This window comes from Neptuniibacter sp. UBA6509, from assembly GCA_002435145.1.
Classification (GTDB): Bacteria; Pseudomonadota; Gammaproteobacteria; order Pseudomonadales; family Balneatricaceae; genus Neptuniibacter.
On the sequence record DJLT01000049.1, the window covers coordinates 1 to 57,671 of the forward strand.

Here is a 57,671-nt window from a genome sequence, read left to right on the forward strand (position 1 = left end):
GAGCCAGAGCCAGAGCCGGAACCAAAACCAGAACTTATGACTGCTGAGCCTATTAAGGTGGCGGAAAAAACTTCGTTACCAACGGGGCCGAAAGTGACCGATGGGGTTTTGAATAAATTAGTTAAACACCCAAGCTATCGTAATACACCGATCGCACCAAAATATCCTCGAAAGGCATTGCGTAAAAAACAAGAAGGTGAAGTTATTATCCGTGTTCTTGTGAGCGCGAGTGGCCGTAATCTTGAGCTAAAGATCCATAAAAGTAGTGGTATTAAAAGCTTGGATGATGCTGCATTAAAGGCGGTTAAAGGCTGGGAGATAGAGCCTGCTACGTTCGAGGGTAGAGGGGTATCGGCGTGGGTAGAAATTCCAGTTAACTTCAAGTTATCTAGGTAAATATTTATCAGCCGGAATATGTGGAGAGTCTATTCATAGAGCTTCCTTGTATCTTATTTTGAATGCTTTTTTTCTCATGAGAATAACTTCTGACGTTTAATTGATCTAATTTATTTAATAACACACTATAAAGCATTGCGGCGTCGTTGAAAGGCGCCTTAGAGGTTACCTATCTACTTACCTACGTCTACAGCTAGCTCTCTCGTTTCAATGCGTGCCTGTTTATTTTTCTTTTTAGTTTCAGCTACCTCAATAGCACAAAGTGTCGGGTTGCTATTAATGACGACACACTCAAGGCATTGAATGCACTCTTTCATATCAATGATTCCCTGTTTATTAATGGCATCAATCTCGCAGTTGTTCTTACAGTTCTGGCAAGGTGATCCGCACTCTGCACGACGAGTTAACCAATTAAAAATAGGAAACGCGCCTAATAACGCTAAACTGGCGCCAAGTGGGCAGAGGTAACGGCAGTAGAATTTGTGTATTTTTAAGGCGAGGATAAGGAGAACTGCAGCGTAAATTACATAGTGCCATTCTCGAATGAAATATAAGGTAATACTTGTTTTAAATGGCTCTAGTTCTGCCAAAGTTTCGCCCAATGTTAAAGAGAAAAAAGATCCACCCAGCAAGGCAAATAGTAATAGGTACTTTAATTTTTGTAATCGCTTATGCCATAAAGGCTGGACTTTCCATTTTTTTATTTTCAGCTTAGTGCTGACCATACCGATAAGTTCTTGAAGTGCTCCAAATGGGCATAGCCAGCCACAGAAAAGGCCACGGCCAAAGAAGATCAGGCTTATCAATACGAAACACCAGAGAATGCTGATAATCGGATCTAGCAGGAAAGGCTCTAATGAGGCGCGCTCCATTATGAGATGCTGAAGGGTGAGTATATTAACTATGCTAAGTTGGCCTTGGGCATAGTAGCCAATGAAAATTACTGTAAACAGTAGATAAACAACACGTATTTTATGGAAATTTTCAGGAATATTTATAGCATGTCGTTGGTTAAGAAATAGAATGGATAGCAACGCAAGGCCCATCAGCAGTAATGCAATTTCATTTTGCCTTTGCAGCCATAGCTGTTTCCAGAGCGCAATTTCTTTCTCTAGATGGCTGTTGTCCGCCGTAAAATATTCAGAAGGTAGCTGATGAATATCGATGAGCTTAGCGCTTCTTTCGGCAGTAAATGTGAGTTTCGTTCTGTCTAAGGGATTAAAGTTAGCCACTACAGGTATACGTAATAGTGTTGTTTCATCCCAGTTTGCATCATCGCGGGTGATGTTTATGCCATCGCTCAATGTGAATGCTTTACGGATGACTTCGGTGTTGCGTTGTTTAAGGCTTAGATAGGAGGAAAGGTCACTTTGTTTCAATTGGCCTTTACTCAGAATAAGGAGGTACTGGTCACTGTCGTTATTAAGGCGCGTCCACTCATTATAGGCTTCGAGCGATAAGATATTTTTAGCGACGAGAGGATGACTTAAATAGGCTATGTACAATTCTGCAAGTGGCGTATCGCTGTCCATAGAAACCGGTTGGCTGGGGTAGCCTAGTTTCTTATCCATTTTTGCAGTGTCTATCTGTTGCTGATAGATAGGCCAGTGCTTTACGAGGCGTTTTTCAACGAGTTCTGACAAGGTTAATCGTTCAAATTCTACAGCCTTAGGTATGTTTCGTTCTAAGGAGGCATACCCTGCGAGTTGCTTGGCCCGAGCAACGGCCCGCGCTGATTTTGTAATCGTTTTATTGATCGCATTGGTGGTGACTGTGGCACTTGTTATGCCATCTATATAAGTGCTTTTTCCACTACCCTGCAGCTCTTTTTGATTATCACCCCTAATATAAATATTGTTGGAAGCGTCAACATTCATAAGTTGCGCCATGTAACGTTCTAGCTTTTGAGGCCCGTCACCTTTTACGAAAATGGGTTCATAGTGATCAATAACAACGAAACCGGTATAACGTCCTTTTGGGCTAAGACCAATCATTATATTGATGGGTCTGCCGCCGTAACCTCTAACTGGAAAAATCTCACCTGTTTGAAAGGCATAACCCGCTAAATTACCCAGCTGATAAACGGGAATAATACTTAATCCTTTATCCTCTTGTTCCATATGACTGGCTTCTGGGAACAGAAGTTGTAGTTCTGGGCTCAGAGGCATCTCTACGGCAAAAGTTTTTTGATTAACCAAAAAGGTGAAACAGAAAAATATAACAAAGATAATTTGATATAAATTTGTTCGATTTAACTGCATCCCTTCACCTTTTTGTTTTTATTCTTCTACTTTAGAGAGTAAGCGAGGAGCTTACCTTTGAGCATGTGAGGAATCAGTAGCAAGTCTTTACTGCGGAAATAGATAATATCTGCGATACCCTGTTCTAGTTCTAGAAGGGTTACGACGTTACCATTTGATGATGCTTTTATGAGCTTACCTTGGTACCAATCAGTCAACAGAAATGTGTCCTTGTTGAACTTGGCAATACCATCGAGGTTACCTATAGGCTGGCCGGTGCCAAAATCGCTTATGGATTTGTCTTCAGGGGAGATCAACATAAGGCGGCCTGGAATGTCAGTTTTCCAGCCATCGGTTGGTTTACCCCAACTCCCCACAATAATATTGTTATTATCGATATAGAGACCATTAGGGTGATCGAGCTTGCTGTCCTTAAGCCAAACTTCCAGTTGCCCTTTGTATAATCTATAAATACTGTCAGTAGCAGTATCTGTAATGTAGACAACACCACTTTCACTGATTGCTATATCATTTAGAAAGTGATTACCTTCTAGCGGGAATCGTTTAATTATTTCTGCTGTTTCTATATCAATAACGACCAGTTCATTGATATCGGCTACAAATAGCTTCTTACCAAAAACAGCCATGCCTTTGGGTGCATTAAGCCCGTCAACCCATTTTAATTTTTCGATTTTTCCATCGTTGGCTATTAATGATATAAAGCCATTTCCATCTGCTGCGTCAGGTTCACCATTGATATTTGATACATAAATTGAACGCCGCATGATGTCGTATACAACAGATTCCGGTTCCTTTAATTCAGCTTTAGATTCCCACTGCTTTTTAATATTTAATGTTTCTGCGCTAGCAACTGAACTGATGGGTAAAACTGATGCTAATACTAGGCTCGCGATGATTCGTTTAAACATGACTTTAACTCCGAAATGAACAAATTAGTGCGAAATGGTTTGTGCCGCTTTAAGTGCTAGAGCCTCTGCTTCGATACAGAATGTATTCTTTTTCTTTTTGGTGGCTAAGCTGACTGAAAGCCCTTTAGATATACCGTCTTGGTATCTTTTAATATCACTCGTGAGGGCGTGGTTGTAAAGCTTCCATTGATCATCTGTCATTTGGCGAGCAATTTCTGTTGCTTGTACATTTTGGGTTCCTGCAACAATGAAGGAGTCATATAGGGCACGTTTAAGCTCGTTGGTCGAAAGCTTTATTTCATCAGCTAGACCATTGAGTGAGCACCAATTAAGAACGGTTTCGCTCTCTAACTGTGTTCCATGGCTTCTGATCATCTCTTCAAATATTGATTTTTGAAATGTGATAAGTAATGGGGCTTGTTCTTTTTTTAATTCGCCAGTGTCTACTGCAGCGGATACGGTAGGTATAGAAAGCGTAAGACTGCAGCAAAGGATAGAAAGTATTTTTTTCATGACGGAACCTATATATTGAAGGCGGCTCGTTAGAGCCGCTTATCACGATGGGTGTTATTTATAGCTCGCTGATAATAGCGTTCATCTTTTGCAGGTAGACGCTTTCAGGGATGATCCCATCTTCATAAAGAGCTTTAACTTTTCTCAGACGTGCTTCAACAGAATCGACCGACTCGGTAGGAGTCTTTGAAGCGGTGGCTGCTGTAGTAGCCGTAGCAGCTTCTAAACGCTTGAGACGTTCTTCAATGTCGGATGGTTGTTGAACTTGCTGCGCTTTTTGTGATTCCGAAAGGTATTTATTCTGTATGACCTCAGTTTGAGCTTGGGACTCTTGGTAGTCGTATTGTTGAGCCAAATTAATGCTTAACCAATCTGATCGGTTATTAACAGAGTTGGCTCCAGAGAATACTTTGAGCTGCCAATCATGATCTTGTTCTTTGGATGTATTGCCTGTTGAAAGTTTAAAGTTTGATAGTTCAACATTAGAAGCAAATCGGCTATTACTAACTCCCTGGCCAGAACGGACATATTTTTTGTGAAAATCAACGTGAATTTCACCAAAGAGCAAGTTTAAGTTTTCATTCTTAATGAACGCAGTGCCGCTGATGGATAAGCGCTTATCACCAAAATAAACGTTGCGGAAGTCAGAAACAGAAAAAGTAACAACCTCATTTTTTTTACTTTGTTCCAATGCTTTACTTATACCTTGAGCAAGTACATCTATCTCTTTGGCAGTAAAAACACGAATAACTTTCTTTTCTGAATCAAAAGATATTAGAGACGTTAAACTCTTCTTATCTTTTGATTCAATTTTGATATGGCTAAGAATTCTTGCCAATTTCTTACTTTCAATCTCATACGGATGGTTGTTTTGGTTATCCATAGCATCAGAGTTGATCGCTATATAATTGATACCATCTTTCCATACATTTTGAGACGAAGCTTCCACCATCGCCGTCGGTATAGATAGCGCGGGAATTAACAGAAGTCTTATTAATGTGGCACGATTCACGGCATTTTTCCTTTATTATCTTTTTTGTTTAATGGCATAACGCAAAAGATATGCCACCGTTTTGTTTTCATATCTTCCTTTAATAGAAGATAGGCTGTAGTGCCAGTAATTATCAGGGTTGCAGAGCATGCAGTTTGAGTTGAGTTTTAATAAGTTATGACGATTTATTTATAACTGTTGTGAAAAAGACACATCTGAAGCGCAGGCTGCAACACTTGTTGCTGCTTTGTCTCGTTGAGCTGTTTTAGTCGTGCCTGATGCGGCTTGGCTTCCTTAAGTATTGGCATCTCCCTCTATTTAGTTCTTGTTTTTTCTCGCATTAATCTAGGTGCTACTAAATTCGTTGCGCGATGTCGCTATTGTGTAGCATTGCTGCGACGCCTGTTGTAGACAGTTGTTCTTTTTTAACAAATTGTGAAAGTGAAATTCTACCCTTCTTGTATCTCTTGAGATTTATTTTCTGATTTTTAATTCTTTAAAATCAATAAGTTATTTTTTTATTTTTGTTTTCTGTATTTTTTGGCTCACCCTTTGCACTTTTAGATTTCAAGTAGTGTCGCACTCGTTTTTAAGTGTTGCGATTGAACAGTTAAAGAAATCTAAACGGTGGGATAAATCGTGGAACGTAGATCATTTTTAAAATCGTGTGCATGTGTAGGTGTAGCAGCAGTAGGTGCAACTGAAGGCCTATCGTCTAGAGCAGAAGCTGCAACAACTAAACCAGAAAGAATGCGTCCTGTGCCAGGTGATCAGCTTGTGGTCGAAGATGGGCATGGTAATGCACGTGCAATATCTGCATCTGAATTGAAACTTGAAGCTCAGCAAGTATTGGCATTTCCACAGGATCCAACATCCGGTGTGATCAGAAGTGGCTCTCGTTTTAATAAGGTGATGGTTATTCGCCTTGATCCAGCATTGATGGATGAAGAAACCAAAGCCAATTCAGCTGATGGTGTTGTTGCTTATTCAGCTATTTGTACGCACCAAGGCTGTGATGTGAACTCATTTATTGAAGATAAAAAAGAGTTTTTCTGCTTTTGCCATTATTCAAGATTTGACCCATACACTGCGGGCAAAGTTACTAACGGCCCCGCGACCAAAAAGCTCGGTATGTTGCCGATTGAAATCAAAGATGACCTGATTTTCGTGAAAGAGCCTTTCACGCGTAAGCCAGGTTACAAAAAATAAGTTTAAACAGAGTCTCTATTCCCCGGGGTGGGGTTTTCCTAAGAAGACAAATAAAATCAGGAGTGAGCTATATGTCATTAGCTAAACAGGTTGGGGCACTTGCCGTAGCTTTGGCTGTAACACCTGCTGCTTTCGCAGTAGGCGGTGCAACCGCTGCTAAGTCAAACCCATTGACAAACTACAGTCCAGTTACTGAGGCTAGACTGCAAAACCCAGAGCCAGAAAACTGGCTGCAATGGCGTGGTAACTATGAAGGTTGGACGTACAGTCCGCTGGAGCAGATCAATGCCGATAACGTTGATGATTTGGTACCAGTATGGTCCTACTCAACAGGTGAGCTTGAAGGTCATCAGGCGCCACCAATCGTAAATGACGGTGTGATGTTCATTTCTACGCCAAACAACCAGGTAATTGCATTGAATGCAGAGACTGGTGATGAACTATGGCGTTATAAGAAAGAGATTCCTGAAGAGCTATTCCAACTTCACCCGACTAACCGTGGTGTAGGTCTGTATGGTGATAAGGTTTACCTGGCTGCGACAGACGCTTGTCTGGTAGCACTGGATGCTAAAACGGGTGAAGAATCTTGGGTGACTTGTGTTGCTGATTGGCAAGACGGTTACTACATGACTCTGTCTCCACTGATCGCTAAAGGTCAGGTAATGGTAGGTGTTTCTGGTGGTGAGTACGGTATCCGTGGTCACGTTACAGCAGTAGACGCTGAAACAGGTAAGATCTCTTGGAAAACGCATACTATTCCAGCTCCAGGTGAGCCAGGTAGTGAAACCTGGAAAGGTGATGCTTGGAAAACCGGTGGTGCATCTGTATGGATCGCAGGTACCTATGATGCTGATATGGGTGTAGCTTTCTACGGTACGGGTAACGGTGGTCCATGGATGCCTGATACTCGTCCAGGTGACAACCTATATGCGAACTCTGTAATCGCACTTGATGTTGAGACTGGTAAGCTGAAAGGTTATCACCAGTATCACCATAATGATGCATGGGACTGGGATGAAGTTTCTCCGCCTGTAATCATCGATTACAAGCACAAAGGTAAAAACATCAAAGGTCTTGTTCACGCGGGTCGTAATGGTTACCTATGGACGCTTGAGCGTAACAAAGATGGTTCTATCGATTTCGTAGATGCAGAAAAATACGTGAAACAGAACGTATTTAAGAGCATTGATATGAAGACTGGTCGCCCAACTTACGATCCTGCACATACTCCAGGTACAGGCAAGAAAGTAACTTTCTGTCCTTCTCTTTGGGGTGGTAAAGATTGGCCGCCTGAAGCTTACAGCCCTAAAACGGGTCTGTTCTATATCCCTGCTCATGAGAACCTATGTTCTGAAATGGGTGGTGTGAAGATGGGACCACGTAAGTCTGGTGAGCTTTATATCGGTGTACCGATTGCAGATATCCTGACAAACATCCGTTTAGCTGATGGCGCTGAAGATCACATTGGTGAGATTCAGGCTTGGGACATCAAATCTGGTAAGAAAGTATGGCAGTTCAACATGAAAGAGATGAACTGGGGCCCACTTCTAGCTACAGGTGGTGACCTGTTGTTCTCTGGTGGTGGTAACGACCGTATCTTCCGTGCACTTGATGCTCGTACAGGTAAGAAGCTATGGCAGTTCCGTGCTAACTCAGGCATCACAGCTGTACCTTCTAGCTGGAGCGTAAATGGTACTCAGTTCATTGGTGTTCAGGCTGGTTGGGGTGTAGACGCTCAACGTATGCAGGGTGCTTTTGATGCTGTAATGGATCATACAACTACAGTTCCACAGGGCGGCATGCTTCATGTATTCGCTCTTAAGAAAAATGCACAGAAACTAATGGAAGCTGCGTCTAAGTAAGCAGTAATTTCATCCAGAGCCAGGTGAGCGGTTACACCCCCTTCATGCTTTCCTGGCTCTACTTTCTCCTATAAGAATAAAGAGAGCATGTCATGTTAGAAGCCCCTGTTTATAGTAATTTTATTAATGGCGAATTTATGGCGGAGCCTGCATCAACTATTGATGTATTTAACCCTGCCAATGGCAAGTTGCTATCACGTGTACCTGATGCAGATGCATCAGAGGTTAATAAAGCTGTAGCTGCAGCAAAAAATTCTCAGAAAGAGTGGGCTAAAAAGCCGGCTAATGAAAGAGCAGGATACCTCCGCGTAATTGCGAATAAAATTCGTGAAAATGCAGATCGTCTAGCGACAATTATTACCCAAGAGCAAGGTAAAGTGCTGAGCCTTGCCCGAGTAGAAGTTGACTTCACTGCTGACTATATGGACTACATGGCCGAGTGGGCACGCCGTATAGAAGGCGAAGTTATTACGAGTGATCGTCAAGATGAAAATATATTTCTTTTTCACAAGCCTGTAGGTGTTGTTGCAGGTATTTTACCGTGGAACTTTCCGTTTTTTCTTATCGCTCGAAAGATGGCGCCAGCTCTAGTAACGGGTAATACCATTGTAATTAAACCAAGTGAAGAAACGCCTAATAACTGTTTTGAATTTGCTAAATTAGTTGCTGAAACAGACCTGCCAGCGGGTGTCTTTAACGTTGTCTGTGGTTCGGGTGCAGGTGTAGGTAGTGCATTAACTAATCATACTGATGTTGATCTTATTAGCTTTACCGGTAGTGTTGAAACCGGTTCCCGTATTATGGCTGCTGCGGCACCCAATATCACAAAATTAAATCTAGAGTTAGGTGGTAAGGCTCCTGCTATTGTGATGGCTAGTGCAGATATTGATTTAGCTGTAAATGCGATTAAAGGATCTCGAGTAATTAACTCTGGGCAGGTTTGTAACTGTGCTGAGCGAGTTTATGTTCACGCTGATGTTGCTGATGAGTTTGTTAGCAAGATCACAGCAGCGATGGCTGAGACTACTTACGGTGATCCGATCGAAAATCCAGATGTTGATATGGGACCACTGGTCAACAAAATTGGATTAGATAAAGTTGCAGCGATGGTTGAAACTGCAAAAGAGCAGGGCGCTACTGTAACGACAGGGGGCGCTATTGCTGATCAGGATACCGGTTTCCATTACCAGCCAACAGTTTTATCTAACTGTACTGCTGATATGGAAATTATGAATAAAGAGATCTTTGGTGCTGTTCTGCCTATACAGGTCGTTAAAGACCTTGATGAAGCAATTGCGCATGCAAATGCATCGGAATACGGTTTGACGTCATCCATCTTTACGCGTGATCTTAATGAGACGATGAAGGCGATCCGTGAACTCGATTATGGTGAAACCTATGTCAACAGAGAACACTTTGAAGCAATGCAAGGCTTCCATGCGGGTGTTCGTAAGTCTGGTATAGGTGGTGCTGATGGTAAGCATGGCCTATATGAATATACGCATACACACGTTGCTTATATCCAAAGTTAAATAGAACGTAATGACTTTGAAATTATAGAGCTTTAAGAGTATACCAGAAGCTGATATTCAGTTGCTTACCAGATTTCTCGGTTTGCTCTTAAACTCTTTATGTATATTTGTTTTTAGTTAGATTGTTTCACACGTCACTAATGCCAAATTGATAGGCATCACAACTTGTATTTAGGAATATTCCCTTTTTAAGGTTTGAGGGCGAAAATGGAAAAACTAAAACGGAAATTGTCACTCCTAAATATACCTGTTTATGAAGTCAATGATGATAGAGAGTTAATCAATATAATTGATTGTCATCTTGATTCTACAGGTGATTTTTTATACGAAAGAAATATAAGAATTTATTATGATTGCGATGATATGTCTAATGTTAACCATGATGATAATTTGAATTTCATGGTTTTTAATGCATTAATAGGCGTTTCTGAAAGTTCAATACTTTTTTTCAATAATGAGTTGTTGGAAAATATATCGAAGTTAGATAATGCTTTTTTTCCAGTGTTAACGGTGAAAGAAAAGAATGTAGTCGATTTTATTGAAGTCGCACTGCACCGTATCAGTAATGGTTCAATTTATAATAATGTAGAAATTATAACGCCTGAAGCTATACCTCATAATGCATTAGTCGTTTTTTTGAAAGAGTGATTTTAATATCATTAAAGTAATTGATTAAAGCGATGGCCTAACAGCTGTCGCTTTTTTGTTTGTGTCGCTAGTTATTGTTTATGTTTTGCAACAGATGACTCATTGTTTTCTTGTGTATTGTTCTGCTGAATGAGGGTTTTTAAATTTATTTAGCTGTTATTTATGGGTTTAAGTAGGGCTGCTTTTAAAAGTCTGTTTTTTAAATAGTTGGCACTGTATCTGCATTATATGTTTTGAGAATTTTAAATAAATTATTAATTTATTTATGGCTAAAATTTAAAAATAATTAAGGAAATGTCATATATGAACCCTTTAACAGCTACATCTTTAAGTATTGCGCTATTTGGTGCATTAGCAACTTGGATTGCATTAAGTCCATTATCAGGTTTAGTCCTAATCTGGGCCATCTTTATTGCTTGGGCCGCTTTTGCAGCACTGGGTGCTGATAATGCAGCGCTTAAAAGCACAATCGTTTGTGGCATTTTTGGTGTCGTAATTGGCTGGATTGGTGCATTTATTATCCTTAAATTTCCTCTTGGTGAGGTTTTGGGTGGCCCGCTATGGGCTGCGATCGTAGTAGCGATAACCGCCTTTTCTGTTGTCTTTGCTTCTAACCTATCTATCTTTGGTGCCGTTCCTGCTTCTGTTTTGGCTTATGCCGCGACCTTTGCCTACCTTTTACAGACAGAAGGCAGAATGTCTCTGGAGACGTTAATGTCTACATCTTTTGAAAACCCACTATTGATTATTTCACTGTCCGTTATTTTAGGCGGCGTATTTGGCAAGTTGTCTACAGTAGCAGCCGGTGCTGTTTCAGCTGAGGCCTAATCCAAACATTGTTTTATTAGTACAGCCCTGTGCTCTAGGTGTCGCCCCCTCTACGGCGGTACCGATACATCCGCTATTCACGGCGGTTCTTGCCCTAGACCTGTAAAGGTCTAGGGCTTTTTTTTATTAACTATGAATAGATACTGATTGAAAGAATTATAGGCATAAAAAAACCGAGTAGTTTGAGAACTACTCGGTTTGGTCTTTGTGCTTATCTATTATACAAGCGGGCGAGCTATAGTGAGGTCACGTAAGTAATCATAGAATGTCTCAGGGCAGTTTACGCCACCACCAACACCACTCATATTGATACCACCATAAGGCAGGCCGTAAGCGAATACGTTGTGTGCATTGATCCAGCTGTTACCAGCAACCATCTGTTCGGCAACTCGATTACAACGTTCGAGGTCTTCACTAAATACGCTGTTTGCCAGTCCGTATTCAAGGCTATTAACAAGCTCTAGCGCTTCTTCTTCGTCTTTGAATTTAACCAAAAACGCAGCCGGCCCAAAAATCTCTTCTTGGAAGCAGATGTTTTCTGGTGAGCCTGTTAGCAGGTAAGGCGCAACATAGTAACCGCCATCATGTCCTTCAACATCAACTTTACCGCCGTCTAGAACGGCAGTAGCGCCTTGCGTTAATCCCTTATCTAGATAGTCAAGTACAGTGTCTTGTTGAGCTTGGCTGACGACAGGGCCCATCTCGGTTTTTGGATCGATGCCAGGGCCAATAACAGTGCTTTTTAGTTTACTGGTAACCTTTTCAACAAATGCATCATAGAGGTTTTCTTGGATCAACCATCGTGTTGCCGTACAGCATACCTGTCCTGTATTTAGGGTAATTGCACCTGCTAGCTGTGTAACTGCATTGTCTAGATCAGCATCGTCAAATACAACCGCTGCGCCTTTTCCGCCTAGTTCTAACTTACATGGAATTGGGCGTTGGCCGCACATTGACGCTATTTGTTTACCTACACCTGAAGAGCCTGTGAACGAGATGCGACGAGTTTTTGGATGTTCAATCAGTGGTGTGCCAACCTTGCGTCCAGCGCCAACGACAACATTGATAACACCCGCTGGAATTCCAGCTTCTTCCGCTAGTTTGCAAACATATAAACTTGTCAGTGGTGTAAGTTCTGCTGGTTTAATAACAACTGTGTTACCCGCAGCTAAAGCAGGCATTACATTCCACATAAATAGGTCAAATGGGAAATTCCATGGGAAGATAAAACCACAAACACCGTAGGGCGCACGATGAATGCGAGCATCCATATCTTCTAAATCAAGAGACGCACCGTAATCTGCTTTAACAGCTAGATCTGCGTAGTAGCGTACACAATCAATACCAAAAGGGATGTCGAAACCATCGGCATTAACAAAAGCTTTACCTACATCTAAGGCTTCTAATTGGGCCAGTGTTTTAGCTTCGCTTTGAAGCTTGTCTGCTAGTTTATTAAGGTGCTCTGCACGCTCTTCTGGTGATAGCTTAGACCAGCTTCTGAATGCTTTATCAGCTGTTTCTACGGCTAAATTTACATCCTTCTCATCGCCTGATGATACTGTTGCAATTGTTTGACCAGATGACGGGTCGATAATATCAGTTGTATTGCCACACTCACTAGACAGCCATGTACCATTAATGAATAAAGGGATAGTCTGATTTAAAAAGTCTTTTGCCTGGGGTGTTAAAGAGTCGTTCATAGATTGCTCCACTGACTGCTGTTGTGTTTGTTATGAACAATATATTCAGCAGTTTATGTGCCAGTTTTAGCAGTTTTTCGAAATATAATTACTGTTTATCTTGTTGTTATTAAAGGCTTTATATGATTTTTTGTGGTGTGGATCATGAGCGCTAATTTTCATTCTAATTTGTACAGCGACAATCGTATATCTGTGTGCTAAAAAGCGACAGATGTGTCTTAGGCGGTTTTATAAGTATCTTTGGGGTGAGATAAAAAGGACCTATTTGATTGTGCGAACCAAATAGGCCAAAGCCACTGCTTTCGTGACAATAGAATTGAAGAAAAAATGATAGGAATTTTCTTCAATAGTAAAAAAGAGCATCAATACGGGTATTGATGCTCAAGTTCACCGGAGGTGATTTGATGAGGAAAATCTTTGTAAAGTAAATTCAGGGAGACTGAAGGGGGGGCTCCCTGATTTTTCCTTAGAAAGTTACAGATGCTTCCATGATGAAGCCATCCCATTCAGCGCCGCCAACAGCACCGAATGTAGTAGCGCCGCCACCAGAGAACTGATCTTCTTGCTGCTTAACGTATTCAGCTTTGAAGAGAGTTGCATCGTTTAACCAGTAACCTGCACCTAGCTGTAGACGATCCGCTTTATTCGGACCGCTTACGCCTTCGCTCTTGTTCTTGGTTTCAGCATAGCGAGCCGCTACGTACCAGTCACTGCTGATGTCGTATTTACCTTCAATAGACCAGAAGTCCATTTTAGATTTTTCTTTAATGTAAGAAGTCTGTAGGGAGCCTTCGCCACCAGCCCAGCTGTAATCGTCTTCAGCTTGACCAAATAGACCGTGAATAAGGAAGTTGTCTACTTTATATTGAACATCTGCTTGCCATACGAATGCATCAACACCTGGTACGATCAGTGGGTGCGTTGCACGAGCGCTTGGAGCAGTGTTTGCGAACTGGTAGTTATCACCATCACCGATAGCGATCAAAGAACCAAAAGGCTTACCTGCTACAGCAGATGCATCGTGGTTTGTTTTAAATGTACCAGCACCGAAAGAAAGACCGCTTTCAAGGTTAACTGTACCGCGTAGACCAAGGTTGTAGCCTTGACCTGGCGTGAAGTCAGTGAAGAAATCAGGCGTAGCAAGTACGGCATCCCATGTCACATTAGTTCCACTTTCTAGATTGTGAGAACCGTATGCCCATAGGCCTTCTTCAGCTGTAATCATGTCAGTTAGGCCGTTACCAACAAACGGGTTGCTTTGAACTGCAGCGCCGTCAGAGTAACGAATGAAGTTCTGTGTCGTAGACACAACATTACCTAAACGAACACCGGTGTTGTTTGGTAGATCAAACTGGATCCATGCTAAGTCTTGGCTGATTGCTGCGCTACCATTATTCCAATCGTTAGGTTCTTCAGCTAATTCAGCGAATACAGAAACATTTTCAGCAACTTGTGCGTTGATGTTTAGGGCGAAGCGCATGCGCTGGAATGCAGAATCTGCATCTGAATCTAGAGGATTCGCTGATGCTCCATCTACAGAGATACCTGACTGCCATGCTTGCATTGCTGCACCGCTAATTTTAATTTTGCCGTCCATAAATTCAGCGGCATTAACAGTGCTAGCAGCAGCTGACATTGCAAGGATTGCAGCAGCTACATTCATGTTTATAAGTGTTCGTTTCATTAACGAATCCCCCAATATTTTTATAAGTAAGTTTTGTGTTCTTGTTAAAAATAATTAAATTTAATTAATCTAGCGTGGGGGATATCGCAAAGGGTGTGCCATAAAGAACAATATGTCGGTGCTTTTTTTTAAGTATTTGAAATTTAATGATTTTATTTTTGTTTTTATGGTTTTTGCTTTTGTTAAGAGAAAATTCTTTCATATTATTCTTAATAATTACTTAATCAGCTGTCGCACTGTTGTATTAATGTTGCGACAGGTGTCTAAAATGTATTATTTAATAATCTATAGCTTAATTTGTAGCGTCAATTGTCTCTATTTAAGACATGTGTTTTGCTTATGCATCAGTTGTCGCAATGACTAATAAAAAAATAGCACCTATATAAGTGCTATTTTTTAATAATATTTTAGTGAGCAATCGATGGCGCAGAAGCTGGATCATTAATCGCTATAGCTATCTGATAACCTTCTGTTTTCTTACCTACTAGATAGACAACTGAGCCAAATTCCGGTTCTTCATCACCTACAGTATCTTCAAAATAAATTCTCATTAAATGGGTTACTGGTAGGTTGCTCTGGTATTTCTTTTGTCCAACTTTGAAGCTTTTTAGGAATTCAGTATCTGCTTCCTCAAATTCAGTTTTAATAACCTTTCTACCGAAGTTGTTACGTGTATAAACACGTATCATTTTAGCTTTATATTTTCTTACACCATCCCAGTTTATTAAAGGTTTTACGTCTGAGTAGTTCTTAGCTTCATGAGCTTCAAGGAACTGTTCTAGTAACGCTTCTTTTGAATTAGGCAGTTCTGAAGCGGTTGCACTTAAACAAGAAACAGCAATAAGCAGTGGCAATAATTTTTTTAGCATTTTTATTTTCTCCGTTGATCAATAGCCTTGTAGATATAATTATTGATTGGTTTTGTTCAATGCCTAATAATGCAGGTGTTATGCCAATTCATATGGATTATTAAAATTAGGTATAACAGAAATGCCGAAATAATCGATGAGTTTAATGCTAAGGAATACAGATTAATTCTTTTCCAGTAGATGGTTTTCGGTCTACAAATAAAGAATATTTGAAAGGCCAAATTACTTTTGATAAGTAGGATGTTATAAGGTTGAAAGCGGCTTCTACGTATTACTACGTAGAGCTGTCTAAGTAATCATTGTTAACCTCTTGCGCACTATTCCCAATAGGTGTTTTTGTATCCTTGTGCCAAACTATCTCTGCTGACGAGTGTTAGTGGATATGACTTACGGTCGTAATGAGTTTGAGCAGGAGATCCTTTTATTCATTACGGCCTACCTTTTATGACGGTTATCCTGAAGCGGTAATACAGATAGAGGATTATAATAAAAATGTTCAAAATGAATTATACAAAAACATTGATGACTGCAGCGGCGTGTTCGGCTGTTCTAGCAATGCCTACAATGGCAGCAGATGATAAGGTCTATAGACTGAAGTTAGCAGAAACGTGGCCAAGTAATTTCCCAATTTTTGGTGATGCACCTAAAAATATGGCCAATCTAGCTGAGAAAATGTCGAATGGTCGTCTTAAAATCACTATCGATTCCAAGAACAAGCATAAAGCACCTTTAGGTGTTTTTGATATGGTGCGTTCAGGTCAATATGACATGGGGCATTCTGCGTCCTACTACTGGAAAGGTAAAGTACCTAACACCCTTTACTTCACAACAATGCCTTTTGGTATGACTGCTCCTGAGCAGTATGGTTGGTTCTATCACGGTGGTGGTCAGGAACTGATGGATGAGGTTTACGGCAAGTATAATCTAATGTCTTTCCCTGGTGGTAACACTGGTAATCAGATGGGGGGGTGGTTCCAGAAGGAGATTAATACATTGGATGACCTTAAAGGTCTGAAGATGCGTATTCCAGGTTTTGCCGGAGAAGTATTGGCTAAGCTTGGGGCGAAACCTACGAATATCCCCGCGGGTGAGCTTTATACAGCACTTGAGCGTCGTACTATTGATGCACTTGAGTGGGTAGGTCCATCATTAGATCTACGTATGGGTTTCCACAAAATTGCACCTTACTACTATACAGGTTGGCATGAGCCAGCGACTGAGCTTCAATTCTTAATCAATAAGAAGAAGTATGATAAGTTGCCAGCAGACCTTCAGCAGATCTTGAAAACAGCGATGCGGACTGCTGCGTATGATATGTACATTCAGTCTTACCATGCATCGGGTGAGAACTGGGCGAGCATGAAAACTGAGTTCCCAAATATTCAGGTTAAATCGTTCCCTGCTAATGTAATTAATGCGATGCGTACTGCTAATGATGAGCTACTAGCTGAAAAAGCGGCAGCAGATCCTTTAGCGAAGAAAATCCTAGATTCTCAATCTGCATACATGAGCAAATCACGTGCGTGGACTGATATATCTGATAAAGCTTACTTAAACAGTTTGTCTAAGTAGCACGACAGTGTATAAGGTCAGTTATTGTTGACTGACCTAGCTTTCATTCTTAAGAAAACGATGAAAACACTGTTTTTGTAAGTTAGTTGTAAAATCGAAAGAACCCCTCGTTGGCACCCTGGACAGAAGGAATAATGTTCGGGGTGCTAACATCTAATTCCTCGGAGCTAGCATGTTTCTATTGAGACTGGAGCAGGTGATCAACAGCTTTTCTGAGCTGATGGGTAAGATCTCTGCCGTCCTGTTTGTATTAATGCTATTCAATGTCTTTGCGGATGTTGTCATGCGCTATGTGTTTAATGATGTCTCGATAGGGATGCAAGAGATGGAGTGGCATCTGTATGCTGCTGTATTTCTCTTAGGTGTGCCTTATACACTTAAAGCAGGTGGGCATGTTCGTGTCGACCTTATTTATGAAGGTTTGAGCACCAAGAGTAAAGCGATGATCGATATGCTTGGTTGTGTATTTTTATTACTACCATTCTGCGGGCTGGTGGCTTGGTACGGTGTCGATTTTGCGCGTGAATCTTTTGAGTTGGGCGAAACCTCAGGTGACCCGGGTGGTTTACCTTATCGCTGGTTAATTAAGTCCGTTATTCCTTTTGCCTTTTTTGCCATGGTGATTAGTGGTATTGGGCTTTTCCTTAAATCTTTAAACATCTACCTAGGCTTGAGCCAAGGTGATGATTACCAACCGCCACAGCACTAAGGGGCCTTAATAATGATTGGTATTATCATGTTCGGTGTGGCGCTGTTGATGCTGCTTGTCGGCTTCCCAGTTGCTTTCACATTTGGTGGTGTTGCACTTATTTTTGGCGTCTTTGCTGAAGGTGCAGAGATGTTTGCTTTTATGCCGTTCCGTATTCAGAGCATTATGGAAAATACGGTATTGATGGCGGTTCCTCTCTTTATTTTTATGGGGATTGTTTTACAGAAAACCCAACTAGCTGAGCAGTTACTCGAATCGATGGGTAAATTGTTTGGTGGTGTGCGTGGTGGTTTAGCGATATCTACGGTGCTTGTGGGTGCGTTACTCGCGGCTTCTACAGGTGTGGTCGGTGCTTCCGTTGTTGCCATGGGGCTTATCTCTTTGCCAGTAATGCTGAAGTATAAATACGACAAATCCTTAGCCTGCGGAACGATCTGTGCCTCAGGTACCTTAGGCCAGATTATCCCTCCTTCTATCATTCTTATTATTCTGGGTGATGTATTAGGTATTCCAGTAGGTGACCTGTTTAAAGCCGCTGTAGGCCCGGGCCTATTACTGATTGGCGTTTATGTTATTTACATTCTTATCTACAGCTATGTTAAGCCAGAAGCTGCACCCGCACTTCCGCTTGACGATGATGTAGAGAATAAAAGTGAACAATATATTAAAGCCCTAAAAGCGATTGTACCGCCATTAGCACTTATTCTGATTGTGTTAGGTTCCATTTTTGCGGGTATCGCAACTCCAACGGAATCGTCTGCCCTAGGTGGTGTTGGCGCGATTGTCTTGGCTGCGTTGTATCGTCAGTTTAGTTGGAAGATGGTGCTCGATTCTGCGCAAGAAACAGTGAAAGTCACTGCGATGGTTTTCGCAATCCTGCTGGGTGCAACCGCCTTCTCTATGGCATTTACTTACACGGGCGGTGATTACATCGTTGAAGAGCTTCTATCTGATATGCCAGGTGGCGCTACAGGCTTCTTGATTCTTTCAATGGTCGCTATCTTGATTTTGGGCTTCTTCATCGACTTTGTTGAGATCAGCTTTATTATCGTACCTATTTTAGCGCCTGTGGCTGATGCATTTGGTATCGCACCTGTGTGGTTTGCTATCTTGATTGCGATGAATCTACAGACCAGTTTCTTAACCCCGCCCTTTGGCTTTAGTTTGTTCTATCTCAAAGGGGTTGCGCCTCCGCAGGTTAAAACAATGGATATATACCGTGGGGTGATGCCGTTTATCATCATGCAGGTTGCCGTGGTTATTTCCATTTTGTTATTCCCAGCCTTTTACGGTCTAGCTTAAAATCGCTGTGCTGGAGAAAAACTTATTCTGTTGTAAGCCGGGATCGGTTGAGTGACCGTTATCACTCACTTCTCATCGTGCTGGTAACAGCGCATTTTGGTTTATTCCCATTGTCCATAGACTGCGTTGAAGTAGTCTATTGGATGGCCCCGTTCATCGGGGCATTTTTTTGCCTGTCATAAATGCAGATAGAGCCGTATTTCTTGATGATTAATACGACGAAGCAGTGTCATAGCTAAATAAATCGTATTACTATTTAGTGATAATAAAAACTGTCATCGCCTGCTTAATAAGTAGGCTATTAAAGTATGCCAGCACTTTGTTTGTGTTGGCTACATGAAGGGAAAGTAACCGAATGTCCTCATTTACTTATCAGAAATTGACCTGTGGTTTGTTCTTAAGCTGTGCGTTAGTAGGAGCTCCTTTGGCGCAAGCAGAAGATAAAGTCTATCGCTTGAAGTTGGCTGAAACATGGGGAGCTAACACGCCCATTTTAGGTGATACCACTAAGCGTATGGCTTCATTGGCAGAGTCTATGTCTAATGGCAGACTGCAAATTACCATTGATTCCAGCAATAAACACAAAGCGCCTTTCGGGGTCTTCGATATGGTGAGAGCAGGGCAGTACGATATAGGCCATTCTGCCTCATATTATTGGAAAGGTAAGGTCCCTAATACGCTGTATTTCACAACGATGCCGTTTGGAATGACTACCGCTGAACAGTATGGTTGGTTCTACCATGGTGAAGGCCAAACGTTGATGAATGAGGTCTATGGAAAGTTTGGTATGTATTCCTTCCCGGGTGGTAACACGGGTGTACAGATGGGGGGGTGGTTTCAAAAGGAGATCAATTCCCTAGATGATGTGAAAGGGTTAAAAATTCGTATTCCAGGTTTTGCGGGTGAGCTATGGTCAAAAATTGGGGCGAAGCCAGTCAATATTGCACCGGGTGATCTTTTTACAGCACTTGAGCGACGTACAGTAGACGCGGTTGAATGGGTTGGTCCATCCCTTGATATCCGAATGGGCTTCCACAAAATAGCGCCTTTTTATTATACCGGTTGGCACGAGCCTGCAAGTGAACTGCAATTTATGGTTAATAGACGCAAGTTTGATCGATTACCGGAAGATCTACAGCAGATTTTAAAAACGGCTATGCGAACCTCTGCTTATGATATGTATATCCAAACTCATCATGAGTCAGGTGAGAGTTGGCATAAAATGAAGACTGAGTTTCCAAATATTCAGGTTAAGACTTTCCCCGCAGATGTCATTACTGCAATGCGTCAAGCTAATGAGAAGCTGCTAGCTGAATACGCGGAGAAAGATCCGCAAGCTAAACGGATTCAGGATTCGCAAGCAGAGTATATGCGTAAAGCACGCGCTTGGACTGATATTTCAGATAAGGCTTACTTGAATAGCCTCGATAAGTAAGGCTTGTAACGGCCGTTTGGGTCATTAGCTTAAATCTGAGTCTGCCAGAGAGCTACCTATATTGCTGAATGGGCTAGTGCATTAAATTAAAGCAATTAGGTGGCTCTCTTAGTATATGAATTCGGCCCGCTTAACATTGAGTGTATAAAGACAGTATCGGCGTGAAGGTGAGGCCCTTTTTAAGTGATTAAATGCCGGTTTGTATTTAACAATATTTAATCTCCGGGGCGAATACGAGCAATAGTGAAATAGTCACTTTTTTGGTTCTGTCTGATTGGGTTGGGTTGGGGTGGGGCGGTGATCAGGTTTTGGGGATATATAGTAAATAAGATCTATAGATACTAATGGGTGAAGTAAAAAAGAGCTTAAACATGACTATTGTAAGCTTGGGTACCTTAGGAATTTAAGTTAGGGGTTAATCTGAATTAGCATCGACTCAATTGGGCTGACTTACACGCCCTGATAATAGTGTGTAGTAGCTCTGACTTGAACCGCTGTATGTTACTCAATCATCTATTTAGTATCGGTGATCGTTAATTTTAAACATTGTAGAGCTTTTAGTGCTGCTTCGAATTCAAAATCGTTAATTAGGCTTTCAAGGCCCTTGAATTCTGCTTCCTTGCCTTTAGCAGTAACTTCTCTAAGCCTTGTTGCTGTAATAATTGCTTCAATATCTCCTGATTGTAATAACTGTTCAAGTTTTGTAAGAAGGTGAGTAAACTCACTAGAATTCATTGAGCCTGAATGATGCCCCTCAGAGGGGACTGAAGGTGAGCATTTCAACTGATCTAAAGTCATTCTCACTGTTTCTAACTCTATACTCAGCTTTTCTACTATCGCTTTGCCGTCGTTAGGAGACGTTTTGAAATGTTCCAAAGTTGCACAGGTTTGTTCTAGTTCAAAGGCTCCCAAATTTGCAAAAACACCTTTCACGCTGTGACTGAGAATATGCAGGTCTGATAAGCGATTTGATTTGATTAGGTCGGCAACCTGATCAGTGAGGTCGGGATATTTCAGAAAATATTGATCCCACAGTGAGAAATAAAGGTTTAGATCCCCGGAAACTCGTGGAAGAGAGCTTTTTAAGTTTAGACCAGGAGCATTGTCACAAAGAAGAGGAATGGCGCTTGATGTAGGTAAACTTGATTTTCTTTTTAATGATTGTTCTGGTGCCCATCTGAATAATGTTTTTTCAAGTTCATTAACGTCTATAGGCTTAGTAATATGGTCATTCATGCCTGCTGCGAGACTTTTTTCTTTGTCTCCTGTCATTGCATGGGCGGTCAGGGCAATCACAGGTAGTTTAGAATATTTTGGGTTGTTTCTAATATGCGTGATCGTTTCAAACCCATCCATGATGGGCATTTGGAGATCCATCAATACAACATCAAATGTTGATTTTTCTAATAGATTGAGTGCTTCCTGACCGTTTTCTGCACAGACTGTAATTAACCCCATACGCTCCAGCATGCCTTTTGCTACTTCTGTATTTAGAGGGTTATCTTCAACAAGCAGTACCCGTGTCCCTAAGATGTCTTCAATACCATGTAGTGAAGCTCTGTTTTTCTTAACCGGTTCGGGGTTGATATTTGGTTGAAGGATTTCACTTAATAAATCAAAGATACTTGATGGGGTAATCAATTCGCTTATCGCATGAATATTATAATGATCATTCTGCTCGGTAATGATGTTTGCCTCTCGCATTCCCGTTATTAATACGCAGGGGATAACAATAACCTCAGGTACTTGATTACGCAGAGTCAGTAAGTAATCGGTGATATCAATCTCTGAATTTTTAGAAGGACTGATTATGATGCAATCTACAATTTCGTGGAGCAAAAGTGATTCAACTTTTTGGATTGAGTCTTTGCAATAAGGCTCTATTTTGGTACATAAGCCAAAATGCTGCAGTAAATTTATTAATGAATTATCATTTTCCCCGATGGTTAGGCACGTTTTCCCCTTGAGGTAATTGCTGCACTTTAAATTATTATTATCCAATTGAAGTGGCAGAGTAACAGTCACTTTAGTGCCTTGTTCAAATACACTTTCAAGGTAGATAGTTCCACCTAATAACTCTGTTAACTTTCGTGTAATAGACAGGCCTAATCCGCTACCACCGAATTGGCGGGTAGTACTTGAGTCACCTTGAGTAAAGGGGCTGAATAGCTGTTTTTTTTGCTCAGGAGTGATACCTATCCCTGTATCTTCCACTACAATATTTAGACAGGCCTCTTTCTCATTACGAATTGCATCTATATCAATAGAGACAGAGCCCTGATCCGTGAACTTGATTGCATTGCTCACAAGGTTTGTCAGTATTTGATTTATACGGACGGGATCGCTGAAAACATGGCTTGAGAAGCTAAAATCACGGTTTAGTGTAAAACTAATGCCTTTTTCTTGTGCTTTAACCTGCTGTATTTCGAAGAGATCACTTAATACTTCATCCAAATCGAAGGAGATAAGTTCAATGTTCATTTTACCTGCTTCTATCTTCGAGAAGTCTAGGATGTCATTGATGATTCCGAGTAGGTTTTTTGCGGAAAGCTGGATTTTATGCAAGTAACTTTGCTGTTGTTGGTCAAGTTCGTTTTCTAATGCTAAATGGCTAAGCCCTATAATCGCGTTCATGGGAGTACGGATTTCATGGCTCATATTCGCTAGAAATAAGCTTTTGTGCTCATTAGCGTCTTTTGCTACCACTAGAGCAGCTTGAAGTTCACGGGTCTTCTCTTCGACTAATAGCGATTGAAAATCAAGAAGCCCTTTGAGGCGTTCATTTGCTTCGAATAGCTCACTCGCCTTTTTTTCTAGTAGATCTTCTGCAGCTTTGCGTGATTTCTTTTCACGTTGATATCTTTTTTCCCAGCGTGCAGCTTCACTATTCATGAACATCTACAACAACGAAGTCGGTAAGGTAAAACCCTTTTTCCTCCCGTGATGAATGACTCACTTCCAATGTATCTCCGAAGAACTCTCCACACCCCTTGATTAGTCCCAATGCTAGAACTGAAAATGGTCGCTTAGATCGGTAGTGTAAGTTTAACCTGTCGTTTGATATCCGTTCACAATCAAATTCGGGTAATTCCGCATTAGGGTATAGCTTTTTGACTTGTATATGAACTGTGGAATCAACAGTTTCCAGAAAGTCTAAAGCGGAGTCTATGTCGCCTCTTAAAGTAGGGTATTTAGATATAAGTACACCGAAAAGATGCTGGCCGAAAGTTTCTATTAGGTCATCTACTGGCAAGTTAACTTTTTTAGAGAGCGCGACGACCATTCTAATCATCTCTTGATGATCATAATATCCAACTGAGGTATAGGCGCCTTCAGAGTCAAGGTTAGAGCTATCCAGTACATCATCAAGTACATCGGCAGAAAATTGATCTTCTACCATCTCCATAAATTCTGTAAAAACGATCCCGAGCATGATTGCCTCTATTACCTTTAAAAATTACCTACATATAGAATATTTATTGTTTTTTAGGAATATTACAAATAAAAGATTACTGATGGGGATCATTATTAGACTAAATATTGTAAATAATTCTGTGGTTTTTGATTGTTACTAGAGGTTGGGTGCTTTTAAAGTCTTATAATAAACTCAATCAGATGATTAGAAGTTGGGATTGCCTTATATGAAAGAAACTCAGTGTAAAACTATTCTTGTAGTTGATGATGAACCTATCAATATAATGGTACTGTCGGATCTGCTGAAATCTAGATATAGGGTGATTGCTGCGAAAAATGGTGATCAAGCGCTGGCAAGGGTAACTGGTGAGGCGATACCGGATCTGATCTTGCTTGATGTTATGATGCCGGGTATGGATGGTTTTGATGTCTGCCGTCAACTTAAGTCAAAAACTGAAACTGCGTCTATTCCGGTAATTTTTGTTACGGCAATGAACGACGAAGTGGATGAAACGAAAGGTCTTGAAGTCGGGGCTGTTGATTACATAACAAAACCTATTTCTCCAGCGATAGTAATTGCTAGGGTTCAAACGCATCTTGCTTTAAAGGCTGCTCAGGATAAATTATTTTGTCAAAATGAAATTCTTGAGGAGAAAGTAAAAGCTCGTACCTCTGAGCTATCAACCACACAGGATGTCACCATTCTCGCATTGGCATCTTTGGCTGAAACACGTGATAACGAAACGGGGAACCATATTCGCCGTACTCAATTCTATGTGAAATCACTCGCAGAAGACTTAGTTCAACAAGGTATTTATACCGATGAACTTACTAAAGAGCATGTTGATTTAATTTATAAATCTGCTCCATTGCATGATGTTGGTAAAGTTGGTATTCCTGATAGTATCCTGTTGAAACCAGGCAAGCTTACAGAGGATGAGTTCATTGTTATGAAAAGTCATCCTAAAATTGGAGCCGATGCTATTTCTGAAGCAGAGTCGAGTATGTCAGATCAAGAAAGCTCTTTTTTGAGATATGCCAGAGAAATTTCACTGACTCACCATGAAAAATGGGATGGGTCTGGTTATCCCCGCGGATTGAGTGGGGCAGAAATACCTCTATCAGGAAGGTTGATGGCTGTTGCAGATGTATATGATGCTTTAATCTCAAAAAGAGTTTACAAACCCGCCTTTGATCATAAAAAGGCAAAATCCATTATTCTGGAAGGCAGAGGTAAGCACTTTGACCCAGAAATTGTTGATGCCTTCCTTCGTCAGGAGCATTCATTTGTTGAAATTGCGAAGAAATTTAAGGATTAATTTACTGATGAAACTGACAAAACGTTTACATATTTTGATTCTTTCATTTCTTCTGATCGTTCCACCTGTATCGATAGCAGACACTTTTACGGTTGGTGTTGTTCCTCAATTTGATATAAAAACGATTTTTTCTATCTGGCAACCAATTCTTGATGTTCTTGAGGAGAAAACAGGCCATAAGTTTGTTCTGAAAGGCTCTAAAGATATCCCCACATTTGAGAAAAGTTTTTCCAAGGGGGATTTTGATTTTGCCTATATGAACCCTTATCACTATACGATTTCTGATAACTACCAGCCTATTGCCCGAGATCATGGAAGAAAACTCTACGGTATTCTGGTGATCAATGCGGATGGTGATATTCAGGATGTTCAGCAACTAAATGAAAAAACAGTCGTTTTTCCTGCACCTAATGCGTTAGGTGCTTCATTAATGATCCGTTCAGAGCTTGAACAAAAATATGGTATTAGTTTTACGCCGAAATATGTCAATACGCATTCTTCAGTCTACCTTAATGTTGGATTGAATTTGGCTTCGGCCGGAGGAGGGGTTCAAAAAACCTTCAATCAGCAACATGCTGATGTAAAAGATAACGTCAGGATTTTACTTAAAACTGACAGTGTAGAGCCTCATCCATTTACTGCAAAATTGGATCTTAATCCAGAGATTGTTAAAAAAGTCACTGAAGCATTATTACAAATGGGACAGCATGAAGAGTATCAGAAGCTCTTAGCTAAAGTGCCATTTAAAAAAATTGGGGACGCTACTGATCATGATTATGATCAGGTACGTAGGCTAAACCTCGAACGTTATTATGTTTCTCCAAAATAATTAGGAATTTCAGTGAAAATTGCTACCAAAATAATCACTCCCGTAGTTGTAACTCTGGGTATGTTTCTTGGTTCAGTGGAATTTGCTTTAATTCCTTATTACAAAGAGAGACAACTTGAAGCTATCATTGATGGGGAGCGTTCAGAGCTTGAAGTCTTAGCTCCAATCATTGCAGAAGAGCTTGCAGCAGGAGACCTTGCCAAGGTCTTTAGTATTCTAAAGCATCAAGAAAAAACTCACTCCGAAGAGTCTGATGGGGGAATCGTACTTTTCTCAAATACAGGTCAGCAACTATATCCACTATCAGAACGTGTTCTTTTCCATGAAGGGAATGATGAATACCTCATTATTGAAGAAGAATTGAGTTGGGGAGGTGAAACGTTAGGACGCTTTAGGTACGAACTTGAAATTGAATATGAACTTGCACTGATAACTGATCAATTAAAAATTCTTCGTTTAGGAACTGTAGTTGTTTGTCTCTTTATTGTTATTTTCGGTGGCTGGTGGAACCGAAAATTGGTCATTATTCCTTTGGAGGAGTTAACAGAGGCTGCTCAAAATATTCGTGAGGGTGACTTTAATCAAACCCTTAAAATAAAAACGAATGATGAAATTGGTGTTGTTTACAATGCATTTAATAAAATGCAAAAGACAATAGGGGATAAAAATTACGATTTGCATCAAGCTGTACTTAAAGCTGAGCAAGCGGCAAAAGCAAAAAGTGAATTTCTGGCTAATATGAGCCATGAAATCAGAACACCAATGAATGCGATTATTGGTTTAACGCATTTGTCCCTTGAGAGTGAAGGGCTGACAGAAACGCAAAAAAATTACATGGAAAAGGTTCAACTTTCTTCCCAAAACCTTTTAGGCATTATTAACGATATTCTAGATTTCTCAAAAATTGAATCGGGTTATATGGAGGTTGAAGAAACACCATTTAGCCTTGATAGAGTATTGCAGAATGTGCATGTTGTTAATCATTTTAAAGCCGAAGAAAAAAAACTACGGTTTGTTGTTAAACGCGATTTTAAACTGCCTGATTTATATATAGGTGATCCTTTACGATTAACTCAAGTGCTTACAAATCTGGCGGGCAACGCAGTTAAATTTACGCAGAGCGGCTCGGTTACAGTCGAAGTAAATTCAGTAATCGATGAAAAGGGTGTTGAGTATTTAAGGTTTACCGTTTCAGATACAGGTATCGGTATATCTGCAGAGAATCAGGTGAATCTTTTTACTCCTTTTAGTCAGGGTGACAGCAGTACTACGCGTAAATATGGCGGAACGGGCCTTGGATTGGCTATTTCGGCGCAGCTGGTAGATCTAATGCAAGGAGCGATTAGTGTTCAAAGTGAAGAAGGTAACGGCTCTATATTTATAATTGAATTACCTTTCAAACGTGCTGAAATGAAAGAAAGTTCTGGCTCGGAGGGTTCAGGGCTTAATCGTGTAGGCGCATATCTGATTGGGAACAGTCGGCTAGATGTTACTTTACAGTCTTTTGGTATTGAAATACTGGGTAACGTTAATGATATTTCGGAAGTAGATTGGGAGCAAATCAATAAGCCATCGGTAACGAGGGATCGCGATTTTATTATTTTAATGGATCCAGATGGTCAGTTAGATTATTCGGTATTTTATCAAAGACTCAATGAGCTTTTAGTAAAAGAAAATCAACCTACATTAATAATTGTTACTGGCGCCACTCATTACACAGAAAGAGAAACTCTTTTACCTGTTATTGTAATCTCTGACTTGCTCACGCCTTCATCACTATATGATGAATTAGTCTCAATTCTAAATAGCGATGATCAATTAGAAAGGTCTCGATTTGATTCTGAAGTTACTCAAATCCGCTTGTTAGAGGGAGCCAAGGTTCTTCTTGCAGAAGATAATGCCATCAATACTGAAGTGGCTACAGGCTTACTTAAAAAACTTGGAGTTAATGTAACTTCATGTGAGAACGGTGAGGAGGTTCTTACGGCTCTCAAACAGAGCAATTATGATTTGGTTCTGATGGATATTCAAATGCCGGTTATGGATGGTTATACAGCAACGTTAGAAATTCGCAAAAATCATGAATTTAATCATATACCTATCATTGCGTTGACTGCGAATGCTATGGAAGGAGATAGAGAAAAAAGCCTAGCAGTTGGGATGAATGATCACTTATCCAAACCAATAAGTCCCCAACAACTTGAGCAGGTTTTGTCTCTGTGGGTAAAAAAAGAACATGTTGAACCAAGCTCAGCAGGGGTGTTGAAAACAGATCAACATGAGCAAATAATAAATTTTAAGGATGGGCTAAACCGGTTATGTGATAACAGGGTAATGTACCAAGAAATGCTCTATCAAATGGTAGAGTTTATTGAACCATTGCCTAGCCAGTTAATGAAGAGCTTTCATTCTGATGATTTAGTTGAATTCAAGCGTTTGGCTCATTCTGCATCTGGGGTAGCTGCTAATCTGGGAGCATACCCGTTACAAAACATTCTCAAAGAAATTGAGAGGTCTGATTTAAGTTCAGAAGAGTCTATTCAAATTCGTATTAATGACTTAACGGATCAAATTTTACAGATAAAGCATGAAATTGAAGTTTTTTGCGGTACAGGTGCTGTTGTAATAACAGCCAATGACTCATTACCAGATTTGTCTATTCTGTTAGAGAAGCTTGAAGAGAAAGTGAAACAAGGAGATGTGGACTGTATTGCCATTGCTAAAGAGCTTGAAAACGTAATTATTAGCCCTATTATTAAATCGCAGACAGTTAGGCTTTATAATGCTTTGGGCTGTTTTGAATTCGATGAAGCCCTAAATATATTGGAATCGATAAAAAATAATATTAGTAATTCGAATTGACAAACCTCAAGTTTGAAATCATGAGTCAGTATATGGACTTATATCGCTGTATCAGAACAAGCTTAAGCGACTTCAGTGCCAATCGAAAGGTTGTCCAAAGGGATATGAGGGCCGCCGAATATGTTTGTTAATCATCGATAGCAAGAATTTGGCACTATCGAAAGAGGTTAGATATATTTATCTTTTAGGGGAATATTATGGAGTTCCTGTACATGAGATAAGTCAGTCTAAAACCCTGATGAAGCCAATCAGGAATTTCAGATAGTCAATGAAATATTATGAGTGATAGCATCATATATTTGAGTATAAGGGGCCGTAACTGACTGTTAAGATGAAGACGATAGATACATGCAACGCGCTGAACTAACATAGCTCCAAGTCTTTAACAAATTTCAACCGAACACTGTCTTCTTTAAGGTAACCCTTTACCATTCAAATTACCTCAGATCTCCTTCCTTATGCGCCTAAATACAGTACAAGTTTTAAATAATTTAAAATTAATTCGTTATTCAAACTGAAATATATTCATTAAAAACTAGATAAAGTTTTACTAAAAACATTCTGTTTATAGACAGGCCCCGTAATTAAAGGGGGTTCAGGGAAGTTTCAAACATGCAGCTTTTTAATGATAAAAAGTAGTTAAAATTTTATTAAAAGCATACTTTAAATAAGGTTTTATCGCGCTAATCTTAAAGTATGGATTGCAGCAGATAGCTTGCCTTCCATGTTTGATTAATACAAGAAAGCGCGGGTAAAGGTCATGTGTAGTGCCGTAAATAGTTCTTCATACAGTTTTAAGGTGGCAATGTTAGATGATGAATGCCGTTTTACTAATTGGAGCCAAGAAGTAAGCTCATCAAAATTTTCGTGGGAGTTTGTACGTTTTGACTCCAAGGATAGTTTACTTCTGTTATTAGAAAGACAACTTTGCGATGCCGTTATCATACCTTGCACTATGCGTGCACAGGTAGATATTGAATTCATGACTCGGGTATCTGATATTCAGCCGAGCGCTGTTCGTATCTTTTTGGGCGCGGAATATTGGAATGCGACACATAAAGCAAAAGCAGCCGATATTGCTCATAGAATTTATCCCAGTGCAGTAAAAGTGGAAGAGATTGGTGATTCACTTGAGTACCAGATCAAACTATTAAAACTTCTCAACCGTACTTCATTACAAGCTTATGTGGGTAAGGTTGGTTGTTTACCATCTCCGCCCAAGTTATACACTCAATTAACTGATGCTGTTAATTCTGAAATGGCAGATTTAACTGAAATTAGTGAGATTGTAGAGCAAGATCCTGCGGTTGTTGCTCAGGTGATGAAGCAGGTTAATTCAGCTTTTTTTGGTTTCAATCGAACAATTACTGATTTGAAAGAAGCTATTTCGATGTTGGGAGTGCGAAATTTAAGGAGCCTTGCACTGAGTAGCCAACTCAATAATCAGTTTAAAAGTAGTAATGATTGGGATCGTTTCTCTTTTGAACAGTTAAACCAGCGTTCACTGTTGGTCGCTCGTTTAGCTCAGGCTCTATGTCGACGTGCTGGCGCTAATAAGATTACTCAAGATCAAGCCTTTTTGGCGGGCCTATTACATGACATAGGCGTTTTAATCATGGCGTCCCATGATGCTGATCAGTATAAAAAATTGCTGAACTATTCGGTTAAAAAACAGAAACCAATTTATTTAGTCGAAAAAGCTGCATTTGGTTTTTTCCATGGTGAGGTTGCCGGTGCGCTTTTGGCATTATGGAATTTACCACCTCAAGTCATTGAGGCGGTTATGCTTCATCATGTGCCACATCTATCAAAAGAAACTAGTTTTAGTCCGTTAACAGCAGTACATGTTGCTGATGCAATGCTGCCTTCTGTCGATGTTGAAGGTGATTGTGATCTAGCGAGCAGTTTATCGTTACGTTATCTAGACCAAGTGGGAGTCATGGAAGAGGTCCCGCAATGGCGCATAGTTGCCAATGAGTACCGTGTTCGCATGGTATCTAATCTATAAGTGAAAGGATCTCTTTAATTCGCTGGAAAAATTAGCCAGATCTTGCAGGGAGCATACGTTTGGGGTCTGTAACAGGCAAGATCTGGCCCTTTTTCTTTTTACACGCCACATTTACACTTTTTTCAATTACATTTGATTATCTTGCTACAATGACTTTCCTAATTGATTTTATATTGATTTATTGTGAGGCTCTGTGGCTAAACGTTCTAAACTTGTACTTACGAGTGATACGGTAAAGGTAAAGAAACCCGTAAAATCTAAGAAATCACTCCATCCTCGCAATCTACATCGTACTCCTTACGACTTTGATAAATTATGCAAAGTTTCGCCTGAACTGACCGAATATGTGTATCAGACTCCTCGCGGGCAAACCTCTATTGATTTCTCCAATTCCGTTGCCGTTAAGTTACTCAACCAAGCGTTACTAAAATTACATTACAATGTTGAGTTTTGGGATATTCCTGAAGGGTTTCTCTGTCCTCCCATTCCAGGGCGGGCTGACTATTTACACTATATCGCAGACCTATTAGCTGCAGAAAGCCATCAAAGAAAAGTGCCTATAGGTGCAAAGGTTTGTGGCTTAGACATAGGGACAGGGGCTAATTGTATTTATCCCATTTTAGGTAGTCAGAGTTATGGTTGGCATTTTGTAGCCAGTGATATTAATCCTCTATCAATTGCAACAGCTGAGGAGATCTGTAAAGCGAACCGAGCGTTAAAAGGCAAAGTTAAGTGTCGTTTACAGAAAGATGAAAAGCATATTTTTAAGGGACTAATAAAACCAGATGATCGGTTTTACTTCACCCTGTGCAATCCTCCTTTCCATGCCTCGATAGAGGATGCACAAAAAGGCAATCAGCGAAAGAACCGTAATTTAAATAGATCTTCTGGAAAGAATATAGATAAGCACCCGACGCTCAACTTTGGTGGTCAAGGTGCTGAATTATGGTGTAAGGGCGGAGAGATCGCTTTTGTTCAACAGATGATTAAAGAGAGCAAAAGGTTTTCAAATAATTGCCTTTGGTTTACCACTTTGGTATCTAAAAAAGAGAATCTACCTGCTGTTTATCAAGCCCTTAAGCAGGTGGGGGCGATAGATGTAAAAACAGTTGATATGGCACAGGGGCAGAAGATCAGTCGATTTGTTGCTTGGAGCTTTCAAGAGGTTAATACTCGGCATGGGTGGGGCCGCGATAAGGCGTAGATCATCCATCTATTACTGCTCATTAGTAAATGAGTCTCCTCCCTTGAATCTATATGGACTTACCTAGAAGTGTAAGTTCATCTCCCCTTATACTGACTCAAAATAATAAAAAGAGAGTATATCGATGAGTTTAGATCCACAGAACCGCTCAGCCTATGATTTTTTAATATGTCGTAATCAAGAGAATGATACCTATCAGCTGTATCGCTTCGATTGCAACGCTTCTAATCCATTTGCCGAAATCCCTTTAGCTAAAAACCTTTCGTTCGATCGCACCTACCAAATAGCCCAAGTAGGAGGTTTTTTATTACAGTGGGGTCCCCTTTGCGAACATAATGGCAAACCGAGCTACCATTTTAATTTGCTTAATTTTGATCCGACCGATGCAGATCCATTAAATGCAGAACCGCTTCAAACGGGTTACTGGGAAAAGAAAAAGTTTTGGGGATATAGGGATTACTACAGCTCCAATCCTAATGAGGATCAGCAGCTTGATCTGATTCCTATGGCGAGCTTTGTACTCAATATGATTCCTGCCCAAGGTCGAGGGACGTTTGAACTGTGGAATTTTGACCCCCAACCAAATAGTCCGGGTCAGGCTGATCCTCTACCTCATCCATATACAGGGCAAGGAGGGTTCCCGCTAATTAAAAAGGGACATACTCTGCTTCCAATCGGCAACTATGTATTGGATCGTTCCCCTGATCGTAAAACCTTTCGTTTATGGAGCTTTGATCCGCAACTGGGTACACCACTTTCTTTACCTGCCGTTCAAGAAGCATGTTGCAGTCAGGTTAGTGAGACAAGTGAACTTACCGTTATCGGTGAGCATATATTAGAGTGGAATGTTCAAAACAGTGATTTCAAACTGTGGCAGGTGGACCCTCATCATCCTGATGTTTTATTGGGGCCTGTAAGTGAGGGGAAATTACCAGAAGGAATTAGCACTGGGGCGGAATTGACGGGTTATCAACCACGGATACCCGTTCAGCAGCATAATGCCGAGTTACCGGGTAGCACTGATTTCATGCGGTCTAAAATTAAGCATGTTGTTTTTTACATGCTTGAAAGCCGCTCGTTCGACAATGTATGTGGTTGGCTATATGAACATGGAGATCAAAACTGCCATTTTGTTGGTTCTCAGGAGCCTTTCGAGGGAGCCAGTACAGACAACTATAATTTGGACGGCACACGCAAAGTTAATGTAAGTCAGTTTAAGGATGGAAAGCTAAGCGAAGATTGGGATCTGATCGCACTGGATCAAGACCCGTTTCACAATACCTCAGACAACTTACAGCAGATGTTTACCGATCCCTCCGGTTACTGGAAACGTTTGAAGCCCGATATGGGAGGCTTTATTTTAAATAATGCCAATGACCAAGTGATGGAAACGTTTAGTCCTGAGCAATTACCTATATTGAATGGCTTGGCACGTCAGTTTGGCGTTTCTGATCAATGGTTCTCCTCTATTCCTGGCGGTACGGATGTCAATCGCGCGTTTTCAGTGACAGGGTCTGCATTCAATAGGCTTGGAACTTGGGAGGGTGGAAATGCGTATAAGTATTGGCCTGAATCTCCGCACCGCCAATCTGTATGGAAGGTACTTTGGAGTCAGGGTGTCACCGATTGGAAGATCTACAATGCCATTGTTTGGGAGAACAGTGTCTTCACCTATCAGCTTTATTTAAAAGGTCAGATACCTACAGTTGATGCGAATCCGACTCAGTTTCTCTCAGATTTAGATCAGTTTAAATTAGATGCAAAAAATGGAGATCTACCTGCTTTTAGTTTTGTTGAACCTACATGGATAGCGCCATCAGGAGCGACCTCTTACCACCCCGGTGCTGACCTTGTACCGGCAGAGGAGGAATTGAATGAGATCTATGAAGCCGTAAGGAACGGTCCCGGTTGGGATGAAACCTTGTTGGTGATTACCTTTGATAAAAATAATGGTATTTATGATCATGTAGCCCCTCCGTATGGGGTTAAACCTTGGCCGAATGATATGTGTAATGGATTTGCTTATGATCTGATGGGAGCAAGAGTGCCCACAATCATGGTCTCTCCTTGGATTAAAGAGCAGACGGTATTTAGGGCTGAAGGGGAAATTCCGTTTGATTCAACCTCTTTCACCGCGACGCTTTTAGACTGGTTTGGTGTACCTAAACCTCGGTGGGGATTGGGTGATCGGATGGCGGTTGCGCCTACTTTTGAGTCGGTTTTTCAGGAAACCACAGCGCGAACTGATCTACCAGCGTTTATACCGCCTTACGATAAATCTTTTCCTAAAAAGTAAACCTGATAAATATCGTTTTTAATTGATCAAGCAGGGTTGTACGCAAATGGTATAACCCTGCTTTAATTATGTGGCAAAATTCGGGGTTTAGGAAGGAACAGGTTGTTCTATCTGATGTAGCGTCTCTTCCGCATTGTTCAAAGCGTTCCATAAAGGCTCTTCCTGAAAACAGAGACAACCCCCACCGCGTTTCTCTTGAGGTACCATACGATTCATATCAGCCACACAAATCCAAGGTAGCTGATTGGTGTCATTTTTTAGAGCTACTGCCCATTTTGCGTGATCTTTAGTGTAGGGCCATTCATACGTTTTCGAAGAGCTGAACTTGAAGCACAGTGAGAGAATCTCTTCATCAAAATAGGTAGAATGCTTATCTTGCAATGGGGTTACTTTTCCTCGTCTCCATGTTTCCACAACGAGATCGCACTTAAGTTCTGGGGAGACTAGATCTAGCCAAAAATCCTCGCCCCAGTGTTTACTTTTAGCGACCAGTAAAAATTCTTTTCCGCCTTTGGACTGGAGCTTGAGTGTGGAGGGTTGTTTCGATTCATTAATCTGAGCCCCTTGAAAAAGCAAAGCGAGGGCTTCATCTTCGCTTAAAGATTCAGGGATACGTGAGCTCTCGGTTAGAATTTGAGGGTTTTGCTGTTCTAGCATCTGCTGGGTGATTTGATTTGCGGTTTCATAGTTGGGCAATGTGATACAGATAAAGTCTGGCCATAGATACGCTCATCGTCAGGCCGCTCTATCTCATTGTTAGCGTGAAAACGGGGTGTTGAATGCAGAAGAAAAAGTGCGCTATCACTTTCTTTATCAAAGGCAATAATGCCTTTATAGTGCCCTTTAGCTGAATGATTACTTTGTTTATCTACATGTTCATCGTTATACACAATATAACCCGCACTTTTAGGTGCATCAAAGACGCTATGAAGAGTTTGAGCTAGGGCTTGGTTATCTTGATCTAGTTGGTTGATAGAGAGTTGCAGTGATTCTTTATTTGGATTGTAGCAAAAGAAATCAACCCCTTTATTCTCCTGTCTTCCCGTATGTTCAGGTGTTTTATATAAAAACCACCAATCTACGGATTTCCCTTCTGCGTTTTTGACATTCATCATCAAGTCCCTATCTCCTGAAATTAAGATTGAAAACAAAGTGTATCAACGTTGTATTTGCATAAGAGGGTTTTCACTTCATGAGAAAAAGGCTACAAATAGGAAAAAGTTACATGCTCAGTTAGGTGCTTTTATCATGCTTTTTATGCGCTATCACTTTAAGCGGATCCTCATATTTAGAAACTATCTAAGTTGTTGATTTAAGCGATGGTCCATGTATTGTATAAGGTTATTGTTATCTGAAAATCTATACTTTTTTGTATCATAATAGGCGTGAATAAATAGTCACGATAGGATGGTTGATAACGACATGTTTCGTTATTTTGGTTTTGGCTCAAACATGAATATGACTTCGCTTAAGGCTAAAGGTGTTGAACCTTTGAAAGCCCAAAAAGCGGTGTTGCATAGCTGGCGGCTACGTTTCAATGTTCAGCACTTTTTCCGTCAAGAGGGAGGGGTCGGTAATATTGAGCATACCCGTGATACAGAGGATTGTGTTCATGGCGTGTTGTACGAATGTGCGGATGAAGCGTTGGCACCGCTTGATGCCATGGAAGCCTATAAGCACGGTTATGACCGGATAACCGTTGATGTTGACGCTGAAGGTACAATCTTCACCGCGTATACCTATATTGGCATGCCGGAATTTATTGATAACCGTTGTTTACCCAGTCGTCGTTATCTGAATATCTTAATTGAAGGCGCGCGTAGTGCTGGCGTTGATTCTGATTATGTACTTAACCTAAGCCGTCAACGGATTCATCAGCCAAAAGAGTATCCCCCCTTTATACATCCAGAGGGTAACTATCCTATATTTGATGTGATCTCTTTAAGTCAGCAGCCACTTTATACCGCCTTAGATGGGGCTGTTTTTGATATGACTGATGCGCGGCCTCTACATGAATACCTAAAAGGTTTCTTCGGCGGTAAGGATATGACATTGTTTCATCTTAAGCGGCTAGATAGCAGTCAGAGTAATGAAACCATAGATGATATTCGCCACGGCCGTTTTACACAGGTTCAACGACAATACCTTGATGGCTTTTTGAATGAGTATGCCAAAGAATATCGTTATGTCGGTCGTTTTAATTACACCCAATAAGAATATGGAGTATCACTATGGAACAGTTTCCACCCGCACTTGCTCACGGCTCACTTGAGGAAGTATTCCCCGGAATTTATTTTGTCAGTGGAGCGATGGAGACAGTCCTGCAAGAGATGGAGTGGGAATTTAGCCGTAACATGACGGTGGTGAAAGAGGGTGAGCGTTTAACCATCATCAATAGTGTTCGCCTTAATGCTGAGGGCTTAGCTGAGTTAGACCGTCTGGGTAAAGTCACAGACGTCGTTCGTATTGGCTGCCTACACGGGCGAGATGATGCCTTTTATGTAGATCATTACGGAGCTAATTATTGGGCGATGCCGGGAATGGAAACGGAGGGTGAATTAAACGTTAAAACACTTTCCAGTGATAGCCTACCCATTGCAGACGCTACGCTTTTTGCATTTGAAACCACGACTATTCCTGAAGGTATTTTAAGAATTGATCGAGCGGGAGGCGTACTTATCGCATGTGATGCGCTACAAAACTGGTTAGCGCCCGATCAGTACTTCTCGGAAGCCTCTCAAGAGTTGATGCATACGATGAATTTCTTCACTCCCGCGAATGTTGGCCCCGTGTGGGCGCAAGTTGCCTCGCCTTTAGCGGAGGATTTTGTACGGTTATCTGAATGGTCGTTTAAACATGCACTTTGTGGTCACGGAGAACCTTTACGTGATACCGCCTTTCGAGATTACAGCGAGACCTTTAAACGTATGTTCTCACTCTAGTGCAGGTTTCGGAGGAACGTCAGGTGAGATCGGGCTTTAAATTACCCGGTTACAAAGTAAGTTCTGTGCTTTGGCAGGCAGAGGGGCGCATTGTTTATCGTGCACTTCGTTTATCTGATAATTTTCCGGTTGCAGTTGAAACTTTAGATACCGAATTTCCTGATCGTCATCAGGTGGCGAGTATTCGACGAGAAGGAGATATCGGCCAGCGCCTTTCTGCCATTAAAGGCGTGCGCAAAGTGTATGATTTACTCCCGCATGGGAGTGGCAATTTAGCGTTGATCTGCGAACTGTTTGATAATTCGCTGTCCTCATTGTTACAACGTACCGGTTCTGGTTGTTTCTCTTTATCTGAAACGGTTGATATTGCGATACTGATAGCACAATCACTAGGGGGGATTCACGCACACAATATTGTGCATAAGGCTTTAAGCTCAGGGCATGTGCTATTTGATACAGTGACGAACAGAGTTGCGGTATCTGGCTTTGGGATCGCTTCAGAATTAGATCAAGAACGCCAAGCTGTACAGATGTCGCGTTGTCTTGAAGGGCCTCTGCCTTATATCTCACCTGAGCAAACAGGCCGAATTAATCGTGATCTAGATTATCGATCTGATTATTACTCTTTTGGTGTATTACTCTATGAGCTATTCACTGGACAGTTGCCTTTTCAGGCCGATAATGTTTTAGAGTGGGTCCATAGCCATATAAGTCGATTACCTGTTGCTCCTCATGAAGTTTCGCCCTCTGTACCTCTCGTCATATCTGATATCGTACTTAAATTACTGTCTAAAGAACCTGAAGCGCGTTATCAAAGTGCAGAAGGTATCATTCAAGACTTGGAACAGTGTGCTGTTTTTTTAGCAGCAGATCGAGATATTCAGCCGTTTCAATTGGGTGAAAAAGATGTCATTCAAAAGTTTCTAATTCCACAAAACTTATATGGCCGTAAACGGGAACTCGCACAGCTTGTTGAGCTTTTTGAAGGTGCAGTGGCAGGACGTACAGAGTTTTGCCTTGTACATGGCTCTTCGGGTGTAGGTAAATCCGCGCTGGTTAATGAGATCGACAAACCGCTGGTGGGAGAGCGTGGTTTCCTTGTTCAGGGTAAGTTTGAACAGTATCAGCAAGGGGAGGCATATACGGCGTTTGTGTCAGCGTTTAAGGGCTTAGTGCAGCAGATATTAACTGAGCCTGAAGATAAATTGAGCCAATGGCGCAAAAAAATACTTGAGGCTTTGAACCCTAATGCACGGTTAATTGTTGATCTAGTTCCTGAACTCGAGATTATCATAGGAGAGCAGTCCGATGTGGCTAAGCTTCCTCCTGCTGAGGAGCGAAATCGATTACAGATTTTATTGGCCGCATTCCTTAGAGTCTTTGCGGGTGAAGGCCATCCGGTCGTGCTTTTTCTAGATGATTTGCACTGGAGTGACGCACCTACACTCAGTTTACTTAAACGAATTGTTACCTCTAGAGAGATAAGCCATCTATTACTAATCGGTTCCTATCGGAGCAATGAAGTGGGTGTTGGCCATCCATTACGTTTACTCTTTGAGGATTTAAATACCCACAAAAGAATTCGCCAGCTTCCCCTGGGTCCCTTAGATAAGGGCTCTGTCAGTCAGCTCGTCGCTAATGCTCTATGTTGCGAAGCCTCTGAGTCCAGGCTGCTAAGTGACATGCTTTACCATAAAGCTCAGGGTAACCCTTTTTTTATCAACGAATTGTTACGGCAGTTGCACAAAGAGGGGGTATTAACGCCCAATAAACAGAGCCGGAAATGGGACTGGGACCTTGATAATGCACGTTGGTCCAATGTCAGCAATGATATTGTTGAGTTTATGGTGGATAACCTAAGACAGCTGCCTATCTCCACGCAGAATGTCTTACAGCTCGCCGCATGTATTGGTAGCACCTTTGATATTAAAACCCTCGCGGCGATCTATGAACATAGTGTGGTAGATACTGCTGCCGCGCTTTTACCTGCTTTACAACAGCATACCTTGCTGCCTTTGAACAGCGACTACCGCCTAGTGGGGGATAGCTCTGAACTTTTTTTAGATGTTAATCCTACTTATCGTTTCCAGCATGACCGTGTACAACAAGCGGCTTACTCACTGATTGATGTTTTACGCTTACGTGAAGTTCACCTTTCCGTTGGTCGCCTGATGTTGCAGCATGCCGGTGCAGATGTGCCGGATGAACGCTTGATTGATATTGTTGAGCATCTGAATGAAGGGCGCTCATTAATTGATTCAAAAGATGAGCAACTTTGCTTAGCTGAACTCAATTTACGAGCGGGCGTGCGAGCAAGACACGCTTCTGCCTATGAAACAGCGCTTAGTTATCTAGAAACGGCTGTTGAATTAGTGCCTTTAGACCCTTGGAATAGTGTATCGGAGGTGATGTTTCCTTTAGCGGAGGAGATGCAGTACTGTGCTTACCTTACGTCTCGCACGGAGCAAGCGGAAGAGTGGATAGGCATCATGTTAAGCCATGCCCATTCTGATCTCGCGCGTGGTGATATCCTAGCGACCCGGACTCGACAGTATGCGACCTTAGGGAAAATGGAAGCGTCGATTCAATCAGCCATCCAAGGGCTCGGATTACTGGGTATAGAGTTTACAGATGATCCCACCGATGATGAGGTGGCCGAAGAACGAAAGCGAGTAAAAATTAATTTAGGGGAACGCAGTATCGCCGATCTGGTCGATGCGCCCTTTGTAAAAGATGAGTCAGTACTGACCGCGATTCGTCTTATGATGGAGATATTCCCAGCCACCTTTCTTTCAGGGTCGGGTAACTTATTCCCTTACCTTGTCTTAAAGGCGGTTAATCTTTCCCTACGTCATGGCAATTGCCCTGAATCGGCTTTTGCTTATGCCGCCTATGGCATGCTGCTTTGTGGTGATCTTGATGAGCCAGCAGAAGGTTATCAATATGGAAAAGTAGGGTTGGCCATTAATGAAAATCTTGATGACCTCACATTACGTTCACGTGTTGTCTATGTTTACGCCATGTTCGTCCACCATTGGAGTGAGCATTGGTCAACACTTACACCGTTGTTTCATAAAGGTATTGAAGCAGGTTATCAGTCGGGGGATCTTCTTTATCTCGCATACAGCGCGCAAGATTGTGTTATTTGGGATCCGTCACTTGATTTAGAAACGGCTCACCGTTTACATGCGGACAATTTAGAAATTGTGCGTGAATGTGCTTATCAGGATTCTCTTGATTCAGGCACCTTATTTCTTCAGTTACAGCGTAATTTACTGGGGCTGACACATTCTGCTTTTACCTTAAGTGATGATAACTTTGATGTGCAGAGCTGCCTTGATGGCATGCATGAACGTCAATTTATGACAGGGATTGCCAACTATCAGATCTACAACGCAGAGATCTGTTTGCTTTATGGTGATTATGAAAAGGCCCTTAGCTTTATAAAAGCTCAGGATCAGATGATTAAATCGTCCATGTCGCTTCCGCAGTTAGTGCGTTTTTATATTGTATCGTTCTTAACGTTAACGTCGATTTTTCACCGGATGGATGCAGAAGAACAGGCTGTTACCTGTCAGCGTTTAGAGCGTAGCCTTGAACGGATGAAATGCTTAGCGGATAACTGCGAGGAAAATTTCCGCCACCTACAATATTTGATGGAAGCCGAGCTAGCAAAAATTAATCTCAGTCAGGAAAATGCACTTGAGCGTTATGACGCATCCATTGATGCAGCAAGAGAGAGTGGTTTTTTACGTGATGAAGCGACCGCATGTGAACGCGCTGCGCGTTACCTAATTGACTTGGGGCAGCGACGCTCGGCGGAAGGTTACATCAGAGCGGCACATCGCATCTTTGACCGTTGGGGAGCTCATAGAAAGGTTACCCAATTAAAAGAGGAGTTCTCTTTCCTACGAGAACTATCTTCAGGGGCTTATCTCACAACAGGTGGACGTGGAATTTCAGACTTAGATCTGACTTCCGTCATGAAAGCATCGAGGGATATCTCAGGTGAAATATTATTAGATCGCTTACTTAAAACAACCATGAACATCCTGCTTGAGAATGCGGGGGCTCAATGGGGTTGTTTAGTCGCCCGGCGTGATGGAAAAATGGTGATTGAAGCGGCAACGCTTCCAGCCGGTTTTATTCTGCAAGATCTACCTAATCACTGGTTAATACCCACCCATCAAGGTGAATATATACCGTTGCCTATTTCACTCTTAAGCCATGTTCGTCATAGCAGTGGCGCGGTCGTACTGCATGATGCCGCTCAAGAAGGGCCATTCACTCAAGACCCCTACATGCTTAAATATAACCCTCTGTCCGTGCTGTGTGTGCCTATACAGCGGGAGCGTTTTGAGGGCGTGCTTTATATGGAAAACAATCTGGCCACAGGGGTTTTCAAAACTGAACGGGTTGAAATTATTCGTTTATTGGCGGCCCAAGCATCAGTGGCCATAGAAAATGCGCGTTTGTATGAACAGGTTCAAGACTATTCTCGTACTTTGGAAGATAAAGTCGCCGAGCGAACAGCACGTTTAGAGCAAGTTAATCAGGAGCTACAAGGGTTAGCAGACCGTGATGGTCTGACGGGTGTAGCAAATAGACGTCGAGGGGATGCTTATCTGGCGGAGGCGTGGGGGCGTTTACGCCGTGAGGCTCAGCCACTTTCAGTCATTATGCTCGATGTGGACCACTTTAAAGCTTTCAATGATAACTATGGCCATCAAAATGGTGATGACTGCTTAATTACTGTGGCCAAGTTACTTGCAAAAACACTATTTAGGCCGGGTGACATGATCGCACGCTATGGAGGAGAGGAGTTTATTCTGATCCTACCGGATACGGACAGCAAAGGTGCCGGAATTATTGGTGAGAAAGTTCGCCAAGCAGTCGAAAATGAAGCCATAGAGCATACCCATTCAACGGCGAATGCGGTCGTGACCGTGAGTGTCGGTGCCGCGACCATCGTGCCTAAGTCAGGGGGCGTTGCGGATGATTTAGTGCGTGAAGCGGATATCGCATTATATCGAGCGAAGAAGATGGGACGTAACCAAGTTCAACAAGCCACTATGGCATTAAACTCATAGGGTGTGGATAACTGTATGACAACACAATAAAAATAAAACTCAGCCCAGTGTAGCTTAACGATTTAATCGCCACTTAATTGTATTGAGGACCGTTGATGGGTTAAGCCGCAACCTAAGTTGAAATACATGACAAACAAGGAAGCGTAGATGACCCAATCAAATTGGAATAGCAAACCGACTAACAGTGAATGGAACTCAGCGGAAAACTGGTCACCGTCGGGCGTACCAACCGACACTGCAACATTTGCCTCATCCACCGAGACCGCGATCACTTTTGCTCAAACAAGTGAAGCTTCAATCGAAATTATTCAATTTACAGACAATGCCTCCTCATACACATTTAGCTTAGGTACCTCAGACACCCCCGCGCTGATAATTTCAGGTGAGGGTGTATTTAACGCCTCTCGCAATCGGCAAAGTTTTATTGTCGCTGCGACCAGTAGTGGCTATAAAAATCCGCAACTTAAATTTATTAACTCAGCATCAGCGGGAGAAGCGGACGTATATTACTGCTCCGGCCCAGAATCAGAAAAAGGTTATGGCGGGGGCATTATTAGTTTCTGTGACAACACTTCCGCAGGCGCAGCCATCTTTAAAGTATGGACCGGGGCGGGTGTGCCTCCACAGCACAGTACCGTTGGGGGCGAGGTGAGTTTTAGTGACTCATCTTCCGCAAGCGCAGCCCAGTTTACGATTTATGGCACATTAGGTGCCGATGGCGATACCTTTGGTAATGTAGTGTTTCATAACACCGCTACAGCAGCGAACGCTGTATTCACGAATGTTGGCGGCACCGTATCAGGGGGGGATGGGGGAAATACTCAGTTCTATGGCGATTCCACCGCCGCCAACGGCATTTATAATAATTGGGGCGGAACCTGCCCTAAAGCGAACGGTGGGGATGTTGCCTTTGATGCCAATGCGACAGGCGCAAACGGTTATTTTCATAACTATGCAGCTAAAGCCGAAGGAGCATACGGCGGCGTAACCAGCTTTAACAACAATCCACCGCATATGCCTTCAAAGGGCGCTTCGGCAGGAAACGGGTCCTATTTCAATTACGGTGCAAGGGAAGGGGAGAAAGGAGGCGGTGGCCATGTAGAGTTTAGTGCCAAATATGGCTCCGCTACAGCTGAAACGGCGACGATCGTAAACTACGGCAGTACGGTGCAAAGTAAATCCAGTGCCGGTCACACGATATTCTCAATTAACCAACCAACGGATTATTACCCAAGTGCTGGTAAAGCGACTTTTTGGAATCATTCAGGTGTTGTTGAAGGTACGGCAGCGGGGTTCACCGAATTCTCGGTATATGGAACGCAAGTAAAAGCGGGTAGCGAGAGCGAGACCTCTCAAGTCCCTACAGCGGATCAAGCCACCTTTATCAATCTAGGAGCGGATTCACCTAAAGCAAAAGGTGGCTATACGTTATTTTCCGGGAATACCACCGCTGCTAATGCTACCTTAATTGGATACGGTGGTTCACAAGGTGGTTATGGTGGACGCGTAGTCTTTTATGACCAAGCGACAGGTGATAAAGCCAAAGTACAGCTTTTTGGTAACGCTGAATTAGATATTAGCTACCACACCTCCGGCGTGACTATAGGTTCACTTGAACTGTCGGAAGGCATTATCGTTGTTCAATTAGGCACGCTCGTTACTAAACTAAGTTTATCGGGCGAACTCACCCTAAAATCACCCTATACCACTTTTTCATTCTACTATAACGCCAAGGGCGGCTTTGAGCTAAATACCCCCTACACGGTGCTGACTTGCGCTAATATGTCGTCGTTTACCTCTGAACAATTTAGTGCCAATACAATAGAAGGTATTGAACCGACCTTTAGCATTGTCGGTAGCGACCTTCAGGTTATTTATAAGCAAAAGTAAAAAGACAGGTTTATCGTCAGGTCTGAGGTAGATCAATTTTAACTTACTAAGGTAAAAGCTCGCTTCTGATAGATGCGGGCTTTTTTAATTGCTGTTTTTAGTTCATAACTGTTTTTTTGTTAGCTATATAGATATAGGTGCGCTGTGTTATTTCGTAAAGTGGATGAGCGTAGGTAGCATTATTATTGAGAAAAAAGGCGACAGCTTTTCTATCTCAATGATACTCTTAGCTAGAGTAATCGAATCAGTAGGGACGCAAATTTGGATGATTATAATCAGTGGCTAGAAGCGATTGGACAGATGGTGCCGAATACTCAATCAGCCATTATTGCATTTACATCTGATCATGAAAGCAAGGCAGAAAAGAAGGCTTGCTGGCCGAATAATGATTTTGTTTCAGATGAGCTTAATTCGCTTGTCGCTTTTTCGATATCTCAGCAATCTAGTTCTACATCGGCTGTATCAGGAAGTAATTATCGGACGGTGCTGCCTATCATGTCGTCAGATAATGAAGTTGTTTGCTATCTAGGAATTGAAGTTAATCTAGGGAATGGGTCTCAGGAATCGGTAAAACGCATTGTTGAGTGGTCAGGCGTGTGGTTAGGTTTATTGTTGCAGCAAGATAGTGAAAAAAAACGGTTGCATAATTCCACCCCAGCAACTGTTAACGATCTAGATAACTCGCTTGCCGTATCTTCTTTACAAGCTAATGCCCCCTTAATTGATTCAGCCGAATCGTCAGTGAGTTCCTTTAAGAATCATCTGTTGTACCGTTATAAATACCTGTTTGTTTTTTTTGTTATAACGCTATTTTTATTTATTCCTGTTGAATATCGCATCTCTGTTGATGCTGTTATTGAGGGGGAAATTGAATCCCCTATTATTGCTCCTTTTGATGGTTATATAAAATCCTCAAAATTTAAAGCGGGTGATCAGGTGGATATATCTACAGTCATTGCTGAATTAGATGAGAGAGATATTTCTCTTAAATTAAATAAGCTAAAAGGTCAGTTCCAAGAGAAAGAGAACTCATACCGCCAGGTGCTGGCAAGCGGGGAACGTGGAAAAGCAGAAGTTCTGAAAGCTAAGATGGCACAGTTAAGTGCTCAAATAGAGACAGTTACACTCGCGTTAAGTCAGACGGAGCTGCGCTCTCGAATCTCAGGTGTGCTCATTAGCGGAGATTTAAGCCGCTCCATAGGAGCACCGGTTAACAAAGGGGATGTTCTATTTAAGATAGCTCCTCTTGACCAATATCGAACGATGTTACGTATAAAAGAAGCTGATATTAGATTTATGCAGCAGGGCTTGAGCGCTCAGCTTAAGTTGACCTCATTACCTTCAGATACTTACACCGTTGAGTTACAAAAACCTTCTCCTGTTTTTACTGATGAGAATAACGAAGTGATTTATCTTGCTGAGGCTGTGATGGAGGAGGGTAATTATTCAGCTTTACGTCCCGGAATGGAGGGGATCGCTAAAGTAAATGTAGGTTCTTATAGTTTAGGGTGGAGCTTATTTCATCATTTTAGTGATTGGGTTCGGATGCAGTATTGGGCACTGAAACCATGAAAGAGGGAGGGGTAGAAGTTCAAGGTGGTTATGACCTTATTCATACACTTGGTGATCGAAACCTTCGCTTGAAGCCAAATGTAAAATTACATTCTCAGGCTGAGACGAAAGATCAGTATGTTGTAGAAAGTTATAACGGTGAGCAATTTTTCTATTGTGATGCAGATACTGTTAGGTTAATGCGTGCCTTAGATGGGCACAGATCTTTAAAACAAGTGATAGATGAATTACAGATTGATCATCATTGCTACCCAGAATTAGAGAAGGCTATATCTAAATTTATTAAGTATGGGCTTCTGTCAGGTTTTGAAATTTCACAAAATAAACGAAAATGGTGGCAATCTTTTAAACAACCTATAGCGATGAAGTTCCCGTTATTTAACCCTGATGCATTTTTAAATCATATTTATAGATTTACAGGCTCTATTTTTAATCGTTTTTTTATTGTTCTTTTTATCTCTTTATTAAGCCTTTCTATTTATCAACTTCCCCTGCAATGGGAGTCTATTCAGGTCCATTGGCAGAGCCGTTTTTTTGATCCTGTAAACGGTATTTTGTTGGTTTGTGCTTATGTGTTTTTAAAGGCTCTACATGAAATAGCCCATGGGCTCGTCGTAAAAAGGTATGGCGGGGTTGTGAATGAGTGTGGGATTTTTATGTTGGTTTTTCTTCCCCTTCCATATGTTGATACGTCATCAAGTTATGCCTTTCCTGAGCGCAGACATCGGCTTCTTGTCGGGGCTGCGGGCATGTGGGTCGAATTGATCATAGCGATGAGTGCATTCCTTGCGTGGCAAAATTCCACACCAGGTTATTGGGCGGACTTTCTATTTAATGTCGTGTTTGTTGGTAGTTTTAGTACCTTAATCTTTAACCTCAATCCTTTAATGAGATTTGATGGGTACTACATATTGTCTGATTATTTAGGCGTGTTTAATTTAAATGCGCGATCTAGGGAGGCTTTAGGTGCAGTTGTTAAGAAGTTTTTTTTCAAATTAGATACCTCTATAGACTGGAATATTTCAAATACAATAAAGGGGTGGTTGATCGCTTATGCGCTATGTGCTGCTCCTTATAGATTGTTTATTGGCCTCGTTATCGCTTTGTATCTGTCAGGAAAGTTTTTTATTTTTGGTATTTTATTAGCCTTATGGCTCTTATTGCAGATTTTAGTGTTCCCCATTATTAGGCATACGATTTCTGTTTATCAGAATGCTCGTAAGGAGCATCAGACTATACGTTTCTTTATGGTTGTGTCTGTGTTTATAGCAGCAGTATTTTCTACAGTATTTCTCTTAAATTTTCGTTTTACTGATAGTCAAATTGCTATGGTTATCACGCCCGAGAATCAGAGCGTTATGACGTTAGAAAGTGGTGTTGTAGTGTCGCTGAACTTTCAGTCAGGACAACAGGTTGAGAAAGGGCAACTTTTAGTTCAGTTAGAGAATCAGGAGCTTCTACTTCAGTTAAAAAATGCACAAGGCTTATTGGATGAGTATAAATCACAATATCGTTTAGTCGGTTTAAATAGCATCTCTATAGCCCAAAGCTGGCAAGAAAAAATCTCTATACAGCAGAAGGAGGTTGAGCTAATACAACAGCGCTTAGATGGGTTAAGTTTAGTTGCGCCAGCAAATGGTGAATTTGTCCTCTCCCGAGAGCAAGATCTGCTGGGTCGGTATCTTCCTAGGGGTGAGGTTATAGCGCATGTTTATAAGCCTGAAGACGTTAAAGTATTAGCGGTTGTATCGGAAGAGCAAGTTCGAAAACTAAATTCGGGGGTTGACTCAATTGAGGTGAAGTTTAATACAAACCCATATCAAGCTTATAAAGGCTCAATGTTAAGAATTGAGCCAGCAGCTCAAAATGAACTTCCTTCGCGATTTTTAGGTAGTAGTGCGGGAGGTGAAGTACCTGTCGATAGTCGAGATCAAACCGGTTTGAAATCTATATCCCCGTTTTTTGTGGTAGAAATAGTGGTGGAACGAGATGTTGAAGCATATATGCCTGCTATGGGTACGGTACGTTTTTCGTATAAAGAAATGACTTTATCTAATTATGTTTTAGCCGATATATATCATAATCTTATCCAAAGTTTGCACTAGTATATTAACTAGCGTAAATATATATGAGCTATTGTTTTTTATTGTTTCTGAAGGGGTATTAATGAGGCAGTCTTTTAAACGTTTGAGCATTATTTTTGCTGTTCTGTATAGCGTTAATATCCATGCTGAAGATCTGACTTTCCCTACTGTCGATTGTGTTATTACACCGAGTAAAGTTATTGAGATAAGTGCTGCGGTGCCCGGTGTTGTAGAAGCGTTATATGTCGATCGAACTCAACCTGTATCTAAAGGGCAGCTTTTAGGCGAGTTAAAAGCGGATGTTGAGAAGGCCAATGTTCGATTAGCACAAGCTCGTACGGAGATGAGATCGGAATTATCCGCTGAACAAGTAAATCTTAAATACGATCGTCTTCAGTCCAGCCGTGTGAATCAATTAGCTGAAAGGCAATTGGCGTCCTCTCAGAATCTTGATGAAGCGGCAAGGATAAAGCAAGTTACGTACTGGCGTCTTAAGCAAGCGGAAGAAACACTAAAGTTACGGGAACTCGAGTTGACTCGAAGTCAGGCGCAGCTTGAAGAAAAAAAGGTTTATTCAACGATTAATGGGCTTGTTGCGGAACGATATAAGAATGAAGGTGAATATGTAGAAGAGGAACCTATTTTTAGGTTGGTACAACTAAACCCTCTATACATTGAAACAGTATTCCCTATGGGGTATTACGGTAAAATACATAAGGGAATGACGGCAACAATTTACCCGGAAATAGACCAAGAGAAAGGGTATTCCGTTAGTGTTGATCTTATTGATTCACTCGGCGATGCAGCGAGCGGTACCTTTGGTGTTAGGTTGATACTCGATAATGCGGACCACCAAATTCCTGCGGGTTTAAAGTGTTTTTTGCAGTTAGATGAAACGCAAGCTCAGCCGGCGGAACCGAATATAAAGCAGGAAGCACCTTCATCGAAGAAAGAGGTCGCTGTGGGTAAAGTATCTACAGGCCAACTAAAAAAACGATGAATACCCAAGAAAACGATCGTACTCAAGTTAGCAGCCATAAAGCCTCCTTGGCTATTACAGAATCGCAAGATGGAGGGGCTTTAAAAGTAGAACAAGCTGAGAATAGAGATGCTAGCAGGGGTGAGGCTCAAAAGGCGGAACTTGATGAACTAGAATCTGTTGAAAACGAGTCTATTGTCATCAAGACCCAACAACGAAAATTGGGTCCATACACAAGTCAAACTCAACTTTTGAAGGCGACTCAGATCTTAGAAAAGAATGATGTTCACTATACTGTTGATGTGGTCGATCGCACTGAAAAGATTGGTTACATGGTGGTTTCATCTAATGACTATACTCAGAATACAGCAATACTGTTGACGCAGTTTACTAAGGCTGGCGTTAAAGATATGGGGCCATTACCTAAATCAAGCTATGGTGGTCGTATCTCATTTGGCGTTTATAAAGGGCCGGTTCAAGCAGAAACGAGGAAGGTGAAACTTTTCGAGTTAGGTATCAACGCAGAGGTGATTCCGCGTTCTAAGCAGGTTAAAACCTATTGGCTCTCTGTGGATAAGATAACCCCATCGGTATTAGATAGACTTATATAGAACACTCTCAAGGTTATATTGAAAAGTGTAGAGGGAGACGTTTTTTGGCTACGAGCTCTAAATCCGAAGAGTCTACTTTGGAGTCTCAATTGAGGCGTAAATCAAGTCGCTTCGTTTTTGAATTGCTTGAACCTCGTGTCATGTTGTCAGCAGATCCTCTACCGCAATCTGAAGATGTGATCTCAGAGGATAACTCTGGATCTAATGATTTTTTAGATGAGGCAGACACCCTTTTAATTTCCTCTAGCCTGACTCCATCATCAAGCTTTCCATCCCCGTTGGTATCTGAAGAGTTTCAAACGCTCAAGGATGCTGATCTATTCTTGCCGACCATTGAAGTGCCGCAAAATAATGTGGCTACGGAATTGATTTTTATTGATGGAGGGGTTGAGGATATTGATGGGCTTCTAGAGCTCATAGATACGTCAGCTGAGGGTACCGAATATTTTATTTATGAATTAAATGAAACTGAATCTGGGTTAAAACAGATCTCGGAGCGGTTAGCGAATCATTCTCAAATTGATGCCGTTCATATTTTAAGCCATGGTTCTGGAGAAGGATTACAGTTAGGTAGCGATTGGGTGACGCAGAATACCCTTAAAGAAAATTCGAATCTGTTAGAAAGTTGGGGCGAAAGTTTAGATGAGCACGCTGATCTTTTGCTTTATGGCTGTGACTTGGCAGCATCTCCGAGTGGCCTTAGCTTTATTCATACTCTTCAGTCTCTGACTCAAGCTGATATTGCAGCCAGTAATGATCTTACTGGTAATGCAATTTCACAAGGCGATTGGGAGCTTGAGTATCAGCTTGGTGAAATTAATCATGCACTGATGTTAGATACGTCACTTGATACTCAATGGTTGGGTACCTTGGCAGTTTATGATGTTACCACCACTGATGACGTTATCGACGCTGGGGATGGTTTATTGTCTCTACGTGAAGCGGTCATTGCCGCGAATGCTAATGCTGGGACCGATACGATCAATTTGTCAGCTGGAACCTATACGCTTTCAATAGCATCAGGTGGGACGGCTGAAGTTAAAGAGCATCTAAATATCACGGACTCACTTTCAATTGTTGGGGCTGGTACGGGGTTAACGTTTATTGATGGCGGCAATAATTTCAAAATAGCGGAGTACGAAGCCTCAGCAATTACTAATAGTCTCTCTGATCTTACGCTTCAAAATGGTTCTGAAACCGGTAATGCTGGCGCAATAGAAATTAGTGATGCTGCTACTAGTTTAACCATAACCGATGTGGAAATAGTCGATTCAACTTCGAGTAGCCGCGGTGGGGCAATTCACAATAACGGGACATTGGTTTTAGAAAGGGTCACGCTTGCGGGTAATACCGGGCAATTTGGAGGCGCGATTTATAATGAAGCTAGTGGTAATTTAACTGCTATTAATTCTACTTTGAGTGGTAATAGTGCTCAATTTGGTGGCGGTATATACAGTGAGGGAACTGTCACTCTAACGAATGTCACAGTAACAAACAATGCTGCAACGAACTCAGGAGGCGGTATTGATATATTTGCAGGTACTGTAACTCTGAGTAACAGCATTGTTGCTGGAAATACGGCAGTGACGAGCTCTCCGGATGTACTCGGTGATTTTACCAGCGATGGTAATAACATTATTGGCGATGCAAGTGGCGCGACGGGTTTTGGCAGTGATTTAATTGGTGATCCTAATCTAGATGTTCTAGCCGATAATGGCGGTGAAACTCGAACCCATGCTTTATTAACCGGTAGTATCGCAATTGATGCAGGTACAGATACCGGTGCCCCCGCAGATGATCAACGTGGTGTGGCGCGCATAAACACAGATATAGGTTCATATGAAGTTGTCACTAATCAAGAGCCTACGCTGAGTATCACTTCTCTGAACCCCTCGTTTACTGAGGGAGGGAGTGCAGAGGCTCTGTTTAATAGCGCTTCTGCAGATACGGTTGACGTAGGCCAGACTTTTGAAGAATTAGGATTAACTGTTACGAATGTGACTGATGGCTCAGATGAAATAATCAGTATAAATGGCGTGTTAATCGCTCTAACTCATTTGAATACAGGGACCGTTTCCGGTTTTACTTATAACGTTACACTATCGGGGACAACGGCAACGCTGGTACTCAGTAGCGGTAATGTAAATAATGCAGCCATGAATACACTTCTGAATAGCCTGAGTTATCAAAATACCAGCCAAGATCCTACAGCCGCGACACGACGAATTACACTGGATTACATTCAGGATGATGGCGGGAGTGGTGGTGATTCAGATAATCGTTTAGATCTGGGCAATTTTTCAGATATATCTGTAAATGCAGAAAATGATTTGGCTGTTATTGGCAATAAAACACTTACGCTGTCTCAGGGCGATACTGTTGTCATTGATGCTTCACATTTATCTGCAATGGATGTTGATAACAGTGACTTAAGCCTACGTTTTGATATCACCAATGTGAGCAATGGGTATTTTGCGCTGACGTCTGATACAAGTACGGCTATATCGAGTTTCACACAAGCACAAATAAGTTCATCAAGTGTTGTTTTTATTCATGATGGTGGAGAGTTAGCCCCTGTCTTTGATATCTCTGTTTACGATGGAACTGGCTCTAGTGCGGTTGAAAGTGCCAGTGTTAATTTTACGGATACATCTGATGGGGTACTGTGGGTATCGATTGATGGCGACGAAGGTTCTGGTAATGGTATTCCTGGACTGGATGGATCCAATGTTGATAAGGGGGATGTGTTACAGCAAGCGGGTCCTGATTTCGCATTAGGAGAGGCCGGTACCGATGGAACCTTTAGTGTTGCTTTTGATATATCGCAGTTCTCTTCTCAAGATGATACTAACGGCCTTCATTATCTAACCAGTAGTGTATCTATCGGTTTAATCAACCCCATCGTACTTCAAGCCGGAGATTTAATTCTTTCTAGCTCACAGGATATGACCCTTACCAGTAACGGTGTAGCTTCCCCCGCAGATTTAGACATAACGAAAGAGGATATTTTTTATTTTCGACCTGATACGGCAGGAGATTATAGCTCGGGTAATTTTTATCTTTTACTGAGTGACCCTTTCCAAGATGGTGCTGAAATTACTGGCTTAAGTTTGGTTGAGCAAGATGTATGGATCGGTGATTATCAGCTGAAAGAGGGGGATCTGTTATTAAGCCGTGATGGAGGTAGTGAGGAGAGTGATATCTGGTTATTAAAAACAGATACATTAGATACGGCGCTTCCATCGAGTTACCCCGCAGCACTGCAATTGATAAATGGCGAAGATAGTAACGTTGATATAGATGGAAAAATTTATGGTATAGATCTGTTAGAAAGTGACCAAGTTATCGGTGGTCAAAGTTATGATGCAGGGACCATATTTCTCTCGTTTGATAACGATGATAATGATGGAGTAGGCGTTACTAATCAGTTAGTTGAACGTAATGATATTGTTGCATTATCTGTGACTAAAACAACGCTCGGTGCGGGCCTAGGTAATGCGAGTGCTACGGCAGCTTTGTTATTCGATGGTAATGACCCTAGTGATAATGATGTTAACTTTGATACCGGTAATGAAACGATTGATGGCTTCAGTTTCACTCATGATTCTTCTGGCGTAAATAATCCTCCTACATTAAATACTAATAGCTTTAGCCTTATCGAAGGGGCTTCTGTGACGGTTACCAGTGCAATGTTATCGGCTACCGATTCTGATAATGCTGATGCCGGTTTAAGTTATGACTTTTCTTCTATCCTTGGTGGCGAGTTTCAGTTAACCACTAATCTTGGTGTTACAGTAACAACGGTCACGCAAAACCAAATAGATAATAATGAAGTTATTTTCATCGATAATGGAGATGAAACCGCACCTAGCTTTAGTTTTACAGTGAGTGACGGTACCAATACTACTTCGATTACGTCAGCGGTTATCACTTTTACTTCATTGAATGACGAACCTACCCTCAGTTTAACTGCAAGTAACCCTACCTTTACCGAAGGCGGTAGCGCGGCCTCACTTTATAGCGGCTCGAATGCTAGCACGATTGAATCTGGTGAAACTTTTATCGGCTTAACGTTCACCGTCACCAATGTCACCGATGGCGCGAGTGAAGTATTGAACATTGATGGTAAAGCCATTGGCTTAACCAATGGCAACAGCGGCAGCAGCACCGGCTTTAGCTACAGCGTGAGTGTGAGCGGCACCACGGCGACGGTTACATTAAGCGCAGGCACAGCCACCGAAGCCCAGATGAATGCACTGTTGGATAGCATGAGCTACCAGAACAATGATGCAGATCCGACAACCGCTAACCGAGTGATCACACTTGCTGCTCTTCAAGACAGTGGTGGAATTGCTAACAGTGGTGATGACAGTTTAGCGCCAAATATCGCCTCTACAGTGACCGTGTTAAGTGTTAATGATCTACCAGCAGTTGCTGCTAATAATTTAGTTGTAAATCAAGGGCAGACTCTGATCGTAACCAATTCCCATTTGTCTGCAACGGATGCTGACGACTTAAATGCTTCGGTAGTGTTTGTTATTAATTCAATTTCGGGGGGCTCCTTTGAAAATATAGCTTTTCCAGGTGTAGAAGTTGTTAGCTTTACCCAAGCTCAAGTGACTGCGGGGCAGATACAATTTGTGGATGACAACGACAGCGTTGCACCTATTTTTAATTTTTCGCTAGATGATGGGAAAGGGGTAAGCGGCCCCTTCAATGGGCTGGTATCTTTTACTGAAACTGTTGTAAGCGAAGAGCCTGTTCTAGATGAACCGGTAGTAGATGAACTGATACCTGAAGAAGTGGTGCTTGAAGAAGCGCTATCTCCCGAAATTGTCATTGAAAGTGATGATGAAGTAGAGCAGGTGGATGAAGAACCAGAGGCTGAAACTGAAACAGTGATCCAGCCAGAAGTGGTTGATAACAATACAACCTCATCGCTTATTGTAGAAAGCTCAACCGCTAAACCTTTAACTCCAGCTGATGTGGTATTTGATCAATCATTGCCTGATACAGAGCCTAAGAAGATAAGTATTGTCGTGGCTGAAAGCGTTGCTTCGGTTTCACAATTAAAGGTTAGTTGGGCTGCATTAGCTGATCCTCTACTGCTTATTAAATCAGATCGGTTTATGGATAGTTTGTCTAATCTAGATGACGATATGCAAAAAACGATTTCTTTAGATGCGATGGTGCTTGGATCTGGAGCTGCAATATCTACAGGTCTGTCTGTGGGCTATGTGGCTTGGCTGCTGCGTAGTGGCATTATTTTAACGAGTGTACTTTCTTCCTTGCCTGCTTGGCGTTTTATTGATCCTTTACCTGTTTTGTCACGAATGGGAGATCAGGTTGAAGAGGGTGAATCACTTGAAGATATGGTGTCATCAGAAGATACATCTAATGAAACAGGTCATCGCACAGACAATGATCCAGATATAAACAAATAATGTTAGCTATGAATCTAACCCTTTAATTAATAAGGCATAACTTTGCTCGATAGTATTTTTGGAAAGCACAGTGCAAAAGTTCGTATGGCGATAGGCCAAGTGAGCATTCTTGTCAGCTTAGTTCTGATCTCAGTTTTGCTAGGAATTTTTCCAGATGAAGCGAATGTTGAGCGCAAGGCTAGGCAAGCTATTGCGGAAACTGTTGCTGCAAAAGGCTCATTGTTTATTACACAGTCTGATAGTCAGCGTATGGAAGCTACACTGCAGGTTATAGTGGAGCGAAATCCTAGCTTATTATCAGCAGCGGTAAAGCGTGGAAATCGATTGTTATCTGAGATCGGTGATCATGTTCAGCATTGGGAGGTAATCGAGGATTCTCTGTCTAATAATTCACAGGTACTTATTCCTTTGTGGTCAGGAGAGCAAAAATGGGGGCAAGTGGAGCTTCGTTTTACTCCAATTTTAGACACAGGTGTGAGGGGATTTATTACCAGCCCTGTTTTCCTATTTATTACATTTCTATCACTCACGAGTTTTATCGCCTTTTTCTTCTATCTTGGAAAAATGTTGAAACATTTAGACCCGTCCCAGGCCGTGCCTGATCGTGTACGTTCGGCTTTAGATACCATGGCTGAAGGGTTGTTGGTTTTGGACCGGAATCAAAACATTGTTTTAGCCAACCAAGCCTTTTCCACGATGGTAGAAAAGCCAGCTGAAAAACTCGTTGGGATTAAAGCATCTACTTTTCCATGGAAGAACGACCAGAATGAAGCACTGGGAAAAGAAGCGCCCTGGAAACTATCGATAGAAACGGGACAAGTCATAATGAATGAGGTTGTTCGTCTCCGTTTACCTAATGATGAAAAGTTAACCTTTATGGTGAACTGTTCTCCCGTGTTAATACCCGGCGGAAAAGTTGGCGGGGTCATGGTGAGTTTAGATGATGTAACCTTATTGGAAGAAAAAGAGATAGAACTGCGTCGATCTAAGGAGGAGGCCGAGGCGGCTAACCGAGCAAAAAGTGACTTTTTGGCAAATATGAGCCATGAAATTCGTACACCGATGAATGCCATATTAGGCTTTACTGAACTTTTGCGTCGAGATCAGAAGAAGTTACAACCGAATCAGCTGGACCATCTCAATACGATATCTAATAGCGGCCAACATCTGCTGGATCTTATTAATGATATTTTGGACTTGTCTAAAGTTGAAGCTGGGCGGCTTGAGGTCGAACGTATCGATTGCAAACCTGTACAGCTGATTCAACATGTTTTACAGATTATGAAAGTTAAAGCCGATGAAAAAGGCTTAGGGCTTACATTTATTGCTGACAGCTCAATTCCAGAACAGATATGTACAGACCCCGGACGTATTAGGCAGATTTTGACTAACTTGATTGGTAATGCGATTAAGTTCACGGAAGAGGGTAATGTTACGGTTCGCTTGCGTATGCGTCAAAAGCAGATGGAGATAGATGTTGTCGATACGGGGATTGGAATGACTCAGCAGCAAGCCGACTCCGTTTTTGAGGCATTTGTTCAAGCTGATAGTTCTATTACTCGGCGTTTTGGAGGTACGGGGTTAGGGTTATCTATTAGCTATAAATTTGCACATGCCTTAGGTGGAGATATTCGAGTAAAGAGTCAGCCTAATAAAGGAACAACATTTACTCTGGTTCTAGAGGTGGAGGAGGTACTTAATAGCGCATGGTTACAGCCTGAAGAGCTTGAGTTCCACATCGAGGCTGAAGAGCCCGAAATGCAAACAGAGTGGGTGTTTCCTGCTGCTCATATTTTGGTTGTTGATGATGGTCATGAAAACCGGGAACTTATTAAGTTAGTCCTATCGGATCTAGGATTAAGCTGTGAAACAGCGGTACATGGTCAAGACGGTTTAGAAAAAGCGACGGCGGGTCATTTTGATCTGATCTTGATGGATGTACAAATGCCCGTTATGGACGGCTATACGGCTGTATCAGAAATGCGTAAAGCGGGACTTGAGCAATCAGTAGTTGCTTTAACCGCACATGCTATGAAAGGTATTGAGAGCCGTTGTATGGATGCTGGGTATAGTCACTATATGACTAAGCCAATAGATATTAATAAGCTAATCAATTTATTGGCAGATCTTCTTGGCGGCCAGCAAAAAGAGAATGTTCAAGCCGAGCCTACGCTAAGCGAGGAAGGGATACGGACAGTAGATGCGAATACAAGATCTGAATTAGTTGAGCAGGATGCTGAGCTTACACCGATAATATCTGCTTTACTAAAACAGAGTCCTAAATATAGAACGCTAGTGATTCGTTTTGTCGAGCGCTTAGGGACAAAGCTATCTGAGATGGAAACTGCGATGCAGGACGAACAGTATGCTGATTTGGCAGATCTTGCACATTGGCTGAAGGGTTCGGCGGGCAGTGTTGGGTTAGGCGATTTTACTGAGCCAGCAGCTGATTTAGAGGAGGCGGCTAAGGAGTTTAATAGTCAGCTTGTTAAGACTAAGTTCATTGATATTTGTAGATTATCTGAAAGAGCAAAGGCGGGTTTAGTTTTAAATGAAGATGAATCTACTATCTCAGGTTCACCTGATGCGGGTGTGGTCGATCGAGAAAATACGGCTGCTAGTCAGATGAAAATTGATCAGGATGAGAATGTTAGTTTAGGTTATTCTAATATAAATAATGTAGTAAACGATGACAATTGTGATAATGT

35 protein-coding genes and 1 pseudogene (1 of these 36 running past the window's edge) are annotated in these 57,671 nt (G+C 41.7%); 26 read left to right on the forward strand and 10 right to left on the reverse strand.

The window, feature by feature from the left end:
- A partial coding sequence (locus B4K11_RS06540) for an energy transducer TonB (protein ID WP_292959293.1) occupies positions 1-396 on the forward strand: 396 nt, incomplete at its 5' end.
- A gap of 173 nt (positions 397-569) precedes the next feature.
- Here B4K11_RS06540 and B4K11_RS06545 read toward each other — a convergent pair.
- The 4 genes from B4K11_RS06545 to B4K11_RS06560 are packed head-to-tail and all read right to left on the reverse strand — an operon-like array spanning position 570 to position 5,090.
- Entirely contained in the window at positions 570-2,657 is a 2,088-nt protein-coding gene (locus B4K11_RS06545) for a 4Fe-4S binding protein (protein WP_292952270.1), read from the reverse strand.
- A gap of 26 nt (positions 2,658-2,683) precedes the next feature.
- Complete coding sequence (locus B4K11_RS06550) at positions 2,684-3,565, reverse strand: hypothetical protein (RefSeq protein WP_292952273.1); 882 nt, start codon at positions 3,563-3,565, stop codon at positions 2,684-2,686.
- Positions 3,566-3,589: 24 nt separating this feature from the next.
- Positions 3,590-4,078 carry a hypothetical protein gene (locus tag B4K11_RS06555; protein ID WP_292952276.1) on the reverse strand — a complete coding sequence of 163 codons (489 nt, stop codon included), beginning with the start codon at positions 4,076-4,078 and terminating at the stop codon, positions 3,590-3,592.
- Positions 4,079-4,136: 58 nt separating this feature from the next.
- Entirely contained in the window at positions 4,137-5,090 is a 954-nt protein-coding gene (locus tag B4K11_RS06560; protein ID WP_292952279.1) for a hypothetical protein, read from the reverse strand.
- 618 nt (positions 5,091-5,708) lie between these two features.
- On the opposite strand from B4K11_RS06560, the gene B4K11_RS06565 reads away from it, so the two are divergent.
- From B4K11_RS06565 to B4K11_RS06585, 5 genes are all read left to right on the forward strand, one after another.
- Positions 5,709-6,278, forward strand: coding sequence for a ubiquinol-cytochrome c reductase iron-sulfur subunit (locus tag B4K11_RS06565; protein WP_292952282.1), 570 nt, complete (start codon positions 5,709-5,711; stop codon positions 6,276-6,278).
- Positions 6,279-6,349: 71 nt separating this feature from the next.
- Complete coding sequence (locus tag B4K11_RS06570; RefSeq protein WP_292952285.1) at positions 6,350-8,140, forward strand: PQQ-dependent dehydrogenase, methanol/ethanol family; 1,791 nt, start codon at positions 6,350-6,352, stop codon at positions 8,138-8,140.
- A gap of 92 nt (positions 8,141-8,232) precedes the next feature.
- Positions 8,233-9,672 carry an aldehyde dehydrogenase gene (gene aldA, locus B4K11_RS06575; protein ID WP_292952288.1) on the forward strand — a complete coding sequence of 480 codons (1,440 nt, stop codon included), beginning with the start codon at positions 8,233-8,235 and terminating at the stop codon, positions 9,670-9,672.
- Positions 9,673-9,879: 207 nt separating this feature from the next.
- Positions 9,880-10,320, forward strand: coding sequence for a hypothetical protein (locus tag B4K11_RS06580; RefSeq protein ID WP_292952291.1), 441 nt, complete (start codon positions 9,880-9,882; stop codon positions 10,318-10,320).
- A gap of 303 nt (positions 10,321-10,623) precedes the next feature.
- Positions 10,624-11,148, forward strand: coding sequence for a DUF1097 domain-containing protein (locus tag B4K11_RS06585; protein WP_292952294.1), 525 nt, complete (start codon positions 10,624-10,626; stop codon positions 11,146-11,148).
- Positions 11,149-11,366: 218 nt separating this feature from the next.
- Here the strand turns inward: B4K11_RS06585 and B4K11_RS06590 are convergent, their stop codons facing one another.
- The 3 genes from B4K11_RS06590 to B4K11_RS06600 all read right to left on the reverse strand — a co-directional run bounded on the left by B4K11_RS06590 (position 11,367) and on the right by B4K11_RS06600 (position 15,401).
- Positions 11,367-12,848: an aldehyde dehydrogenase family protein gene (locus tag B4K11_RS06590; RefSeq protein ID WP_292952297.1), complete on the reverse strand. Its 1,482-nt coding sequence runs from the start codon at positions 12,846-12,848 to the stop codon at positions 11,367-11,369.
- Positions 12,849-13,314: 466 nt separating this feature from the next.
- Positions 13,315-14,532, reverse strand: a complete 1,218-nt coding sequence (locus B4K11_RS06595; protein WP_292952300.1) for a hypothetical protein — start codon at positions 14,530-14,532, stop codon at positions 13,315-13,317.
- Between the two features lie 407 nt (positions 14,533-14,939).
- Positions 14,940-15,401 (reverse strand): hypothetical protein, encoded by a 462-nt coding sequence (locus B4K11_RS06600; RefSeq protein WP_292952303.1) that lies wholly within the window; start codon positions 15,399-15,401, stop codon positions 14,940-14,942.
- A gap of 501 nt (positions 15,402-15,902) precedes the next feature.
- On the opposite strand from B4K11_RS06600, the gene B4K11_RS06605 reads away from it, so the two are divergent.
- The 4 genes from B4K11_RS06605 (at position 15,903) to B4K11_RS06620 (ending at position 20,419) form a co-directional block, all read left to right on the forward strand.
- Complete coding sequence (locus tag B4K11_RS06605; protein ID WP_414689238.1) at positions 15,903-16,973, forward strand: TRAP transporter substrate-binding protein; 1,071 nt, start codon at positions 15,903-15,905, stop codon at positions 16,971-16,973.
- Positions 16,974-17,145: 172 nt separating this feature from the next.
- A complete protein-coding gene (locus tag B4K11_RS06610; RefSeq protein ID WP_292952309.1) occupies positions 17,146-17,682 on the forward strand; it encodes a TRAP transporter small permease subunit in 537 nt (178 codons plus the stop codon).
- Between the two features lie 12 nt (positions 17,683-17,694).
- A complete protein-coding gene (locus B4K11_RS06615; RefSeq protein ID WP_292952312.1) occupies positions 17,695-18,984 on the forward strand; it encodes a TRAP transporter large permease in 1,290 nt (429 codons plus the stop codon).
- A 355-nt stretch (positions 18,985-19,339) separates the two neighbouring features.
- The gene (locus B4K11_RS06620) at positions 19,340-20,419 is read left to right on the forward strand and encodes a TRAP transporter substrate-binding protein (RefSeq protein WP_292952315.1); all 1,080 of its coding nucleotides are present in this window, start codon (positions 19,340-19,342) and stop codon (positions 20,417-20,419) included.
- 513 nt (positions 20,420-20,932) lie between these two features.
- On the opposite strand, the gene B4K11_RS06625 is transcribed toward B4K11_RS06620, so the two are convergent.
- Both B4K11_RS06625 and B4K11_RS06630 read right to left on the reverse strand, forming a co-directional pair.
- Positions 20,933-23,311, reverse strand: coding sequence for a hybrid sensor histidine kinase/response regulator (locus B4K11_RS06625; RefSeq protein ID WP_292952318.1), 2,379 nt, complete (start codon positions 23,309-23,311; stop codon positions 20,933-20,935).
- Positions 23,304-23,852 (reverse strand): heme NO-binding domain-containing protein, encoded by a 549-nt coding sequence (locus B4K11_RS06630; protein ID WP_292952321.1) that lies wholly within the window; start codon positions 23,850-23,852, stop codon positions 23,304-23,306. Before B4K11_RS06630 ends, B4K11_RS06625 begins: the two co-directional genes overlap by 8 nt.
- A gap of 208 nt (positions 23,853-24,060) precedes the next feature.
- On the opposite strand from B4K11_RS06630, the gene B4K11_RS06635 reads away from it, so the two are divergent.
- The 6 genes from B4K11_RS06635 (at position 24,061) to B4K11_RS06660 (ending at position 34,351) form a co-directional block, all read left to right on the forward strand.
- Positions 24,061-25,152 carry a response regulator gene (locus B4K11_RS06635; protein WP_292952324.1) on the forward strand — a complete coding sequence of 364 codons (1,092 nt, stop codon included), beginning with the start codon at positions 24,061-24,063 and terminating at the stop codon, positions 25,150-25,152.
- Positions 25,153-25,159: 7 nt separating this feature from the next.
- Positions 25,160-25,981: a phosphate/phosphite/phosphonate ABC transporter substrate-binding protein gene (locus B4K11_RS06640; protein ID WP_292952328.1), complete on the forward strand. Its 822-nt coding sequence runs from the start codon at positions 25,160-25,162 to the stop codon at positions 25,979-25,981.
- Between the two features lie 12 nt (positions 25,982-25,993).
- Positions 25,994-28,843: an ATP-binding protein gene (locus B4K11_RS06645; RefSeq protein ID WP_292952331.1), complete on the forward strand. Its 2,850-nt coding sequence runs from the start codon at positions 25,994-25,996 to the stop codon at positions 28,841-28,843.
- 805 nt (positions 28,844-29,648) lie between these two features.
- Positions 29,649-30,851 (forward strand): HDOD domain-containing protein, encoded by a 1,203-nt coding sequence (locus B4K11_RS06650; protein WP_292959294.1) that lies wholly within the window; start codon positions 29,649-29,651, stop codon positions 30,849-30,851.
- Positions 30,852-31,044: 193 nt separating this feature from the next.
- Positions 31,045-32,055 carry a 23S rRNA (adenine(1618)-N(6))-methyltransferase RlmF gene (rlmF, locus tag B4K11_RS06655; RefSeq protein ID WP_292952337.1) on the forward strand — a complete coding sequence of 337 codons (1,011 nt, stop codon included), beginning with the start codon at positions 31,045-31,047 and terminating at the stop codon, positions 32,053-32,055.
- 124 nt (positions 32,056-32,179) lie between these two features.
- Positions 32,180-34,351, forward strand: coding sequence for an alkaline phosphatase family protein (locus B4K11_RS06660; protein ID WP_292952340.1), 2,172 nt, complete (start codon positions 32,180-32,182; stop codon positions 34,349-34,351).
- A gap of 87 nt (positions 34,352-34,438) precedes the next feature.
- Here B4K11_RS06660 and B4K11_RS18605 read toward each other — a convergent pair.
- Positions 34,439-35,466 (reverse strand): annotated as a pseudogene (locus B4K11_RS18605) (deoxyribonuclease II family protein).
- Between the two features lie 307 nt (positions 35,467-35,773).
- Between B4K11_RS18605 and B4K11_RS06675 the strand changes: the two are divergent.
- From B4K11_RS06675 to B4K11_RS06720, 10 genes are all read left to right on the forward strand, one after another.
- Positions 35,774-36,565, forward strand: coding sequence for a gamma-glutamylcyclotransferase family protein (locus B4K11_RS06675; protein WP_292952349.1), 792 nt, complete (start codon positions 35,774-35,776; stop codon positions 36,563-36,565).
- Positions 36,566-36,582: 17 nt separating this feature from the next.
- The gene (locus tag B4K11_RS06680; protein WP_292952352.1) at positions 36,583-37,293 is read left to right on the forward strand and encodes a hypothetical protein; all 711 of its coding nucleotides are present in this window, start codon (positions 36,583-36,585) and stop codon (positions 37,291-37,293) included.
- 23 nt (positions 37,294-37,316) lie between these two features.
- A complete protein-coding gene (locus B4K11_RS06685) occupies positions 37,317-42,383 on the forward strand; it encodes a diguanylate cyclase domain-containing protein (RefSeq protein ID WP_292952354.1) in 5,067 nt (1,688 codons plus the stop codon).
- A gap of 147 nt (positions 42,384-42,530) precedes the next feature.
- Positions 42,531-44,273, forward strand: coding sequence for a hypothetical protein (locus B4K11_RS06690; protein ID WP_292952357.1), 1,743 nt, complete (start codon positions 42,531-42,533; stop codon positions 44,271-44,273).
- A gap of 261 nt (positions 44,274-44,534) precedes the next feature.
- On the forward strand, positions 44,535-45,845 hold the full coding sequence (locus B4K11_RS06695; protein WP_292952360.1) for an efflux RND transporter periplasmic adaptor subunit: 1,311 nt from the start codon (positions 44,535-44,537) through the stop codon (positions 45,843-45,845).
- On the forward strand, positions 45,827-47,950 hold the full coding sequence (locus tag B4K11_RS06700) for a biotin/lipoyl-binding protein (RefSeq protein ID WP_292952363.1): 2,124 nt from the start codon (positions 45,827-45,829) through the stop codon (positions 47,948-47,950). Before B4K11_RS06695 ends, B4K11_RS06700 begins: the two co-directional genes overlap by 19 nt.
- A 61-nt stretch (positions 47,951-48,011) precedes the next feature.
- The gene (locus tag B4K11_RS06705) at positions 48,012-48,929 is read left to right on the forward strand and encodes an efflux RND transporter periplasmic adaptor subunit (RefSeq protein ID WP_292952366.1); all 918 of its coding nucleotides are present in this window, start codon (positions 48,012-48,014) and stop codon (positions 48,927-48,929) included.
- Positions 48,926-49,519: a hypothetical protein gene (locus B4K11_RS06710; protein WP_292952369.1), complete on the forward strand. Its 594-nt coding sequence runs from the start codon at positions 48,926-48,928 to the stop codon at positions 49,517-49,519. Before B4K11_RS06705 ends, B4K11_RS06710 begins: the two co-directional genes overlap by 4 nt.
- 44 nt (positions 49,520-49,563) lie before the next feature.
- On the forward strand, positions 49,564-54,963 hold the full coding sequence (locus B4K11_RS06715; RefSeq protein WP_292952372.1) for a cadherin-like domain-containing protein: 5,400 nt from the start codon (positions 49,564-49,566) through the stop codon (positions 54,961-54,963).
- A 42-nt stretch (positions 54,964-55,005) separates the two neighbouring features.
- On the forward strand, positions 55,006-57,671 hold the 5' portion of the coding sequence (locus B4K11_RS06720) for an ATP-binding protein (RefSeq protein ID WP_292952375.1). It continues 292 nt past the right edge of the window; 2,666 of the gene's 2,958 nt are visible here — the first part of the coding sequence; it begins with the start codon at positions 55,006-55,008; the stop codon falls past the right edge of the window.

What these genes read in the sequence shown, in the direction of transcription:
- B4K11_RS06545 (WP_292952270.1), bottom strand. Translation starts at nt 2,657, where the DNA reads ATGCAGTTAAATCGAACAAATTTATATCAAATTATCTTTGTTATATTT.
- B4K11_RS06550 (WP_292952273.1), bottom strand. Translation starts at nt 3,565, where the DNA reads ATGTTTAAACGAATCATCGCGAGCCTAGTATTAGCATCAGTTTTACCC.
- B4K11_RS06555 (WP_292952276.1), bottom strand. Translation starts at nt 4,078, where the DNA reads ATGAAAAAAATACTTTCTATCCTTTGCTGCAGTCTTACGCTTTCTATA.
- B4K11_RS06570 (WP_292952285.1), top strand. Translation starts at nt 6,350, where the DNA reads ATGTCATTAGCTAAACAGGTTGGGGCACTTGCCGTAGCTTTGGCTGTA.
- aldA (WP_292952288.1), top strand. Translation starts at nt 8,233, where the DNA reads ATGTTAGAAGCCCCTGTTTATAGTAATTTTATTAATGGCGAATTTATG.
- B4K11_RS06580 (WP_292952291.1), top strand. Translation starts at nt 9,880, where the DNA reads ATGGAAAAACTAAAACGGAAATTGTCACTCCTAAATATACCTGTTTAT.
- B4K11_RS06585 (WP_292952294.1), top strand. Translation starts at nt 10,624, where the DNA reads ATGAACCCTTTAACAGCTACATCTTTAAGTATTGCGCTATTTGGTGCA.
- B4K11_RS06590 (WP_292952297.1), bottom strand. Translation starts at nt 12,848, where the DNA reads ATGAACGACTCTTTAACACCCCAGGCAAAAGACTTTTTAAATCAGACT.
- B4K11_RS06595 (WP_292952300.1), bottom strand. Translation starts at nt 14,532, where the DNA reads ATGAAACGAACACTTATAAACATGAATGTAGCTGCTGCAATCCTTGCA.
- B4K11_RS06600 (WP_292952303.1), bottom strand. Translation starts at nt 15,401, where the DNA reads ATGCTAAAAAAATTATTGCCACTGCTTATTGCTGTTTCTTGTTTAAGT.
- B4K11_RS06605 (WP_414689238.1), top strand. Translation starts at nt 15,903, where the DNA reads ATGAATTATACAAAAACATTGATGACTGCAGCGGCGTGTTCGGCTGTT.
- B4K11_RS06610 (WP_292952309.1), top strand. Translation starts at nt 17,146, where the DNA reads ATGTTTCTATTGAGACTGGAGCAGGTGATCAACAGCTTTTCTGAGCTG.
- B4K11_RS06615 (WP_292952312.1), top strand. Translation starts at nt 17,695, where the DNA reads ATGATTGGTATTATCATGTTCGGTGTGGCGCTGTTGATGCTGCTTGTC.
- B4K11_RS06620 (WP_292952315.1), top strand. Translation starts at nt 19,340, where the DNA reads ATGTCCTCATTTACTTATCAGAAATTGACCTGTGGTTTGTTCTTAAGC.
- B4K11_RS06625 (WP_292952318.1), bottom strand. Translation starts at nt 23,311, where the DNA reads ATGAATAGTGAAGCTGCACGCTGGGAAAAAAGATATCAACGTGAAAAG.
- B4K11_RS06630 (WP_292952321.1), bottom strand. Translation starts at nt 23,852, where the DNA reads ATGCTCGGGATCGTTTTTACAGAATTTATGGAGATGGTAGAAGATCAA.
- B4K11_RS06635 (WP_292952324.1), top strand. Translation starts at nt 24,061, where the DNA reads ATGAAAGAAACTCAGTGTAAAACTATTCTTGTAGTTGATGATGAACCT.
- B4K11_RS06640 (WP_292952328.1), top strand. Translation starts at nt 25,160, where the DNA reads ATGAAACTGACAAAACGTTTACATATTTTGATTCTTTCATTTCTTCTG.
- B4K11_RS06650 (WP_292959294.1), top strand. Translation starts at nt 29,649, where the DNA reads ATGTTAGATGATGAATGCCGTTTTACTAATTGGAGCCAAGAAGTAAGC.
- B4K11_RS06660 (WP_292952340.1), top strand. Translation starts at nt 32,180, where the DNA reads ATGAGTTTAGATCCACAGAACCGCTCAGCCTATGATTTTTTAATATGT.
- B4K11_RS06675 (WP_292952349.1), top strand. Translation starts at nt 35,774, where the DNA reads ATGTTTCGTTATTTTGGTTTTGGCTCAAACATGAATATGACTTCGCTT.
- B4K11_RS06680 (WP_292952352.1), top strand. Translation starts at nt 36,583, where the DNA reads ATGGAACAGTTTCCACCCGCACTTGCTCACGGCTCACTTGAGGAAGTA.
- B4K11_RS06690 (WP_292952357.1), top strand. Translation starts at nt 42,531, where the DNA reads ATGACCCAATCAAATTGGAATAGCAAACCGACTAACAGTGAATGGAAC.
- B4K11_RS06705 (WP_292952366.1), top strand. Translation starts at nt 48,012, where the DNA reads ATGAGGCAGTCTTTTAAACGTTTGAGCATTATTTTTGCTGTTCTGTAT.
- B4K11_RS06710 (WP_292952369.1), top strand. Translation starts at nt 48,926, where the DNA reads ATGAATACCCAAGAAAACGATCGTACTCAAGTTAGCAGCCATAAAGCC.